The following is a 42109-nucleotide window of genomic DNA, read 5'->3' as shown; positions in this document are numbered from 1 at the left end:
ACAGCGGCGAGATCACCGCCCATTCCGCATCGCTCACATCGTGTCTGCCCGTCATGCTCACCTCCGTTTCCGAAAGTGAATCATCACACCGCCAAAAACGGAATCCCGTTTATGAGTTCACGACCTAGCGGGCTGCCATCCGGGCAGGTGCAGCTCACCTATCCCGCTCTAGATCCTGGCGCAAGCCGGATCGGCATATGTTGGGCCAGCGCAAGTTCAGCGAAAGGAAATGGGGCGTGAGTCCGGCACCTGCCGCCCCGGTTGGCAGTGCCTTTGCGCCGAAGGGGCCGGTCAGGGGCGCGGGCGGCCGGGCTGGGCGGCGCCGGCTGCCGCGCGACGTTTCAGCCGCCGCAGGTGCCAGCGGTAGATGAGCGGGGCGAGGATGCGATCGTAGCCGAAGCAGGAAAGCTGGAAGAGGCCGGGCAGGGCGACGAGTTTGGCGAGCCAGCGGTAGCGGGGCATTTCGCGCCAGAGGATCAGGAAGGCCGGGATGCCCGCGGTGATCTGCCCGTCCTTCAGCACGTGCAGCCGGCGGGCGGCCTGATCGGCCGTGAGGCCGAAGGCGGCGAAATCATCGCGGTTGAGATCCTTGAAGGTGAGCGGCAGGGCTTCCTTGCGGGCGTAATCCGCGTAGTGGGTGATCTCGAAATTGCAGACGGGGCAATCGGCGTTGTAGAGAATTTCGGTCTGCTCGGGCATGGTTCGGGCTCCTTCTACACCAATGTTAGGGCCAGGGCTGCGCAGGGCCATGCGCGGCTTTGTCGCCGGGGGCTCTTCCGCGGGAATGAGCGGGGGCGCTGCCCCCGCACCCCCGGGATATTTCCGGAACAAAGTCGGTCAGGAGGGCGCGGCCTCCGGTGTCAGGATGTGGCGCAGCAGGGCGAGCGGGTGGGCGCGCAGGGTGAGCCGCATGGCGACGTAATCCTCCACCACTTCTTCGCCCAGGGTCATTTCCGGCAATGTGACCTTCGGCTCATCGATGGCTTCGCCGTCCAGATCGCCGGCGAAGAGAGGCAGCGGCGTGGCGCCGGTGATGGCCTTGGCCTCCCAGAGGGCTTCGCGGCGCGACAGCCCGAGGCTGGCGAAGGCGTCGGCCTCGGCGAGCACCGCCAGCAGGCGCGGCGGGGTGCCGGCGCGGCGCCAGAGATCCTCCACCGCCATGTAGCCGTTGCCGCGCGCGGCGGTGATCCAGCCGGCCTCTTCCTCGCGCATGGCCTTGATCTGGCGAAAGCCCAGCCGCAGCGCCAGCCCGCCCTTGCCGTCGGGTTCCATCACGTTGTCCCAGTAGGAGGCGTTGACGCAGACAGGGCGCACCTCCACCCCGTGTTCGCGGGCGTCGCGCACGATCTGGGCCGGCGCGTAGAAGCCCATCGGCTGGCTGTTGAGCAGCGCGCAGGCGAAGATGCCGGGGTGGTGGCACTTGAGCCAGGCGGAGGCGTAGACCAGCAGCGCGAAGCTGGCCGCGTGGCTTTCGGGGAAGCCGTAGCTGCCGAAGCCCTCGATCTGGGAGAAGCAGCGTTCGGCGAACTCCGCGTCGTAGCCGTTCTTCAGCATGCCCTTGATGAAACGCGCGTGGAACTCGGAGACGCTGCCGCGTTTCTTGAAGGTGGCGAGGGCGCGGCGCAGGCGGTCGGCCTCTTCCGGGGTGAAGCCCGCGCCGATGATGGCGATCTGCATCGCCTGTTCCTGGAAGAGCGGCACGCCGAGGGTCTTGCCGAGCACCTCGCCGAGGGCGTCGGAAGGAAAGCGCACCTCCTCCTCGCCGTTGCGGCGGCGGATGTAGGGGTGGACCATGTCGCCCTGGATCGGGCCGGGGCGGATGATGGCGACCTCGATCACCAGGTCGTAGAAGCAGCGCGGTTTCATGCGTGGCAGGAAGTTCATCTGCGCCCGGCTTTCCACCTGGAAGACGCCGACGCTGTCGGCCTTGCAGAGCATGTCGTAGACGGCAGGATCCTCGGGCGGCAGCGTGGCCAGGGTGTAGCCCTGCTGGTGGTGGGCCTGCAGCAGATCGAAGGCCTTGCGGATGCAGGTGAGCATGCCGAGCGCGAGGATGTCGACCTTGAGGATGCCGAGCGCGTCGATGTCGTCCTTGTCCCAGCAGATGACGGTGCGGTCCTCCATCGTGGCGTTCTCGATGGGCACCAGTTCATCGAGCCGGCCCTCGGTGATGATGAAGCCGCCTACGTGCTGGGAGAGGTGGCGCGGGAAGCCCTGGATCTCGTCGCAGAGTTCAAGGGTCTGCTGCAGGCGGCGATCGGTGGGATCGAGCCCGATTTCGCGCAGGCGATCGTCGCGCAGGCCGGCGCCCGCGCCCCAGCCCCAGATCTGGCTGGAGAGCGCGCCCACGGTATCCTCGGAGAGGCCCATCGCCTTGCCGACCTCGCGGATGGCGCGCTTGCCGCGGTAGTGGATCACCGTGGCACAGAGCCCGGCGCGGTGGCGGCCGTAGCGTTCGTAGATGTGCTGGATCACCTCCTCGCGGCGCTCGTGTTCGAAATCCACGTCGATGTCGGGGGGCTCGTCACGGGCCTCCGACACGAAGCGCTCGAACACCATCGTGCCGATCTCGGGGGAGACGGAGGTGATGCCGAGGCAGTAGCAGACCACGGAATTGGCCGCCGAGCCGCGCCCCTGGCAGAGGATGCCGCGGCTGCGGGCGAAGGCGACGATATCGTTCACGGTGAGGAAATAGGGCTCGTAGCGCAGCTTGGCGATGAGGGTGAGCTCGTGCTGCAGCATCGCCTTCACCCGCTCCGGTGCGCCGGCCGGGTAGCGCCATTTCAGCCCGGCGTGGGCGAGGCGGGAGAGGCGGGCGGCCGGCGTTTCGCCCTCGCTGATCTCGCTGGGGTATTCGTAGCGCAGCTCATCGAGCGAGAAGGTGCAGGCGGCGGCGATCTCGCAGGCGCGGATGAGCGCGGCCTCGTGGCCCCGGAACAGCCGCGCCATTTCGGACGGTGCGCGCAGGCGCTGTTCGGCGTTGGCCAGGGCGCGGGCGCCGAGCTGATCCACGCGCAGGCCTTCGCGGATGGCGGTGAGCACGTCGGCCAGCTTGCGGCGCCTGCCGTGGTGCATGCGCGGCGCGGCGGAGGCCACGGTGGGGATGGAGAGCGCTTCGGCCAGGGCGGTGAGATGGGCGAAGCGGGCGGCGTCCTGCCCGTCATACCGCGGAGCCAGCAGCAGGGAGACATGGCCGGGGAAGCGGCGCGCCAGCCGCTGCGCCCGTGTCTGCCATGCGCCCGCGCCGCGCTTCACCGCTGTGCCCGGTGCAGGCGGGTGCAGCAGCAGGTGGAGCCCTTCGCCCGCCTCCAGCAGGTCTTCGAAGCCCAGGTCGCAGGTGCCCTTCGCGGCGCGCAGGCGGCCCTTGGAGATCAGCCGGGTGAGCCGGCCCCAGGCGGTGCGGTCCGTGGGCAGGGCCGTGGCGGCGAAGCCGTCGCGCAGGGTGATCTTCGCGGCGGGCAGCAGGCGCGGGGTGCAGTAGATGTCGGCGGAAGGGGCGGCGGGCAGATGTGCGGGGCGGGGCGGGCCGATCAGGCCGACGGTTTCGTCATGGGCACGGCGCAGGCGCACCTGCCGCGCGATCTCGCGGCATTCCACGTGGGCGCGCACGATCCCGGCGACGCTGTTCTCGTCGGCCACGGCGATTTCGGGAATCCCCAGGAGCGCGGCGCGGCGGGCGTATTCCTCCGGGTGGGATGCGCCGGTGAGGAAGGAGAAATTGGTGGTGAGGCAAAGCTCGGGGAGGGATGTGTTCACCTCTTCCGCTTCGCCCGGCGGCACGCCGGGCAGCCCCCGGCCGCCCCCGTCACGCCTAAGGCGTGCATCCTCCGCGGTGCGGGGGCTTTCGCCCTCACCTCCGGCGGGGGCTGCCCCCCTCTCTGCGACCTTCCCCATCACGCAAACCGCCCCTGGCAGAACCAGCCCGCCGACATCAGCGCCCCGTGAGCGAAGTAGAGCCAGAGCGTCTCCCCGGCTTCGGTGGTGAGCCGCCAGTAATCGCGCAGGCCCGAGCGCCATTGCGGATCATCGAGCCACCATTCCGGCGCGATGCGCTCCGGCCCGGAGGCGATGCGCGTGATGTGCGTCCGGCCGCGCCAGCGGAACTCGGCCGGCGGGTTGGGCGCTTCCGGGGCCATCACCGGCTCCGGCGGCCAGAGCCGCAGCGGGCGCAGGGCGGCGGGCGCGGGCCAGTCTGCCGCCGGTTCCGACCAGGCCGCCGCCAGCACGGTGGCGGTCTTCTCGGGGATGTGGCTGGAGGCCGGGTGCAGCCGGGTGATGGCCTCCAGCCCGATCCGTGCGCCGAGGCGGCCGATCAGATCATCGAGCGCGGTATCGCCGGAAAGCTGGGCGCGGACAGCGCCCGCCGCCTCGATGTGGCCGCGGTGCTGGCGGGGGTGCAGCGGCTCGGTCACATGGGCCTCAAGCCGCAGCATGTCGAAGCCGAAGCCGGCCTCCAGATCGCCGATCTTCAGGCTCAGCAGCGGGCGCAGGCGGTCCGGGTCATGGCTGGGGCGGGCGAGGCCGATGTCCAGCGCCTGCATCGTCTGATCGGAACGGTAGGCCTGCAGCCGGATGCGCCGCGCACCGCGCCCCTTCTCGCGCAGGCGGGCGCAGAGCGGCGGCAGCAGGCGGTCCACCGCCGCCATCACGTCTTCCTCCAGCCCGATCGGATCGGGCAGGGTGAGGCGCACGGCGAAATGCAGGGGCGGCCTGGCCGGCGAGACGGGCTCCGGCTCCACCCCGAGTGCCTGATCGAGCCTGCGCACCACGTCCTGCCCGAAGCGGCGGGCAAGGGCGGCGCGGGGCGTGCCGGCCAGATCGCCGATGCGGCGGATGCCGAGCCGGGTGAGCTGGCTGCGCGCGGCTTCCGACAGCCGGAGCGCGGCGATGGGCAGATCGGCCAGCGCGCTGCGCGTGTGGCCGGGGCGGGCGATGCGCTCGGCCCGGGCCGGGGGCGCGATGTTGGCCGGGGGCTGCCCGCCGCGCTCCCAGTGGCGGCGCTTTGCGGCGCGCGAGCGGGTGGCGCGGGCTTCCTGATCCACGGCATCGCCGCTGCGCATGCCTTCCGCGCCCTGCCCGGCATAGCGCGCCAGCGCCCAGGCCGCGCCCACCGTGTCGGCGATGCCCGCCTGCACGCTGAGCCCCAGGTCGGCGCAATCGGACTCCACCTGCGCCAGCAGCGCCTCCTCGCCGCCGAAGAGATGGGCGCAGCCGGTCAGATCGATCACCAGCCCGCTCGGCGGCTCCTCCCCCACCCAGGGCGAGAACTTCCCGGCCCAGCGGCGCAGCACGGTGAGAAAGGCGGCCTCGGCCTGCGCATTCTGCAGCCGGGTGAGCAGCTCCGGGCACATGGCGCGGGCGTCGCGCAGCGGCTGGCCGGCGAAGAGCCCTTCCGCGCTGGCCGCCGCCGAGAGCGACGAGAGCACCTGCATCTGCCCCGTATCGCGCACCACGGCGAAGGGCGCATCCAGCAGGCCCCGCTCCATCCGGAGCAGGCGTTCGGCCCCGAGGCGCGGGAACCAGAGCGAGAGGATTCGGCGGTTTGGCATTGGCGTGGCAGCGCAAATGTTCCTGTTATGTTCTCATATTTAGAGCCCCGCGCGGGCGGAGTCGAGTCTGCTGCTCTCCCGGCACGCATGGCGCACGCTTCCTGCATCTCTCCACAGAAACTGTGCGCCTGCTCACGATCCAGTGAGTAGGCAGACCAAGCAATCGTGCTAAGCTTTGGCGGTAGCCAACAAGGAGCCAGAGCAATGACTCGCTTTTCCAGATGACGACCGCCGCAACCGTTTTCGCGGCCACCATGGCCTTCGCCCACAGCGGCGTGGCCAATGAAGCCGTCAAGGCCCGGATGGAGGCCATGAAGGCCATCGGTGGCGCCACCGGCACCATTGGCAAGATGGTCCAGGGCAAGACCGATTTCGACGCCGCCGCCGCAGAGGCCGCCGCCGCGACCATCGCCGAGAAGGCCGCCATGATTCCCGCGCTCTTCGAAGCCGAAGAAATGGATCCGGAAAGCGAAGCCAAGCCCGAAATCTGGACGAACTGGGACGATTTCGTCGCCAAGGGCAGCGCGCTCGAAATGGCCGCCAAGGGGCTCGACACCTCCTCGCTCGATGCGATGAAAGCCGGCTTCGGCGCCGTCGGCGGGGCCTGTGCCGATTGCCACAAGGCCTACCGCGTCAAGAAATGATCCCGAACGCCCCCGTGCCGCCTGCCCTATCCGGGTGGGCGGCATGATCTGCGGCTACATGGCCGCCTCGGCGGACGGTTTCATCGCCGATTCCGAAGGCGGGGTCGGCTGGCTGGACGCCTACAACGGCGTGGACACCGGTTACGCAGGCTTCATTCAAACGATCGATACCGTGATCATGGGCCGCAAGACCTACGACCAGGTCGTCGGCTTCGGCGTGGGCTGGCCCTACGAAGGCTGCCGCTGCATCGTGCTCACCTCCTCGCCGCTCTCCGGTGATCTGGGAGGGCCCGAAATCTGGCAGGGCAGCCTGCAAGCTCTCGGGGCCGCCATGCAAGGCCGCCGCGCCTGGGCCGTGGGCGGCGCGCGCCTCCAGGCAGATCTCATCCGCGCCGGAGTGCTGGACTGGCTGGATCTCTTCGTGATGCCCGTCTTCCTCGGCGCTGGCGTGCCGCTCTTTCCCGCGCCCGGCGCGCCGCAGGCGCTTGCCCTGCAGGATGTCGAGCGCTTCGATCGCGGAATTCTGCGCCTGCGCTACGCCCCGGCGGCCTGAGCCGCCTGCCTTCCGAAGAGCGGCGGCCGTGCCTGTCGCGCCGGGGGCGCGAGGTGTCGCGCAGGCCGGTTGAAATGGCGCAGGCTTTGCCGCAGGCTGACGGCGGACCATTTCGCAGGAAGGATTTGCCATGCGCACGCACGCCGCCGTCGCCACCGCCGCCGGAAAACCGCTGGAAATCATGGAGGTGAACCTCGACGGCCCCCGCGCCGGCGAAGTCCTCGTGGAGATCAAGGCAACCGGCATCTGCCACACCGACGAATTCACCCTCTCCGGCGCCGATCCCGAAGGGCTCTTCCCGGCGATCCTCGGCCACGAAGGCGCCGGCGTCGTGCTGGAGGTCGGCCCCGGCGTGACCTCGCTCAAGCCCGGCGATCACGTGATCCCGCTCTACACGCCCGAGTGCCGGGAATGCGAATACTGCCTGAACCCGAAAACCAACCTCTGCCAGTCGATCCGCGCCACCCAAGGCAAGGGGCTGATGCCCGACGGCACCTCGCGCTTTTCCACCCTCGATGGCGATCCGATCCTGCACTACATGGGCTGTTCCACCTTCGCCAACCACACGGTGCTGCCCGAGATCGCGCTCGCCAAGGTGCGCGAGGACGCGCCGTTCGAGAAGATCTGCTACATCGGCTGCGGCGTCACCACCGGCATCGGCGCGGTGATCAACACCGCCAAGGCTGAGATCGGCTGCCGTGCCATCGTTTTCGGGCTGGGCGGCATCGGGCTCAACGTGATCCAGGGGCTGCGGCTCGCCGGCGCCGACCAGATCGTCGGCGTCGATCTGAACCCGGCCAAGAAAGCCATGGCCGAACGCTTCGGCATGACGGATTTCGTCAACCCGAGCGAGGTGGACGGCGATCTGGTGGCCTATCTCGTCAACCTCACCAAGGGTGGCGCGGATTACACCTTCGATGCCACCGGCAACGTCAACGTCATGCGCACCGCGCTGGAAAGCGCCCACAAGGGCTGGGGCGAAAGCATCATCATCGGCGTGGCGCCGGCCGGCGCGGAGATCGCCACGCGCCCCTTCCAGCTCGTTACCGGCCGCGTCTGGCGCGGCACGGCCTTCGGCGGCGCGCGCGGCCGCACCGACGTGCCGAAGATCGTGGACTGGTACATGGAGGGCAAGATCGAGATCGATCCGATGATCACCCACACCATGGGCCTTCAGGACATCAACAAGGGCTTCGACCTGATGCACGCCGGCGAAAGCATCCGCTCCGTCGTCGTCTACTGACCTCCACTTTGTTCCGGAAAATATCCTCGGGGGGTCGCGGGGGGCAGACAGCCCCCCGCGCCTTTTCCTTTCACCCAAGCAGAACCCACATGTAGGCGCCATACAGGGCCAGCAGCACCAGCCCTTCACGCCGGGCCACGCGCCAGCCCGAACGGGCGAAGAGCAGCAGCAGCGCCGTGGTGGCGCAGAGCACCCAGACATCCTGCGCCGCGATCTCGGGGGGCACGGCGAGCGGGTGCACCAGCGCGGTGATCCCGAGAATGCCGAGCAGGTTGAAGATGTTGCTGCCGATCACGTTGCCCAGCGCCACTTCGCCCTCGCCCTTTCGCACGGCGATCACCGAGGTGACGAGTTCGGGAAGCGAAGTGCCGATGGCCACGATCGTCAGCCCGATCACGGCTTCCGAAAGCCCCAGCGCGGCGGCGATTTCCACCGCGCCGGTCACGAGGAAGCGCGCGCCGAGGATGGTGACGAGCAGCCCCGCGCCGGTGAGCGCCAGCGCCCGGCCCAGCGGCATGTCCGCCGTGGGCACCGCGCCTGCCTCGGCGGCATACATCTCGCCCGCGGGGGTGGCCCCGGCCCGGCTTTCGACGATCAGCGTATAGGTGAGGTAGGCGGCCAGCATCAGCACGAAGCCGCCGCCGGCCAGCCGTCCGATGCTGCCCCACAGGACGGCGGCGACGCAGAGCGCCGTGGCCAGCAGCAGGACGCCACCGTCCCGCTTCAGGGCCGCGGGGTTCACGGCGATCGGAGCCATCGCGGCGGCGACGCCGAGGATCAGGAGACTGTTGCCGATGTTGCTGCCCACCACGTTGCCGATGGCAATGCCCGGCGCACCGGCGAAGGCGGCCTGCAGGCTCGTCACCAACTCGGGGGAAGACGTGCCGAACCCCACGAGCGTGAGCCCGATCACCATCGGCGGCAGCCCGGCCCGGCGGGCGGCGGCAACGGCGCCCCGCACCAGCAGTTCGCCCCCGACCACCAGCCCGATCAGGCCGGCCAGAACCAATCCGAAATCACCCATCACCCAAGCCCCCGCCGCGCGTGTTCCACGGCATCTCGGGATCGGGCAGGGGGTTTGCAAGGGGGCAGGGCGCACGCCGCTGCGCCCGGCCCGCGCACGCGCCTCACGCCTTGGCGGCGTAGCGGGCCATGAACATGTCCACGGCGCCATCCACGATGCGTTTCTTCTCTTCCATCGAGAACTTCAGCTGGATGCCGCAGAGGATGCGCGGGAAGATGTAGGTCTTGGTCAGTTCCATCAGCTGTTCTGCCGCCAGCTCAACGTCGTCGATCTCGAAATGGCCCTGTGCGACGGCGCAGGAGAGATACTCCCCCACCCGTTCGCGCACCAGCTTGGGCCCGGAGTCGTAGAACTGGCAGCCAAGCTCGGGAAAGCGGGCCGATTCCGCCACGCAGATGCGGAAGACGTTGATCCCGAAATCCGAGGTGACGAACTCCACCATCGCCCAGGCGATATGCGAGATCGCTTCGCGCGGGTCGGTCGCCGTGTCCACCACGCTGATCGTGGATTGGGACTGGCGCTCGCATTCCTGCCGCGCCACTTCGGCGAAAAGCACGCGCTTGTCGGGGAAGTAGGAATAGAGCGTGGCCTTGGAGACGCCCGCCGCCTTGGCGATGTCATCGACATTGGCGCCCTCGAACCCGTCGCGCATGAAGATGGCCCGCGCTCCCTCGATCACCTGATCGAACTTGCGGCCCTTCTTGATGGTCTCGGCGATGACGTTCATGGCTCCTCCGTTTCAGGCGCCCGGTATTTTCCAGTTCCCAGTATAAACCGGGCAGTTCAGTTTCGGCAAGGCGAGGCGATGCGCCCCGGTGCCAAGAAAAAAGGGCACACGCGAAGGTGTGCCCCAGTCGGTCTCGGGATGAGACGGTCGGGAGTGTCCTATTTCGCGCCCAGCCAGCCGAAGAGCGGGGTGGCCGGTTTCGGTGTGCGGGTCGTGTCCGCGGTGGCGTCCTGGGGATAGGACACGGAGGGGATCGAGAAGACGTAGCCACCGGCCATGGCCTGCCCGGCGGACAGCACGGTTGCGGCGGCGGCGAAGGCAAGAAGGGTCTGTTTCATCGGGCACCTGTTAACTGAACTGCTTCGTTCAGTTTGTTATCTAAACCGATCAGTTCAGTTTGCAAGGGGCAATTCTCCCGACACGCAGGTTTTGTGTTGCATCCCGACGGAGGTTTTCTAATTTAGAGTCATTCTAAAAAGAGAGGGCCGATATGTTTTCTCCCCGCAAACGCCTGCGTTTCTCCGATCTCGACGAGCGCCAGATCCTGTCGCTGGCGATCTCCGCCGAGGAGGAGGACGCCCAGATCTACCGGCACTACGCGGACAGCCTGCGCGCCGAGTTCCCGGCGTCGGCCAAGGTGTTCGAAGGCATGGCGCAGGAGGAGGACGGCCACCGCCGCCGGCTGATCGACATCTACACCGAGCGCTTCGGGCCCAACATCGTCCCGATCCGTCGAGAGCACGTCGCCGGGTTCCACACCCGCCAGCCGGCCTGGCTGGTGGAGAACCTCGGGCTTGAGCGGATGCGGGAGGAAGCCGCGCTGATGGAGCAGGGGGCGGCGAATTTCTACACCAAGGCCGCGCAGCGCACCTCGGATGCGGGCATCCGCAAGCTGCTGGGCGATCTCGCCGCCGAGGAAATGGGCCACGTGAACCGTGCCGAAACCCTGCGCGAAGAGCATCTGGATGCCGAGGCGAAGGAAGACGAGGAACTCACCGCCCAGCGGCAGTTCGTGCTCACCTGGGTGCAGCCCGGGCTTGCCGGGCTGATGGACGGCTCGGTCTCCACCCTCGCCCCGATCTTCGCCGCCGCCTTCGCCACGCAGGACACCTGGACGACCTTCCAGGTCGGCCTTGCGGCCTCGGTGGGTGCAGGGATCTCCATGGGGTTCACCGAGGCGGCGTCCGACGACGGTGAACTGTCCGGGCGGGGCTCGCCGGTGAAGCGCGGTTTCGCCTCGGGCATCATGACGACCGTGGGCGGCATGGGCCACGCGCTGCCCTACCTGATCCCGGATTTCTGGACGGCCACGATCCTCGCCATCGTCGTCGTCTTCGTCGAGCTTTGGGCCATCGTCTGGATCCAGAACCGCTACATGCAGACACCCTTCTTCCGGGCCACCTTCCAGGTGGTGCTGGGCGGGGCGCTGGTGTTTGCGGCCGGGGCGCTGATCGGCGGGGGATAGCGCCCGCCGCGCCGCCGTGCTAGGCCGCTGGAGATGGTCGAGATCTTTCTGAAAACGCTGCCCTTCTTCGGGCTGATCGCGCTGGGCTACTGGGCCGGGCGTACGCGTTTCTTTTCCGAGGAAGCCACCGCCTACCTGACGAAATTCGTCTTCTACTTCGCGCTTTCGGCGATGCTGTTCAAATTCTCCGCCAATCCCTCGATCGCGGAGATCCTCGACTGGCCCTTCATCTGGGCCTACCTGCTGGGCACCGCCGCCGTCTACGGAATCGCCACGCTGGTGGCGCTGATCCGCAGGCGCGGCATCGCCGAGGCCGCGGTGGAGGCGCAATGCGCGGTGATCGGCAACATCGGCTTTCTCGGCATCCCCATGCTCGCCCTGCTGCTGGGCGAGGCCGCCATCGGCTACGTCATGATGATGCTGGCGGTGGACCTGATCGTCTTCGGCAGCCTGATCGTGATCCTGATCACCGGCAGCCGGGATGGCCGCGTGTCGCTGCGCAGCCTGCGCACCGTGGGCATGGGGCTGCTGCGCAACCCGATGATCGTCTCCATCGCGGTCGGCCTCACGTGGTCTGCGCTGCAGGTGCCGATTCCGGGGCCGCTGAACGAATTCGTCGATATTCTCGGCTCCGCCGCCACGCCCGGTGCGCTGTTCGCGGTGGGGGCGTCGCTGGCGTCGAAATCGGCGGAGCGGGTCAGCGTGGCCGTCTGGCTTTCGGTCTGCAAGCTGGCGCTGCATCCGGCGGCGGTGGCCGTCTGCGCGCTCCTGATCTTTCCCGTCGCCCCCTACGGCGCCGGGGTGATGATCGCGGCAGCCGCCCTGCCCGTGGCCGGCAACATCTTCATGATCGCACAGCATTACGGCGTCGCGCCGCAGCGGGTGTCGGCGGCGATCCTGATCTCCACCGTGGTGAGCGTGGCCACCGTGCCGCCGGTGATCGCCTGGGTCTCGGGCTTCTGAGCTTGCGCCCGGCGGGTGGGCTGCGCTAGCCCAAGGGCAGGCAGCTAGCGGAGGACGCCCAATGAAGACCCTTTCAGAGAACAGATGCTTCGGCGGCGTGCAGGGCGTCTACAGCCATGCGTCGCAGGCCTGCGGCTGCGACATGACCTTCGGCCTGTTCCTGCCTGCCGAAGCGCAGGACGGGCCGGTGCCTCTGTTGTGGTATCTGTCCGGTCTCACCTGCACCCATGAAAACGCCATGGTGAAGGCCGGCGCGCAGGCCTGGGCGGCGGAGCAGGGCATCGCGCTCGTCTTCCCCGATACCTCTCCGCGCGGCGAGGGCGTGGCCGATGATCCGGAGTATGATCTCGGGCAGGGGGCGGGCTTCTACGTGAACGCCACCCAGGCCCCCTGGGCGGCGCATTTCAGGATGTGGGACTACATCGCCGAGGAACTCCCGGCGGCGCTCGACGCCGCCTTCCCGGTGGATCTGGAGCGGCAGGCGATCACCGGCCATTCCATGGGCGGCCATGGCGCGCTGACGCTGGCGATGCGCCTGCCGGGGCGCTTCCGCTCGGTGTCGGCCTTCGCGCCGATCGCCAACCCGACGGAGTCGGACTGGGGCCGGAAGCAGCTGGGCGCCTATCTGGGCGAGGGCGCGGATTGGGCCGCCCATGACGCAAGCCTCCTGATGGCCGCGAAGGGCTTCGACGGCCCGGTGCTGGTGGATCAGGGCAGCGAGGATCAGTTCCTCGACCTGCTGCGCCCGGAAGCGCTGGCGCAAGCCATGGCTGCGCGGCGGCAGGAGGGGGCGTTCCGGATGCAGAAGGGCTACGACCACTCCTATTTCTTCGTCTCCACCTTCATGGAAGAGCATGTGCATTTCCACGCCGAGGCGCTCTACGCATGAGCAAGCTCTACGTGGACGCCGATGCCTGCCCGGTGAAGAGCGAGGCCGAGAAGGTGGCCACCCGGCTGAAGGTGCCGATGTTCCTGGTGTCCAACGGGGGCCTGCGGCTCTCACCGAACCCGCTGGTGGAGGTGGTGATCGTGCCGGAAGGCCCCGACGTGGCGGACATGTGGATCGCCGAGCGCGCCGGGGTGGGTGACGTGGTGATCACCACCGACATCCCGCTGGCGGCGAAATGCATCGAGGCGGGCGCAGCCGTGCTCAAGCCCAACGGTGAGGAGCTGACGGCACGCAACATCGGCAACGTGCTCGCCACGCGCGACCTGATGGCCGATCTGCGCGCAGCCGATCCCTTCCGGCAGGGCGCAGGGCGGCCTTTCTCCAAGCAGGACCGTGCCAATTTCCTGAATGCGCTGGACCGCGTGCTGGGCGCGGCGCTGCGGAAATAGGGGCCCTCGCCGGCGGCAACGCCGGGCAGCGCCGACCCGCCCCCATGGGGCGGCGCTTTGCGCCACCCCGCGGGACGGCGCTGCCCTCGTTTCTTACTTGATAACCCCCGCCAGAGTCGGGACTGTGCCAGAAACCCGCCATCACCCAAGGAAACCCCATGCCCAAACCCGAAGCCGTGGTGTTCGACATCGGCAACGTCCTGATCGAATGGCAGCCCGAGCGCCACTATGACAGCGTGATCGGCGAGGCCCGCCGCAAGGAGATGTTCGCCGCCGTCGATCTGCACGCGATGAACGATCGCGTCGATCTGGGCGAGAACTTCCACGATACCGTCATGGCCTGCGCCGAGGCCTACCCGGAGTTCGCCGCCGAGATCCGCCTCTGGCACGACGACTGGCTGCGCATGGCGAGCCCCGCCATCCCCCGTTCGGTCGCGCTGCTGCGCGCGCTGCGCAAGGCGGGCGTGCCGGTCTTCGCGCTCTCCAACTTCGGGGTGGAGACCTTCGCGCTTGCCGAAGTCGAATACCCTTTCCTGAAGGAGTTCGACCGCCGCTACATCTCCGGCCACATGCGCATGGCGAAGCCGGCGCCCGAAATCTACGCCGCTCTCGAAGCCGACAGCGGCATCGCGCCCGAGGCGCTCCTTTTTGCCGATGACCGCGCCGACAACATCGCCGCCGCCAAGGCGCGCGGTTGGCAGACGCATCTCTTTACGGGGCCGGAAGCCTGGGCACGGGCGCTGGTCGAGGCCGGGCTGCTTTCGGAAACGGAGGCCGGCCTGTGAGCCTGCCCATCATCAGCCGCGCGGAGGCCGAGCCGCATCTCGATTGGCTCGCCCTGACGGAAGCGCTGGAGGCCGGTCACGGCCTGCCCCGCGCCGAGATCGGCGATACCTTCCTGCGCCGGGGCGAAGACACGCTGCTGTCGCGCTCCGCCTTCATAGACGGCCTCGGCATCGCGGTGAAATCCGCCACCGTCTTTCCCGGCAACGCGGCTCGCGGGGGGCCGACGATCAACGGCGCGGTGAGCCTCTTTTCCGATGCCGACGGCACGCTGGAAGCGATGGTGGATTTCCACCTCGTCACCAAGTGGAAGACCGCCGGCGACAGCCTGCTTGCCGCGCGCAAGCTGGCGCGGCCGGACAGCGAGGTGATCCTGATCGTGGGCGCGGGCACCGTCGGGCACGCGCTGCGCCCCGCCTACGGTGCGGGCTTTCCCGGCGCGCGCTTCCTCGTCTGGAACCGCACCCCCGCCGCCGCCGAGGCCTTTGCCGCCGAACACCCGGAGACCGAGGCCGTGACGGATCTGGAAGCCGCCGTGCGCCGCGCCGACATCGTGACCTCGGCCACCATGTCCACCGCACCGCTGATCAAGGGCGCGTGGCTGCGCCCCGGCCAGCACCTTGACGGCATCGGCGCCTACCGGGCCGACATGCGCGAATACGACGACGAGGTTCTGCGCCGCGCCAGCCTCTTCGTGGACAGCCGCGACACCACGCTCGGCCATATCGGCGAGTTGAAGATCCCGCTCGCCGAAGGCGTGATCTCCGAGGCCGACATCTTGGCCGATTTCTACGATCTGCCCGCCGGGCGGTTCACCCGCACCGGTGACGCGGAGATCACCTTCTTCAAGAATGGCGGCGGCGCACATCTGGACCTGATGACCGCGCACCACATCCTGAAGGTCTGGTCCGCCGCTCAGGGCGCGGGCTGAGCCATGGGCTGGCTGCTGGCCCTCCTGATCCTTCTGGTCGCTGCGGCGGCCCCCTTCCTGCTGGAGCGCCGCCGCCCTGTGGCGGGGCAGGGCCGGCGGGCGGCGCAGGCGGGCGAGCACAGGATCGGTGAGCCGGGCGCGCGCACGCTCTGCCGCTGGCACGGGCCGGTGAAGGGCCCCGTGGCGCTCTGCATCCACGGGCTGACGACGCCGCAGCCGGCGTGGGATCCGCTCGTGCCCCATCTCACGCGCATGGGGTTCCGGGTGCTGACCTACGATCTGCCCGGCCGGGGCGGCTCGGAGCCGCAGGGTGGCGCCCAGAGCACGGGCTTCTTCCTCGCCCAGCTCGACGCGCTGCTCGAGGCGCAGGGCGTGGATCACTGCGACCTCGTGATCGGCTACTCGATGGGCGGCGTGATCGGCACCGCCTTCGCCGCAGACGCGCCGCATCGGGTGGGCCGCCTGCTGCTGCTGGCTCCGGCCGGGCTCGGCCTGGCTCTCCCGCGCTGGCAGGCGTTCGCGCGGGACGTGCCCCTGCTGGGGGATTGGCTCATGCTCGGGATCGGGCGCATGATGATGAGGCGTGGATTTCGCCGCGCCGCCGCTGCCGAGGGCGCGCCGCCGGGTGTGCGCGAGGCGCAGTTGGCGGCGCTGGGCCGGGGCGGCTTCCTTCCGGCGGTGCTGTCAAGCCTGCGCCACTGCCTCGCGGAGGACGGAAGCGAGGGTCACGCACGGCTTGCCGCCGCCGGGGTGCCCCTGATGGCGATCTGGGGCGGCGAGGATGCCGTGATCCCGAAAACCGCGCTCGGGCGACTCGCCCAGATCAACCGAAAGGCCCGGCAGGAGGTGATTGAAGGGGCCGGGCACGGGCTGCCTTATACCCATTCGGAGGCGATCGCGGCCGAATTGCGGGGCTTCCTGCGCGAACTCTGAGGGCAGACTCCCGCTTTTCGCCGCCTGCCACGGCGGCCGGGACAGAAAAATCCTGCACAAATTTTTTCACCCGCCTGTAAATCTCTGCGCAGGTCGAAACTGATCCGGTCAAGGCCCGGCGCACGCGCTTTGGCCCGATCTCGCGCCGCCGTGATCGGGCGTGAGGAAACTCACAGGTTTACAAGCTCCCTTCTTTGCCTTTTCCGCCTGCGAAATGGGCGGAACGGGCGCTGGGTGGGCGGCGCGGGGTCTCGCTCCGTCTGCACAAAAATGCACATCTTCTGCGCCGACGGATTTGGCGGCGGCCTCCTGCCTGCCCGTCCGGACCCGGCCCCTTTTCATCGCCGCGGCACGGCCATACATCCAACTCATCGCAACGACGGGCCCCAAGCCCACCGATACCAAAACCCCAAACCGCGGCCCGGATCCCCAACAGGGTCGCAAGGAGAAAACGAAATGTTCAAGAAAATCGCTCTCACCGCCGTCGCCGCCGCTCTCGCCGTTCCGGCCTTCGCCGGCAACCCGAACTCCCCTGCCGCGATCCAGATGTCCTATGAGGCTGGCGTGACCCCCGGCATCTACGACGTCGCCCAGCTGCAGCGCCTGCAGGAAGCCATCAGCGACAACGACAAGGAAGCCGTCGCCTTCATCCTGAGCCAGGGTGCCGACACTTCCGTCAACACGCTGGACGGCGCCTCCGTGAACGCCGGCAAGGCCCAGCTGGCCGCGGAAGCCGGCGTGGACCCGGCCGATTTCACCATCGCCCAGCTGGAGCGCCTGATCCAGGCTCAGCGCGAGGAAGATGACGAGGAAGTCCGCTTCATCCTGAGCCAGGCCGGCACCTTCACCGACAACGGCGTGGTCTCCACCTCCTCCGTGCCGGGCCAAGGCAAGGCGATGCTCGCCAAGCTGGCTGGCGTCGATCCTTCGAGCGCCACGCTGAACGAGCTGATCGAACCCGACCTCTAAGTCGCGGTCCGGTCGTGCCGGGCCAGGATCCCGGCGCCCGTTCCGACGCTTCCCTTCCCGAGAGGAAGACAGTTACGGGCGCCCCACGCGGGCGCCCGTTCCGGTCGCGCGCGACCGAGGCAGGCGGCAGGTGCTTGGGGTCCTGCCGCCTCACTTCGTTCAAATCCCCAAGTGCCCCTCTTTCCGTCGCTTCGCCAACGACAGCGCCGGCCCCGCTGCGGCTCCGCCCCTTGCAAGCGCCCCCCCTTTGCGCCATCTAAAGCCCTGAAACAGCGCCCAAGCGATACAGTCAGGAGGCTTTCATGCTGGAATTCGGCAACACACCCGCACAGGGCGGAGCCCCGGCCGAGGATCTGATCAAGGATGTCACCGAGGCCACCTTCATGGCCGACGTGGTGGAAGAGAGCCAGAACGTTCCCGTCATCGTGGATTTCTGGGCCCCTTGGTGCGGCCCCTGCAAGACGCTCGGCCCCGCGCTGGAAGCGGCGGTCAAGGCCGCCGGCGGCAAGGTGAAGATGGCCAAGGTCGATGTGGACAAGAACCAGATGATCGCCGGCCAGCTGCGCATCCAGAGCATCCCCACGGTCTATGCCTTCTGGCAGGGCCAGCCGGTTGACGGCTTCCAGGGCGCGCTGCCGCCTTCGGAGATTTCCGCCTTCATCGATCGCGTCGCCGCGCTGGCGGGTGACGGTGGCCTCGCCGAGGCCGTGGCCGCCGCCGAAGAGATGCTGGCCGAAGGCGCGGCGGTGGATGCCGCCCAGACCTTCGCCGCCATCCTCGAAGAAGATCCCGCCAATGCCGCGGCCTACGCCGGGATGATGCGCGCGCAGCTGGCGCTGGGCCAGGCCGATCAGGCCAAGGCGATGCTGGCGGCCGTGCCCGCCGAGATCGCCGGGGCCGCCGCGATCGAGGCCGTGCGCGCCCAGATCGAACTCGCCGAGCAGGCCGCCGACGCCGGCCCCGTGGCCGATCTGCGCGCCGCCGTAGAGGCGAACCCCGACGATCACGAGTCCCGCTTCGAGCTGGCCAAGGCGCTCTACGCCAACGGCGATGCAGAGGCGGCGGTGGCCGAGCTGCTGGAGCTCTTCCGCCGGGATCGCGAGTGGAACGACGGCGCGGCCAAGGCGCAGCTCTTCACCATTTTCGACGCTCTGAAGCCCCAGGATCCGATCGTTCTGAACGGCCGGCGCAAGCTCTCGTCCATGATCTTTGCCTGATCGCGGTTTCGGGCTATCTTCATGGCCATGTTTCCAGCCGCGGATCTGCCGGACACCATTCCCGTCTTCCCTTTGCCCGGGGCGCTCCTGCTGCCTCGGGCCCGTCTGCCTCTGCACATCTTCGAGCCGCGCTACCTCGCGATGCTCGATGACACGCTCAAGACGAGCCACCGGCTGATCGGCATGGTGCAGCCGATGGAGACGCCGGGCGGCACCGGGAAATCGCTGCACAGGATCGGCTGCGCCGGGCGGGTCACCGGCTTCTCCGAAACGGAGGACGGCCGCTACATGATCACCCTCTCGGGCATTTCCCGCTTCCGGCTGGAGCGCGAGGTGCCCGGCTTCAGCCCCTACATCAAGGCCGATGTCAGCTGGGCCGGCTTCGAACAGGATTTTGGTGCCGCCGAGAAGGACGACGGCTTCGACAGGGCCGGCTTTCTCGCCCTGCTCGGGCGCTACTTCGCGGCGCGGGATCTGAGCACCGACTGGGATGCCATGCGGGAGGCGGAGGACGAGCTGCTGATCAACTCGCTCTCCATGCTCTGCCCCTTCGAGAACGAAGACAAGCAGGCGCTGCTCGAAGCGCCGTCCCTGCGGACCCGGCGCGAAACGCTGGTGACGCTGATCGAATTTGCCCTGCGCAGCGGCGGCAGTGAAGAAGAGGTCATGCAATGAAGGAAGAGGGCACCTTCGACCCCCGGATGCTGGAGGCGCTCGTCTGCCCGGTGACGCAGCAGCGGCTGGAGTGGAACCCCGAGACCCAGGAACTGATCTCCCGGGCGGCCAATCTCGCCTTTCCGGTGCGCGGCGGCATCCCGGTGATGCTGGTCAGCGAGGCGCGCAAACTGGATTAGGGTCGGCGGCGCCGCGCACGGCGCCGTCCGGGATCGCCGGCCCGGCCCATCGCCGGGGGCTTGCCGTCAGGCGAGGTGGTCCACCACCTGGAGGTGCTGGGCGAGGGTGCCGATCTCGCCCATCCAGCGCGAGACGAGTTTCGGATCCGAGGGTGCGGCGCTTACGCCCGCAGGGATCTCGCGCGCCTGAACCGCCTCGATCGCGAGCGAGACAGGCACGCTGACGAGCCGGGCCATCGCGCTGCCGCGCGCATCGCCCCAGGCATCCATCACGTAGCTCTTGTGGTAGACGGGCACGCCGTCCTTTTCGGCCTTCAGCGCGACGCAGAGCACCACGCGGTCGGGCTCGCCTTCGTCATAGGCGTTTTCGGCCCAGAACTGATCGCTCATTTCCTTCAGGCGGGCATCGCCCTCGGGGCCTTCCAGCGTCTCGATCTCGGAAAAGACATCGGCCCAGGCCTCGGCCCAGCCATTGAGCCGCAGCGTGCCGCGCACGAATTCCTTCACCTTCCAGCCGGGCTCGAAACCGTAGTCCTCCATGAAGGGCAGGGAATCGCGGTTGGGGTAGACCTCGAAGGCCTCCGGCGTGGGCAGCGGCGCGGTGTAGCTGCTGATCGCATCCCACGGGCGCGCCACGTCGAGCGGGGCGAAATCGCGGATCGAGCGCGACGGCGAGCGCAGCGCCTTCAGCACGCCGAGCGGCGACCAGCTGAACTTGTAGCGGAAGGCGTTGGCGATCTTCGGCACGCCGCCGCAGTAGGAGATGAAGGAGAGCGTGTTGCCGGCGTCTAAGGCGGCGCTGGCGCGGTAGTCGGCCACCAGCCAGTGGGCCATCAGGTGATCGATGCCGGGATCGAGCCCCACCTCGTTCACGAAGCACAGGCCCTTGTCGCGGGCGGCGGCATCCAGCGCGCGCATCTCCGGTGAGATGTAGCTCGAAGAAACGAAATGCGCGCCCTTCTCAAGGCAGATCTCCGCAAGCGGCACGTGCCAGTCTCCCGGCAGCATCGACACGACGACATCGCCCGCGTTCACGGCCGCCGAAAGCGCCTCGGGCGAGAAGGCGCGGATGTCGTTCGCCAGGTCTCCCACCGCCTCTTCGGCCTTGGCCGTGGTGCGGTTCCAGACGGTGATCTCGTGGCCGGCCTCCAAAAGCCGGCGCAGGCCGGGAATGGCGGAGAGGCCGGTGCCACACCAATGGATCGTCATGCTGTCTCTCCTTCAGAGTGCCTTGATATGCTTGTTGAATTCTGCCTCCGCCCGGCCCCAGACGCCGGCGTCCAGCGCGTCGAGCGTCAGCAGGGAAGGCAGCAGCTGCGCGGCGTAATCCTCGCTGGATTCGGCCGGCAGAAGGGAGGGCAGGTTGTCGATCGCCATCACGTCGAGCACCGGATCCTCGGCAACCCGCAGGGCGGGCGCGGCCCAGGTGGTGGCGCGATCGTAGACGGGGATCGGATTGTAGTCGCTGTCGGGGTCGCAGGCCACGTCGCCGATGGCGGTCAGCCGGCGCGCCGCCCCGAGCGCGTCGCGCGGAACGAAGACGGGTGTGCCCGGACGGGCGAAGATGCAGTTGAGGAACAGGTCGTGGTCCAGGATCTCGGGGAAGGGGCCGCCGGAGGCGGTTTCTGCCATGTCCCAGCGGGTGACGGATACGCCCATGGCGTCCAGCAGATCGCCCGCGCCCGTGCCCACGCGCCCCAAGGCGCCGATGACGATGGCGGTGGGCCTTGCGGCTGCCGTGGCCGCGAGTTCGGCCTCGAGATCGGCGAGAAGGGCGTCCTTGCTCGCATAGACGCCCACAGGGCCGCAGATCCCGCCGTGCTGCTGGGCGGCCCAGCATTTCAGGGTCACCGCGGCGCCCGCATAGCCGGCCCAGTAGCCGAAGGCGGCGACGCGGCGGCCGGTTTCGTCCACGAGGTATTCCAGATCGTAGAGCGTGCCGCCCCCGGCCTTGAAACGCTCAAGCAGGGCCTTTCCGGAGTGCTGGCCCTTGTAGGCGTGGCCGAACATGATGTGGCGGTGGGGCAGGGGCGTGCCGTCCTCGGGCAGTTCCTTCAGGCCGAAGATGATCGCGTCGCGCGGGGCCTCGGGCCAGCTGTTCTCCGGCGCGATCTCGCAGCCGGCATCGATGTAGGGCTGAAGCGGCAGCGCGCGCACCGAGCTTTCCTCGACCGTCACGCGGATGCCCTTGGCGATCAGCGCCTTCGCGCCCTCGGCCGTGAGGCCCACGCGTTCCTCGTTGGGCCGCTGTTCGGCCCGGACCCAGAGATGTGTCGTCATGGCAGGATTCCCTTGTCGCGCAGAACGGCCACCGAGGGCCGCGCGCCGATGGTTGTGAAATGGCGGGCGAGCTTGGGATAGGCGGAGATGTCCACCGAGTCCCCTTCCAGCCAGCGGCAGACGGTGAAGAGCCACGCGTCGCCCAGCGTGAAGCGGTCGCCGAGCGCGGAAGCCGCGCCGGTCAGCACATGCGCCTCCAGGTAGGCGCAGCATTCGGCCATGGTCCGCGGCACCTTCGCCGCCATGTCGGCGAAGGAGCTTTCCTGATCGGCCCAGCGGTGGCCGCGCATCTTGTGGGCATGGGCCACGTGCATGGTGTTGCCGAGGTAGTGCATCAGCGCGCGCACCTGCGCCGCCTGCCACGGATCCGTGGGCATCAGCCCCGCCTCCGGCGCCAGCGCGGCGATGTATTCGAGGATGGCGCCGGTCTCGGTTAGGAGCCCGTGCTCCGATTCCAGAGCGGGCACCCGGCCCTTCGGATTCACCGCGTGGTAGGCGGGTTTCGTCTGCGCGCCGGTGCTGAAATCCACGAGCACCGGTTCATAGGCGATCGCGGCTTCCTCAAGTGCCATGGCCGAGGCCACGGCGACGGTTCCGGGGGCGTAGTAGAGCTTCATCATGGCGGATCCTCAAACGAAGGTGCGCGCATGGGCGCGGTCCGGCGCATCGAGATGCGGGGTTGCGTTGAACTGCGCCAGCATCATCTCGCCGTGGATATGTTCGATCCGGTGCAGCGAGGTGTTCATGACCTGCAGCATGATCCGGCTGGTGGCGGCGAGATCGAGGCCGAGCACGATCCGCAGCGCCATCGCGATGACGCCGCCCGACGTCACCAGCAGGACCCGGCCGCCGGGAGCCACCTGGTCCCGCAGGGCATCGGCCACGCGGGCCTCGAAAGCCTCGAAGCTCTCCGTCACCTCCGACAGCGCCCCGCGCTGCCAATGCTCCAGCAGGACGGGCACATGGGCGGCGAAGCCGGCACCGTCTTCCGGCATGGCGATGCCATGCTCGGCCTGCATCTGCTGCGCGAGGCCGAAGTAGTCGAACTCGTCCAGCCGTGGATCGGTGAGGCGGGTGTCATGGCCCATGGCGGCGGCGGTCTGGTGATGGCGGCGCAGGCTGCCGCAGAGCGTGCGCGAGAAGGGCTTGGCCTCGCGGCGCAGGGTCTCGCCGAGCCAGCGGCCCTGCTCGATGCCGAGGGCCGAGAGGTTGTCGTAGCTGTCGGCGTCGCGGGCCGTGCTGTTGGCCTGCCCGTGCCGCACCAGAATCAGTTCCGCCAATGAGCCCTCCCCGTTCTCCCGTGGCCGAGGCACAGTGATAGAGGCTCAGGCACGGAGGTAAACCCGAATTGCGCCCCGATGCGCGGCGCGCTGTCATGATCGGAAACCGCGGTGGCGCAAAAGGTGCACCGGCCGTCGCGGATGGCCCGCTGCACCGGGGGGCGAAATGCTCTACTCTGGGCCGAACACCGCTGCCGACACAGGAAGCCACGCCATGTCCGATACCGTCCGTTTCACGCTCGATGGCCGCGAAGTGCAGGCCAGCGAAGGCGAAAGCATCTGGGAGGTGGCCAAGCGCGAGGGCATGCTGATCCCGCACCTGTGCCACAAGGATGCGCCCGGCTACCGCGCCGACGGCAACTGCCGCGCCTGCATGGTGGAGATCGACGGCGAGCGCACGCTGGCGGCCTCCTGCATCCGCACGCCTGCGGAGGGCATGGTGGTGCACACCGCCTCCGCGCGGGCCGAGAGTGCCCGCAAGATGGTGATGGAGATGCTGCTGGCCGATCAGCCCGAACAGGCCGTGGCGCACGATAAATCCTCCCACCTCTGGGATATGGCCGCCGCGCAGGGCGTTTCCGAAAGCCGCCTGCCGACGCTGGAGGCCGAGCGCATCCCTCTGCTGGACGACAGCCACGTCGCCATGAGCGTGAACCTCGATGCCTGCATCCAGTGCGGCCTCTGCGTGCGGGCCTGCCGCGAGGTTCAGGTGAACGACGTGATCGGCATGGCCGGGCGCGGCCATGATGCCTACCCGGTGTTCGACATGGGCGACGACATGGGCGCCTCCACCTGCGTGGCCTGCGGCGAATGCGTGCAGGCCTGCCCCACCGGCGCGCTGATGCCCAAGACGGTGCTGGACGCCGACCAGGTGGGCGATTCCGCCGACTACGACTCCGAGGTCGAAAGCGTCTGCCCCTTTTGCGGCGTGGGCTGCCAGGTCTCGCTCAAGGTGAAGGACGGCGCGATCAGATACGTGGAGGGCATCAACGGCCCGGCCAACGAAGGCCGCCTCTGCGTGAAGGGGCGCTTCGGGTTCGATTACATCCACCACCCGCACCGGCTCACCAAACCGCTGATCCGCCGTGCGGATGCGCCGCCCAAGGGGCTGAACGTGGATCCGGCCAATCCGTTCACCCATTTCCGCGAAGCCAGCTGGGAAGAGGCGCTGGACGCCGCCGCCGGGGGGCTGGCGCGCCTGAAGGCCGCCCACGGCGGCAGATCCGTGGCGGGCTTCGGCTCGGCCAAATGCACCAACGAAGAGGCCTATCTCTTCCAGAAGCTGATCCGGCAGGGCTTCGGCCACAACAACGTCGATCACTGCACCCGGCTCTGCCACGCGTCTTCGGTGGCGGCGCTGCTGGAGAATGTCGGCTCCGGGGCCGTCACCGCCACCTTCAACGAGATCGAGCACGCCGACGTGGCCATCGCCATCGGCTGCAACCCGGTGGAGAACCACCCCGTCGCCGCGACCTATTTCAAGCAGTTCGCCAAGCGCGGCGGCAAGCTGATCGTGATGGACCCGCGCGGCGTCGGCCTGCGGCGGCACGCCTGCCACATGCTGCAGTTCCGCCCCGGCGCCGACGTGGCGATGCTGAACGCGATCATGCACGTGATCGTGGAAGAAGGGCTCTACGATCAGCAGTATATCGAGGCCTTCACCGAGAACTGGGAGGCCGAGAAGGCGCATCTGGCCAACTTTGCGCCCGAGAAGATGGCCGAGGTCTGCGGCATCGAGGCCGAGGTGCTGCGCGACGTGGCCCGCACCTTCGCCACCGCCAAGGCGGGGATGATCTTCTGGGGCATGGGGGTGAGCCAGCACATCCACGGCACCGACAATTCCCGCTGCCTGATCTCGCTCGCGCTGATGTGCGGCCACGTCGGGCGCCCCGGCACCGGGCTGCACCCGCTGCGCGGCCAGAACAACGTGCAGGGCGCCTCCGATGCCGGCCTCATTCCGATGTTCCTGCCCGACTACCAGACGGTGACGGACGACGGCGTGCGCTCTGCCTTCACCGAGATCTGGCAGTCCGGCGATTTCTCCTCCGAGAAGGGGCTCACCGTCACCGAGATCATGGACGACATCCACGCCGGCAACACCCGCGGCATGTACATCCTGGGTGAAAACCCGGCCATGAGCGATCCGGACGTGGAACACGCCCGCGACGCGCTGGCGAAGCTCGAACACCTCGTGGTGCAGGACATCTTCCTCACCGAAACCGCCAACTACGCCGACGTGATCCTCCCCGCCTCCGCCTTCGCCGAGAAGACCGGCACGGTGACGAACACCAACCGCCAGGTGCAGATGGGCCGCCCGGCCGTCGCACCGCCGGGAGAGGCGCGCGAGGACTGGTGGATCGAGGTGGAACTGGCCAAGCGGCTGGGGCTGCCCTGGGCCTATACCCACCCGCGCGAGATCTTCGCCGAGATGAAGCTCACCATGCGCTCGCTGGCCAATATCACCTGGGAACGGCTTGAGGCGCAGAATGCCGTGACCTACCCTTCGCTTTCGCCCGAGGATCCGGGGCAGGCGATCGTCTTCGGCGACGGCTTCCCGCGGCCCGAGGGGCGCGCCCGTTTCACCCCGGCCGCCGTGATCGCCCCCGACGAGGCGCCGGACGCGGAGTATCCGATGATCCTCACCACCGGGCGCCAGCTGGAACATTGGCACACCGGTTCGATGACGCGCCGCTCGAAGGTGCTGGACGCGGTGGAGCCCGAGGCCAACTGCTCGCTGCACCCGAAAACCCTGCGCCGCATGGGCCTTGCCCCCGGTGCAATGGTGCGCCTCACCACGCGGCGCGGCAGCGTCGAAGTCATGGCCCGCGCCGACCGCGCGGTGGCCGAGGACATGGTCTTCCTGCCGTTTGCCTACGTGGAGGCCGCCGCCAACATCCTCACCAACCCGGCACTGGATCCTTTCGGAAAGATCCCCGAGTTCAAGTTCGCCGCCGTGCGGGTGGAGCCGGCGGGGCAGGGTAGCGTGGCCGCGGAGTAGGGGGCTCTGCCCCCGCCGCTTGCGGCGGCTCCCCCGGGATATTTTCGGAACAAAGTGGGGCCGATCCCTTGACCGGAGGTATCCGCGGGGTGCGGGGCACCCCGTTTTGCCTGAACGTCAGTTCAAGTCGGCGAGGAGCCGTCCGTGTTCGCGGGTCTTGCGGGTGGCATCGGCGAAGGTGCGGATCCCGCGCGCTTCCATCATCGGCAGCAGCTTGAGGAAGACTTGCGCCGTGGCCAGCGCATCGCCGTGCGCCGTGTGGCGCAGCGCGGGCGGGATGGTGACGCCGAGCCTTTCGGCGAGCGCATCCAGCGAATGTTCGGCCGACTGGCCGAAGACGACGGCGGAGAGCAGCACCGTATCGAGCACCGGGTGATCGAAGACCGCACCGAACTCCGCCTTGTCGCGGCGCAGCATGCCGATGTCGAAGGGGGCGTTGTGGGCGACCAGAACCGCGCCTTCGCAATAGTCGTGGAAGGCTTTTCCGGCGGTGGCGAGGGTGGGGGCGTGTGCCACGTCTGCGTCGGTGATGTGGTGGATCTTCGTGGCGGCGGGCGGGATCGGGCGCTCCGGGTTCACCAGCGTGTTGAAGCGTTCGCTCTGCAGGATGCGCCCGTTCACGATCCGGACGGCGGCGATCTGCACGATGCGATCGCCCTTGAGCACCGAGAGCCCCGTGGTTTCGGTGTCGAAGACCACGTAGGGCAGGGCGCGCAGCGGGCTCTGGGCGATGTCGGGAGGTGCGGGGCGGGTGATCAGATCGAAATCGTAGACGGCGGCGGGTTCGTCCGCCTGCGCCGGCGGAAGCGCCTTGGGTTCGGTGCCGGAGCCGCCCTCTGTTTCGGTGCCGGTTCGGGGCAGCAGGATTCGCAGGCGGTGGCCGCCGCCGGCGGCGCGTTCGGGCCAGGCCTCGGCGCCGTGCACGTCCAGCAGGCGGCGCCCGGTGATGCCGGGCAGATGGGCCTCGAAAGGGGCGTCCAGCCAGGCGTCGAGATCGGTGACCGACAGGGGCGGCCCCTGCCAGAGCAGATCCAGCGCCGCGCCCGGCGCGACGCGGGAAAGCGCGGCCTTCAGGCCGTCGCCGCGGCCGCTCTCCTGCAGGCGGCGGCCGAGCGCGGTGGCCAGCTGCACCAGCGCGTAGCCGTCGCAGGGCAGGCTCAGCGCTTCCGCCGTCGCCGGCACCCCGAGCCCGGCGGCGAGGCCGGCGCGGATGTCTTCGGCGTGGATCAGGGGCATCGGCCACCAGTCGCCGGAGCGGTCTTCCTGCATGCGGCGGTTGATCAGCCCGGTGATCTGGCCGACGAGCGTTTCGGTTTCCTCCGCCATGGCGGCGAGCAGGCGGGAGCGGTCTTCCGGCGGCAGATCGGTGTCGAGCACTTCGAGAAGCGCCTGCAGGCCGGCGGCGGGGCGGCGCATCTCTTCCAGCGCGCCGGAGAGGGCGGCGTCGCGGGCGAGCTGGTTGCGCAGCGGGGCCGTCACGTCGCGCAGGCTCAGCAGGTAGCCGCCCTGGCGCCCGGCGGAGAAGAGCCGCATCCGCCCGGCGAGGATCTGCCCGGCCTCGGAGACGCAGAGGAGATCGCTGGCGGTGCCCGGCGGTGCGTCCTGCAGCCGTTTCTGCGCGTGGCGCAGGGGGCCGGGCTTGAGGCAGGAAAACAGCGGCCGTCCGAGCCCGAGCCGTCCTTCCGGGAACAGGGCGCGGGCGGGGCCGTTGTAGAAGGCGACTTCGTGATCGGCGGTGCAAAGGATGATCCCGGCCTCCACCTCGGCGAGGATCGCCTCGAGCCGCGCGCGGTTTTCCTCGATCGTGGCGGTTTCCCGCGCGATGGCCTCCTGCAGCGCCGTCTTGGTTTCTGCCAGCCCGCTGGCCACGGCCGCGGCGGCGGGGGCGAGATCGCCGAGGTATTTGGCGCTGCTGCCGTCGAGCGCGCCGTCCACGTCGGCATGGGCGCGGCTGCGCATGTCGCTCGCGAGGCGCTCCACCGCCTTGGCGACGTGTTCATCGAAGAGCAGCCAGATTCCGGCGCTCATCACCAGCAGCGTGAACCCGGCCACCAGCCCCGAGGTGACGAAGGCGGACAGCGCCTCGGGCTCGCCGAGCCGGACATAGCCCCAGGCCAGCGCCCCGGCGACGGCGGCCGTGCCGCCGAGGCCCACGAGCGCGAAGAACAGGAAGATGCGCAGCCGGAGGGAGAGGCGTTCGATCATCGCGCCTCCCGCGGGCCGCGCGGCGCGCCGGCCGGGGCGGTGGGCGCGGCTTCGAGCAGTGCCGAGATCTTGTCGGTGAAATCCTTCATCGCGAAAGGTTTGGCGAGGAAATCATCGGCCCCCAGCGCCAGCCCCTTGCGGCGGTCCATCTCGGAGCCGCGCGCCGTCATCATCAGGATCTTCACGTCGTCGAAACTGGCGTCATCGCGCAGCCGCTGGCAGATCTCGTAGCCCGACACCTCGGGCAGGGTGACGTCGAGGATGACGAGATCGGGGTGCTGTTCGGTGATGGCGGCGACGGCGTGGCCGCCGTTGTCCACGCGGCTCATGGCGTAGCCCTGCCGGCCGACCATGATCTCCAGCGCCGCGGCGATGTTGTCTTCGTCTTCGACCAGAAGCACCGATTTCGCCATGTTGCATCGTCCTCCGTTTCGGTCAGCCGCCTTGGCCGGCGGCACAGGTGCGCGCCAGCAGCGCCTCGCCCGGTTCGAGCGCCTGCCAGTTGGCGTTGGTGATGGCGCCGTCGGCGTCGAACTCGGCGCCGGCCACCAGATCGGCCATGCGGCTGCCCTCGCAATCCACCAGCACCGGCACGCGCGCCAGCGGCTGCCAGCGGCTGTAGAGATAGACATCCGCCATCACCTGCCCCGGCACCTTCTCGTTGCGGCGCAGGGTGGCCTGATCCACTGCCGAGAAGCGGTTCACGTAGGGTTTGACGTAGGTCCAGGGCCGGTAGGGGGCGGTGTGTTCGTAGGTTTGTGCCACCTCGATGCCTTCGGGCAGGGTGAGCAGCGTGCGCGGATACCACGTGTATTCGCTCCAGATCGTGAAGCCGATCATCGCTGCGCCGGCGGCCACGGGCGCCAGCCAGCGGGGCAGGCGGCCGCGCAGCAGGTGGTTGAGCAGGAGCGCCACGCCGGCAGCGCAGAAGCCGATCGCGATGGTGGAGATGAAATCAAAGAACATGGGCTTACCCGAGCATGGAGCGGCCGTGGCCGATCGAGGATTGCAGCGTGCGGACGACCACGAAGGCGTCGCGCAGGTGGGAGCGTTCGAAGTCGGAGAGCGCGACGGGCGGCAGGAAGTTGTCGGGGGTGCCGCCTGCCTTGATCTGGCCGGCCTGATGCTCCAGCCGAGTTTGGGCGATCAGGTCGTAGGCATCAACCAGATCCCTTGCGCCGGAGGCCGAAAGCACGCCCGCCTCTCCGGCGGCCAGCAGGCGTGCGCGGGTGTTGACGGCCGTGAGCCGGCCCTGAAGCGCGTAGACGCGGCCCAGGTCCACCACCGGCACCACGCCGTTGTGCTTCAGGTCGAGCGTGTTCTTGTGTTCGCCGGAGCGGATGGTGGCGAAGCCGCGCAACAGCCCGAGCGGCGGCGTGTGCTTGAGCGAGTTGCTGACCATATGGGCCACGAAGATCGAATTGGAGCTGGCGGCCTCCAGCGTTTCGGCCTGAAGCGTGGCAAACAGCGCCTCGCTGCCGCCGATGGGGCGCAGGTCGAACATCACCGAGGCCAGCATCTGCGCCTGCGGGTCGGGTTTGGCGATCCAGCCCCGGAAGTAGCGCTTCCATGTCGCCAGCGGCTGGCACCATTTCGGCGTGGTCGCCATCATCTCGCCCGGGCAGTAGACGTAGCCGGCCGCGTTCAGCCCGTCGCAGACGAACCTTGCGAAGGCTTCGAAATAGGGGCGCTGGCTTTCGGTGAAGGCGTCGTCGAGGATCAGGCAGTTGTCCTGGTCCGAAACGCCCGTCTGCTCGCGGCGGCCCTGCGAACCGCAGGCCAGCCAGAGGTAGGGCACCGGCGGCGGGCCGAGCTTCTGCTCCGCCAGCGTGAGCAGGCGGCGGGTGACGGCATCGCCCACGTCTGTGATCAGCCTGGTGACGGTGTGATGGGGGTTCCCGGCGCCCACGAGCTGCGCCAGCATCTGCGGGATGCGCGCGGTGACCTTCGCGAGGCCCTCCGCATCCGCCGCGAGCGCGGCCTCGGCCACGAGGGCGGAGGCCGAGAGCGCCTGGAACCGGGTCAGATCGGTCTGGGTGACCATGCCGAGGAGCCGGCCGTTCTCGGCCACGGGCAGGTGGCCCACGCCAAGTTCGAGCATCTTGTGCAGCACGTCGGTGCCGAGCGCGCTGGGCGGCAGGGTCACCGGGTCTGCGCGCATCACCTCGGACACGGGCGCGCTGCCGGGCGTGCCGCCGGCCACGGCCTTGTAGGCGAGATCGCGGATCGTGAGGATGCCCAGGAGCCGGCCGTCCTGCCCGACGACGCCGAGACTGGAAACGCGGTTGTCGCGCATGATCCGCGCGGCCTCGGTGACGGGGGTGTCCGGGGTGCAGGTGAGGGGATCGCGCGCCATAAGCTCGCCGATGCCGATCGCGCCCAGATCGCTGGGCCGCGCGGTGGGGGCGGCGCGGGAGCGGTCGAAGAAACGCGCGAAGCTCGGCTGCGCCTTCAGCAGGGCGAGGAAGGTGTCGGTGGGCAGCAGCAGGAGCTGCGCGTCGCTCGCGGCGCGGGCGCGGGTGACCGCCCTGCCGTCGCGCAGCAGCCCGCGCTCGCCGAAGGAGTTGCGGCTGCGCAGATGCGAGAGCTGCACGCCGTTGGCGTCCTCCACGTCCACCGATCCGGAATGGACGATGTAGAGGCCGTCGAGCGGCGCGCCGGGGGCGTAGATCTCGGTGCCGGCGGGGATGGATTGCAGGGTGCAGGCCTCGGCCACGCGGGCCAGATCGGCGGCGGGCAGGGTGTCGTAGGGGTGGATGCCGGCCAGGAAGGCCGCGATGTCTGAAGCGGGCAGTGGCATGGCATCGACCTCGAAAACGTTCGAAAGCGGGGGTGTGGCACGCCCAGAAGCGGGAAGGGAGGGCGTGCCACGAAGAGGGCCGGCGCGGATCAGGGGGCCGCGCCGGCCACAAGGTAGGCCCTAGTGATCCTGGGCCACACCGGCGCCGCGCGGGATGCGGACGCTGGCAACCAGGTCCTTGATCTCTTGCGGCGTTTCTTCGGTCGCGTTGGACACCACGTAGGCGGTGATGAAGTTCAGCATCGCGCCGATGGCCCCGAAGGAGGTCGACTTGATGGTGAACAGCAGCGGATCCGCATCGGTGAAGCTGTTGGTGCCCGGGATGAAGAACCAACCCTTGTGCAGGAAGATGTAGATCAGCGTCACGGTGAGGCCAACGAGCATGCCGGCAACGGCACCCTTGTTGTTCACGCGCTGGCTGAAGATCCCCATCATCAGCGCCGGGAAGATCGACGCGGCGGCCAGACCGAAGGCAAGAGCCACGGTTTGCGCTGCGAAGCCCGGAGGATTGAGGCCCAGGTAGGTTGCGACGCAGATCGCCACGGCCATCGCGATCCGGGCGGACAGCAGTTCGCCCTTCTCGCTGATGTTGGGCGTCAGCTGGCCCTTCATCAGGTCGTGGGACACGGCCGAGGAGATCGCGAGCAGCAGGCCGGCGGCGGTCGAGAGCGCGGCGGCGAGGCCACCGGCGGCCACGAGGCCGATCACCCAGCCGGGCAGGTTCGCGATTTCGGGGTTGGCCAGAACGAGGATGTCGCGGTTGAACTTGGTCAGCTCGTTGCCTTCCCAGCCGTTCGCGGCAGCCTTCTCGGCCAGGGCCTCGGACTTGTCGTTGTAGTACTGGATCTTGCCGTCGCCGTTCTTGTCTTCCCAGTCGAGAAGGCCGGTTTTCTGCCACGTCGCCATCCAGGCGTATTTCTCATCGGTTTCGATCTGCTCGACGGACACAGCCTCGGCGTTGGTGCCATTGGGCCACATCATCTCGGAGATGTTGAGGCGGGCCATGGCGCCCACGGCAGGGGCGGTGAGGTAAAGCAGCGCGATGAACACAAGCGCCCAGCCGGCGGACCAGCGTGCGTCAGAGACTTTCGGCACGGTGAAGAAGCGCATGATCACGTGCGGCAGGCCGGCGGTGCCGATCATCAGCGAGAGCGTGAACAGGACCATGTTGAGCGTGTCGGCATGGTGCTCCGTGTAGGAGGCGAAGCCAAGCTCCGTCACGATCTGGTCGAGCTTCGCCAGCAGCGGCTCACCCGAGGCGACGTGATCGCCGAAGAGGCCAAGCGCCGGGATCGGGTTGCCCGTCAGTTGCAGCGAGATGAAGATCGCCGGGATGGTGTAGGCGGTGATCAGCACGACGTATTGCGCCACCTGGGTGTAGGTCACGCCCTTCATGCCGCCGAACACGGCGTAGGCGAACACGACGGCGGCACCGATCAGCAGGCCGGTGGTGTTGGACACTTCGAGGAAGCGGCCGAAGGCCACGCCGACGCCCGTCATCTGGCCGATCACGTAGGTCACCGAGGCGACGATCAGGCAGATCACGGCCACGAGGCGCGCGGTCGGGCTGTAGAAACGGTCGCCGATGAACTCGGACACCGTGAACTTGCCGAACTTGCGCAGGTAGGGCGCAAGCAGCAGGGCCAGCAGCACGTAGCCGCCCGTCCAACCCATCAGGAAGGAGGAGTTGTCGTAGCCGGTGAAGGCGATGAGGCCGGCCATCGAGATGAAGGAGGCCGCCGACATCCAGTCGGCCGCCGTGGCCATGCCGTTGGTGACGGGGTGCACGCCGCGACCGGCGGCGTAGAATTCGGACGTGGAGCCCGCGCGGGCCCAGATCGCGATGCCGATGTAGAGCGCGAAGGACGCGCCCACGAACAGCAGGTTGATGGTAAACTGATCCATGGGGTCTTACTCCTCCTCAACGCCGTGTTCGGCGTCGAGCTTGTTCATCTTCCAGGCGTAGAAGAAAATCAGCGCCAGGAAGACGAGGATCGAGCCCTGTTGGGCAAACCAGAAGCCAAGGTCCGTCCCGCCGACGGGAATGCCCGACAGAAGCGGGCGCAGCAGGATGCCGAAGCCGAACGAAACCAGTGCCCAGATCACAAGGCAGACCTTGATGATCCGGAGGTTCGCCGACCAGTAGTCGTTATCGGATGGATTTTCCGCCATCACGTTCTCTCCCTCTGTTTGATGGTGTCCCGCGGCCCCTCTCCTTTGGGCGCGGGCACCGGTTAGGCCGAAACGCCTGCGACGATCGTGCCGAGGGCTTCCGTGATGGCGTCGATCGACCCCATCGCATCCACCGACTTCAGCAGTCCTTTTTCGTCGTAGTAGGCAATCAGCGGTGCCGTCTGGGCGTGGTAGGCGGCGAGCCGTTCACGCACAGTCTCGGCGTTGTCGTCAGCGCGGCGCTTGAACTCCGTGCCTCCGCATTGGTCACAGACGCCGGCCTTGGCCGGGGTCTTGTGTGTATCGTGGTAGCCTTCGCCGCAGGCCGCACAGCTGAAGCGGCCCGAGATGCGCTCGATCATGGCCTCGTCGTCCACGTCCAGCGAGATCACGCAATCCACCGCCTTGCCGGCTTCGGCCAGCAGCGCGCCGAGCGCGTCGGCCTGGCCGATGGTGCGCGGGAAGCCGTCGAGGATCACCCCGGCGGCGACGTCCGGCTCGGCCATGCGCTCCTTGAGGATGGCCAGGACGATCTCGTCGGAGACGAGCCCGCCGGCCTCCATCACGGCCTTGGCCTTGCGGCCCGCTTCGGTCCCCGCGGCCACCGCGGCGCGGAGGAGATCGCCGGTGGAAAGCTGCACGAGGCCGAAGCGGGATTGCAGGATCCGTGCCTGGGTGCCCTTTCCGGCCCCCGGGGGGCCGAGAAGGATCAGGGTGACGGATGTTTCGGGCCGGGGCTGAACGGTGTCCATGGTCAGGACGCCTTGTTCATGCGGTTGGCGATCAGATCGTCCACCACGGCGGGCTCCGCCAGCGTGGAGGTGTCGCCGAGCGAGCCGAAGTCATCCTCGGCGATCTTGCGCAGGATGCGGCGCATGATCTTGCCGGAACGGGTTTTCGGCAGGCCCGGCGCCCATTGGATCAGGTCCGGCGAGGCGATGGGGCCGATCTCGGTGCGCACCCAGGTGCGCAGCTCCTTGCGCAGCTCTTCGGACGGCTCGACCCCGTTCATCAGGGTCACGTAGCAGTAGATGCCCTGGCCCTTCACATCGTGCGGGTAGCCCACCACGGCGGCCTCGGCCACCTTCGGGTGCGCCACCAGGGCGCTTTCCACTTCCGCCGTGCCCATGCGGTGGCCGGAGACGTTGATCACGTCGTCCACGCGCCCGGTGATCCAGTAGTCGCCATCGGCATCGCGGCGGCAGCCGTCACCGGCGAAATAGTAGCCTTTGTAGTCGGAGAAATAGGTCTTCTCGAAGCGCTCGTGATCGCCCCAGACGGTGCGCATCTGGCCGGGCCAGCTGTCCTTCAGGCAGAGCACGCCCTCGGCCTCGGTGGCGTGGATCTCTTCGCCGGTCTGGGCGTCCAGCACCACCGGGTGCACGCCGAAGAAGGGTTTCTGCGCGGAGCCGGGCTTGGTGGCATGGGCGCCGGGAAGCGGGGTGAGCATGTGGCCGCCGGTCTCCGTCTGCCACCAGGTGTCCACGATCGGGCAGCGGCCCTTGCCGACGACGTCGTTGTACCAGTTCCAGGCCTCCGGGTTGATCGGCTCGCCCACGGTGCCCAGCAGCTTGAGGCTGCTCAGGTCGTATTTCTCCACGAACTCGGTGCCCTGACCCATCAGCGCCCGGATCGCCGTCGGCGCGGTGTAGAACTGGTTGACCTTGTGCTTCTCGCAGACGGCCCAGAAGCGCCCCGCATCGGGGTAGGTGGGCACGCCTTCGAACATCAGCGTGGTGGCGCCGTTGGCGAGCGGGCCGTAGACGATGTAGCTGTGGCCCGTCACCCAGCCCACGTCGGCGGTGCACCAGTAGATGTCCCCGTCGTGGTAATCAAACGTGTACTGGTGCGTCATCGCCGCATAGACGAGATAGCCGCCGGAGGTATGGACAACGCCCTTGGGCTGGCCGGTCGAGCCGGAGGTGTAGAGGATGAACAGCGGATCCTCGGCGTTCATCTCCGCAGGCGCGCAGACGTCGGAGGCTTCGAGCGCCATTTCGTTGTAGTCGAAGTCGCGGCCGTCGATCCAGGTCGTCTGGCCTCCGGTGCGCTTCACCACCAGGCATTTCACCGTGTCCTTGCAGTGCAGCAGGGCGGCGTCGGCGTTGGATTTCAGGGGCGTCTTGCGGCCGCCGCGCGGGGCTTCGTCGGCGGTGATGATGAGCTTGGCGTCGCAGCCGTTGATGCGGGCGGCCAGCGCGTCGGGGCTGAAGCCGGCGAAGACGATCGAGTGGATCGCCCCGATGCGGGCGCAGGCCAGCATGGCATAGGCGGCTTCCGGGATCATGGGGAGGTAGATGACGACCCGGTCGCCTTTGCGCACGCCCAGTTCTTCCAGGATGTTGGCCATCCGGCAGACGCTGGTGTGCAGCTGTTTGTAGGTGATGTGCTTGGCCTCTTCCTCCGGGGAGTCGGGCTCCCAGATGATGGCCGTCTGATCGCCGCGGGTGGCGAGGTGGCGGTCGATGCAGTTGGCGGCGACGTTCAGCGTGCCGTCCTCGAACCAGCGGATATTCACGTTGCCGAATTCGAAGGAAGTGTTCTTCACCTGCGTGAAGGGCTTGATCCAGTCGATTCGCTTGCCGTGCTCGGCCCAGAAGCCGGCCGGATCTTCGATCGAGGCGGCATACATTTTCTCATAGGTTGCAGCGTCGGCGTGGGCGTTCGCGATGAACTCCGCGGAAGGTGCGTAGGTGGCTGGTGCAGAATCGGTCACGAGAATGATCCCCCCTGAAATTGCTGTGACGAGGCGGCGAATGCCGCTGCGTCTCCTCCGATGCGAAATAGGTAAAGGATAGGGCAATCATCTGAAAAGCTTTTATTTTCCTGTAAAGCATTTTGACGGTTTCGCCAAAAAAATGTAAAAAAATTGACAAAACGCTGCGCTGCGGAAAACGCTGGATTTTTCACCGTGCACAGGGCTGCGCCGGGCATCCGGAGCGAACCTTGCAACCCTGAGGCGTGCCACGCGGGCTGTCGCCCGGTGGCGCTAACAGATGCCCGACATCGCGAATCACCGCCGAATCGCTCATGCGCAGCGCTTTCCGTGCTCCACGGGCGGCGTGTCGCATCCGAACCGCCCCGTGTCTTGGCTGGCATAGAGCGCAGGGGGGCCGGGGCGTCATGGTGCGTGCATCTGTTCCTGCCCGAGAAGGGAAAGCCCGATGCAGCACGTCGCCACCACCGATCTCGAGGCCGTCCTGAAGGAAGTGTCCAAGGCCAGGGGGCTGCCCAACGCGCATTACGTTTCGCCCGAGATCTTCGAGGAGGAGCGGCAGGCGGTGCTCTTCGACAACTGGGCCGGCGTGGGCTTCGGCGCCGATGTGCCCGAACCGGGCGACGTGATGCCTGTGGATTTCCTTGGAATGCCGCTCCTGCTGGCGCGCGACAGGGAAGGCCGGCTGCATGTCTACCAGAACACCTGCCGCCACCGGGGCATGATCCTCGTGGAGGAAAAGCGCAAGGTGGAAGGTGCTCTGCGCTGCCCATACCACAGCTGGTGCTACGCGCTCACGGGCGAGCTGCGGGCCACGCCGCACGTGGGCGGCCCCGGCCACAACACACATCCCGATGTCGACAAGGGCGATCTGGGCCTGACCCGCGTGCGCCACCACCTCTGGCGCGACGTGATCTTCGTGAACGTCTCGGGCACCGCGGCCCCCTTCGAGGAGGTCCATGCCGATCTGCTGGCGCGCTGGGCGGAGTTCGAGCACCCGGTCGTGCCGGGCGGGGCGGACTCCCGTTTCGAACTCGACGTGGCGACGAACTGGAAGCTGGCGGTGGAGAACTATTGCGAAAGCTACCACCTGCCCTGGGTGCATCCGGGCCTCAACAGCTACTCGCGGCTGGAGGATCACTATCACATCGAGGCGCCCGGCGCCTACTCGGGGCAGGGCACGCTGGTCTACCAGCAACTCAGGCGGGAGGGGCAGCCGCGCTTTCCCGACGTGCCGGGGCTGGGCGCGAAATGGGAGACGGCAGCGGAATACGTGGCGCTCTACCCCAACGTGCTGCTCGGCGTGCACCGCGATCACAGCTTCGCCATCCTGCTGCAGCCGCTCTCGACGGAGCGCACGATCGAGCACGTCGCGCTCTACTACACCGCGCCGGAGGCCGCGGGGCCGGACTACGCCGAGATGCGGGCGGAGAACGCCCGACTCTGGAAGGGCGTGTTCGAGGAGGACGTCTTCGTCGTCGAGGGGATGCAGCGGGGCCGCCATGGGGTGCTGTTCGACGGCGGCCGGTTTTCGCCGGCGATGGACGGGCCGACGCATCTGTTCCACCACTGGGTCGCCTCGCAACTGCTGCGGCGGCGCGCGGGCGCGGTGTGAGCGATCCGGCCGGCGCCGGGCGGCTCGCGGAAATCGAGGCGGCGCTTCTGGCCGCCCATGCGGCCCGCGACGGGCCCGCTCTCGTGGGGCTCTATCGTGAAGCCGCGCTGCTGGTGTTGCCCGCCGAGAGCGACCGGGCGGCCTTCTACCTGACGCAGGCCTTCATTTTCGCGCTGGAAGCAGGAGATGCGCGCGCGGAGGAGTTGCGCGCCCGGCTGCACGCGCTCGGGCGCGAGGACGGCCCCGCGCCCTGAGGTCGCGCGGGATGGGGGCCGTTCAGGTGCCGAAGCCGATCTGCCGCACGGCGGTGCGCCCCAGCCGATGCAGGCCGCCCGGCGCGGGGAAGAGGCTTGCCAGTGTGGCCAGATCCTCCGTCGGGCAGGTCTCCTCGAAGCTTTCGCCCGGGTGGTAGCTCTCCATCGGCAGGCCGCCGGCGAGCACGATCTCGTGCCGGGCGAAGCCGATGTGGTAGAGGCTGATCGCCGATGCGCTCGCGGTTTCCACCACGGTGAGATCATCGCAGAGGCTTTTGACTGGCCGCAGCGCGGCCTGATCGCCCTGGCCGCGCAGGATGCGCGCGTAGGGGCCGAGAAGCATGTCGCGCTCGGGCAGCAGGCCGCCGAAGGCGCCCGGCAGCACCCTCAGCAGGGGCAGGGCGGGTGCGCCCGAGGTGGCATGGGCCGGGGCGATGGTGATGCGGCCGATCCACGCCACCGGTTGCGGGCCGTTGTGCAGCGTGTCCACGCGGATGCCGGGCTCCAGATCCTCGATGGCGCAGGGGCCGTCCGGCGTGTTCAGCAAGGTGCCGTGGGCAAAGGCGCCGAAGGCCGCGTCCACATGGGGGCTGGCCGGAGCGATGCGGGAGAAGCGGTGAACGCCGGGCATGTCGTCGAGAGGGGTCCCGAGGCAGGCCACGTCGTAGCGGCGCAGCGTATGCACAGACTCCGACGGGGGCCTGCCTGGGTGAGCGTTCCAGTTCCGAGAGCCAGTGCCGGCTCGTGCTTCCTCCCCCGTGAGGCGCATGGGGTCGAGGGGGTAGGTCATGCGTTCAGCCTTTCGCCTGATCACATCTGCACCGGCCCCCACCGAGAAAGCAGAAGGACTATGCGGCTACGATGGGCGATCAGGCGCCGGATTGTCAAAATTCCGGCAGCATTGATTTGCGCGGCGAGGGCAATTCCCCCGTTCGGGCAGGGACTGTTTCCGCAAGCTATGGTCCGTTGCCACAATTGGGCGGGGCTGGCGGAGGCGGCGGGGCCGAATCGGGGCGCCGCCGGGGCAGGGGGCGGTCGGGCAGGGGCGGCCGGGTGGAGAGGCGGAGCCGGTGCGGAAACAGGTGCGGATAAACGGCAAATGGGCCGCCCGAGGGGGCGGCCCATTCGCGGCGCCGGCGTGGCCCGTGCGGGCCTGCCCCGGCGCGAGGGAAAGGATGTCAGGCGCGGGCGCGGCGGCGCGGCTGCTCTTTCAGCGCGCGGCTCAGGATGAAGGCCTTGCGGCGGGCGCCGCGTTCCCAGGGCATCTTGTGCGTCAGGGCCTCGGCTTCCGCTTTCACACCCTCGATCATGCGCTTCTTCAGTTTCATCATACCCACTCCGTCACTGTTTGATCTTCCGTCTGGCCGGCTGTTCTGGCCGGCTGTTCTTGCCGTGTTGGAGCCAGTATCGCGGCGCGCAGGGCCGATTGCGCGAAGATTTCATGGAAAGTTTTAGGCATCGCGCTTTGACGGGCCCTGAAGGGCAAAGCCTTGCCGGAACGCCCGGGAACGGCTGATTTCAAAGGGTTTTGCAGACAATTCCGCTCGCGCCGCCGGGATTGTTTCCCGGCTTTGTGGCGGCAATCTGCGGGAAGGTGCCGCCTTCCTGCCCAAATTGCCGTGACCTGCCCCGAATTGCCCGGACGGCCCGCTCTCAGAGTCGGATCACGCTCACGAGGCGGCCGTAGTCGGCCTCCTTCGCATGGACGCTGCGGCGGTAGGAGTAGAACCGCTCCGGGTCGGAGTAGGTGCAATGCCCCGTCCATTCCGCCACGCCGACGCCCGCGCCGCGCAGCCGATGCAGGCCCATCAGCGGCAGGTTGAAGAGGTAGCGGTCGCCTTCGCCGGTGCCGAAGTAGCGCGCCGTCTCGGGATCTTCGTCGATGAAGCGTTCCACGAACTCCGGGCCCACCTCGTAGGCCCGCTGGCTGATGGAGGGACCGATGGCGGCCCGGATCGCCGAGCGGTCCGCGCCGAGGGCGACCATGGCCTCAACCGTGTTTTCGAGCACCCCGTCCAGCGTGCCCTTCCAGCCCGCATGCGCCGCGCCGATCACGCCGTTCTCGGCATCGGCCAGCAGCACCGGCTGGCAGTCGGCGGTGAGGATCGCCAGCGCCAGCCCCGGCGTGGCGGTGACCATCGCATCGGCGGTGCCGCCGCCTTCGCCCGGCGCGGATATCGTCACCACGTCGGGGGAGTGCACCTGGTGCACGTAGGTCATTGCCTCGGGCGCAACGCCCATCGCCTCGGCCACGCGGGCGCGGTTGATCTGCACGATTTCCGCCTGGTCGGAAGAGCCCATGCCGCAGTTCAGTCCGTCGAAAATGCCGGAAGAGGCCCCGCCCTTGCGGGTGAAGAAGCCGTGTCGGACGGGGCCGAGGGCTTCGCAGGTCAGGATTTCAAGCGTCATCGTTCCACCCCCGGCGGCAGCGGCGCCCCTTTGGGGACGACGGCCAGAACCTTGAACAGCCGGCCCATCTCCTCTGGGTGGGCCAGGCGCCTATGGGCAGCAACATGCGCCGTGAGCGCCTCGCCCGCAAGGCCCTTTGCCAGCGCCTGAGCCCGCGCGGTGAGGCCGAGCCGTTCGAGGAAGACGCCCTGCGGCGTGAGCCGGCTGATGTCGGCGTGCGCGCGCGCGGTCTGCGCCAGCGCCTCGAAATCCACGTGGGCGGTCAGATCGGCCGTTCCGGGGGCGGCGAGGGGGTCGGCAGGGGCGTGGCCGCGCAGCGCCTGGAGCGTATCGCCCAGCGAGCGCCAGTCGCCGTAGTCAATGATCAGCGCCGCGCCGCCATCGGCCCGCAGCCGCGCGGCGATCTCTCCGGCGATCGCGGCGGCGGCGGGGCAGAGCTCCACGATGTCGCCGGGCCGCGTGTCGGCCTCGCGGTGGGCAAGCGCTGCCACCGGGGCCGGGCGGGCCAGCCCGAAGGCCAGAGCGCCGCCGTCCGAAAGCCCTACGAGCCGCTCGCACCAGCCGCCTTCCACGGCGCGCTGGAACTGGCGGATGGGCAGGGCGTCGAAGAATTCGTTTGCGATCAGGAAGAGCGGGCCTTCCGGCACCTCCGAGAGGCTGGCGTGCCATGTGGCATCGTGGCCCCGAAGCGCCTTGCGCTGCGCCTCCCGCAAGGTGGGCGATGCCTCCACGAGATGCAGCCGCATCGCCGCGTGAAACCCCGGCACGCCTTTCGTGGCGCGCAGCAGGTCCGCCATCAGGGTGCCGCGGCCGGGGCCGAGCTCCACGAGGCGGAAGGGGGAGGGCGCGCCCTGGTCGAGCCAGGCCTGCGCAAGGCTCAGTCCGCAGAGTTCGCCGAACATCTGGCTGATCTCCGGCGCGGTGGTGAAATCGCCCGCCGCCCCGAAGGGATCGCGGGTGCTGTAGTAGCCATGCTCCGGGTGCATCAGGCACTCGCCCATGAAATCGGCCAGCGGGATCGGGCCACCGGCACGGATGCGCTCGGCGAGGAGGCGGGCCAGCGCGTTCATGCCGCCGGCCGGCGCCGTGCCCAGAGGATCAGCAGCGCGCCGGCGGCGATCATCGGCAGCGAAAGCGCCTGGCCCATGCTGACACCCAGCGGGCCCAGATCGAGAATGCGGCCCAGCGGGTTGTCGGGCGTGATGAACTGCGCGTCGGCCTGCCGGAAGAACTCCACCACGTAGCGCGACAGCCCGTAACCCAGCAGGAACACACCGGTGAGGGCCAGCGGCTGTTTCAGCCAGCCGCGCCGCAGGGCGAGGAAAAGCATCACCCCGCCGAGGATCAGCCCTTCGAGCGCGGCCTCGTAGAGCTGCGAGGGGTGGCGGGCGCAGAGCCCTTCGACGCCGGGGCAATCCTGCGCTGCCTGTCCGGGGAAGATCACCGCCCAGGGCAGATCGCTCGGGCGGCCCCAGAGCTCGGCGTTGATGAAATTGGCGATCCGCCCCAACATGAGCCCCGGCGGCGCGGCCATGGCGATGGCGTCCGAAAGGGAAGGCACCGGGATCGCGTGCTTGCGGGCGAAGAGCCATGTGGCGCTCACCACGCCGAGGAAGCCGCCATGGAAGGACATGCCCCCCTGCCAGACCTTCAGGATGTCGGCCGGGTTGGAGAGGTAATAGGCCGGCTGGTAGAACAGCACGAAGCCCAGCCGTCCGCCAAGGATCACCCCGAGGATGATCCATGTCAGCAGTTCCTCGACCTGTTCGGGCTTCATCGGCGCGGTGTTCGCGGGCCAGAGCGTGGGCCGTTTCATCAACGCCACGACGATGCGCCAGCCAATGATCAGCCCCACGATATAGGCCATCGCGTACCAGCGCAGCGCGAAGGAAAAGCCGCCGATCTCGATCGCGAAGATCTCGGGGCCGATATTGGGGAAGGAAAGGACTGCCTGCATGTGCCTTCTGTGCCTTTGGCCGAGAGGGGAAGTCAACCGGAGACGATGACCTTGAGGTTTCGGGCCTGCGACGCCATATAGGGCTCAAGCAAAACGGTTAGGTGATCCATGCAGACGCGCAACAAGGTTCTCGATGATATTTCGCAGCTGATGTCCAATGCCATGGGCGTGGCGCAGGGCGCGCGCGCGGAGGCGGAAACGGCGATGAAGAGCATGATGGACCGCTGGCT

At 68.4% G+C, this 42109-nt stretch carries 42 protein-coding genes (1 of these 42 only partly in view); 18 read left to right on the top strand and 24 right to left on the bottom strand.

All coding sequences use genetic code 11. From position 1 onward, the window contains the following. Positions 1–291: 291 nt before the first annotated feature. From PSA7680_RS12640 to PSA7680_RS12630, 3 genes are all read right to left on the bottom strand, one after another. Positions 292–699 (bottom strand): thiol-disulfide oxidoreductase DCC family protein, encoded by a 408-nt coding sequence (locus PSA7680_RS12640; protein ID WP_085869078.1) that lies wholly within the window; start codon positions 697–699, stop codon positions 292–294. 138 nt (positions 700–837) lie between these two features. After that, entirely contained in the window at positions 838–3894 is a 3057-nt protein-coding gene (locus PSA7680_RS12635; RefSeq protein ID WP_085869077.1) for an error-prone DNA polymerase, read from the bottom strand. Then, positions 3894–5549: a DUF6504 family protein gene (locus PSA7680_RS12630; protein ID WP_085869076.1), complete on the bottom strand. Its 1656-nt coding sequence runs from the start codon at positions 5547–5549 to the stop codon at positions 3894–3896. The genes PSA7680_RS12635 and PSA7680_RS12630 overlap by 1 nt, the downstream gene beginning before the upstream one ends. Positions 5550–5770: 221 nt before the next feature. Between PSA7680_RS12630 and PSA7680_RS12625 the strand changes: the two genes are divergently transcribed. From PSA7680_RS12625 to PSA7680_RS12615, 3 genes are all read left to right on the top strand, one after another. Next, on the top strand, positions 5771–6193 hold the full coding sequence (locus tag PSA7680_RS12625) for a c-type cytochrome (protein WP_085869075.1): 423 nt from the start codon (positions 5771–5773) through the stop codon (positions 6191–6193). A gap of 43 nt (positions 6194–6236) precedes the next feature. Further along, on the top strand, positions 6237–6746 hold the full coding sequence (locus PSA7680_RS12620) for a dihydrofolate reductase family protein (protein ID WP_085869088.1): 510 nt from the start codon (positions 6237–6239) through the stop codon (positions 6744–6746). A 130-nt stretch (positions 6747–6876) separates the two neighbouring features. Beyond that, on the top strand, positions 6877–7989 hold the full coding sequence (locus PSA7680_RS12615) for an S-(hydroxymethyl)glutathione dehydrogenase/class III alcohol dehydrogenase (protein WP_085869074.1): 1113 nt from the start codon (positions 6877–6879) through the stop codon (positions 7987–7989). Positions 7990–8059: 70 nt separating this feature from the next. Here the strand turns inward: PSA7680_RS12615 and PSA7680_RS12610 are convergent, their stop codons facing one another. The 3 genes from PSA7680_RS12610 to PSA7680_RS12600 form a co-directional block, all read right to left on the bottom strand. After that, positions 8060–9013, bottom strand: a complete 954-nt coding sequence (locus tag PSA7680_RS12610; RefSeq protein WP_085869073.1) for a calcium/sodium antiporter — start codon at positions 9011–9013, stop codon at positions 8060–8062. Positions 9014–9116: 103 nt separating this feature from the next. Further along, positions 9117–9740 carry a TetR/AcrR family transcriptional regulator gene (locus PSA7680_RS12605; protein ID WP_085869072.1) on the bottom strand — a complete coding sequence of 208 codons (624 nt, stop codon included), beginning with the start codon at positions 9738–9740 and terminating at the stop codon, positions 9117–9119. Positions 9741–9898: 158 nt separating this feature from the next. Next, positions 9899–10078, bottom strand: coding sequence for a hypothetical protein (locus tag PSA7680_RS12600; protein WP_085869071.1), 180 nt, complete (start codon positions 10076–10078; stop codon positions 9899–9901). Between the two features lie 152 nt (positions 10079–10230). Between PSA7680_RS12600 and mbfA the strand changes: the two genes are divergently transcribed. From mbfA to PSA7680_RS12545, 11 genes are all read left to right on the top strand, one after another. Continuing rightward, entirely contained in the window at positions 10231–11205 is a 975-nt protein-coding gene (gene mbfA, locus PSA7680_RS12595; RefSeq protein ID WP_085869070.1) for an iron exporter MbfA, read from the top strand. Between the two features lie 33 nt (positions 11206–11238). Continuing rightward, entirely contained in the window at positions 11239–12168 is a 930-nt protein-coding gene (locus PSA7680_RS12590; protein WP_085869069.1) for an AEC family transporter, read from the top strand. A 61-nt stretch (positions 12169–12229) separates the two neighbouring features. Continuing rightward, positions 12230–13057 carry an S-formylglutathione hydrolase gene (gene fghA, locus PSA7680_RS12585; protein ID WP_085869068.1) on the top strand — a complete coding sequence of 276 codons (828 nt, stop codon included), beginning with the start codon at positions 12230–12232 and terminating at the stop codon, positions 13055–13057. Next, the gene (locus PSA7680_RS12580; protein ID WP_085869067.1) at positions 13054–13506 is read left to right on the top strand and encodes a YaiI/YqxD family protein; all 453 of its coding nucleotides are present in this window, start codon (positions 13054–13056) and stop codon (positions 13504–13506) included. The genes fghA and PSA7680_RS12580 overlap by 4 nt, the downstream gene beginning before the upstream one ends. Before the next feature lie 158 nt (positions 13507–13664). Further along, positions 13665–14291 carry an HAD family hydrolase gene (locus PSA7680_RS12575; protein ID WP_085869066.1) on the top strand — a complete coding sequence of 209 codons (627 nt, stop codon included), beginning with the start codon at positions 13665–13667 and terminating at the stop codon, positions 14289–14291. After that, positions 14288–15220: an ornithine cyclodeaminase family protein gene (locus PSA7680_RS12570; RefSeq protein WP_085869065.1), complete on the top strand. Its 933-nt coding sequence runs from the start codon at positions 14288–14290 to the stop codon at positions 15218–15220. The genes PSA7680_RS12575 and PSA7680_RS12570 overlap by 4 nt, the downstream gene beginning before the upstream one ends. A gap of 3 nt (positions 15221–15223) precedes the next feature. Continuing rightward, entirely contained in the window at positions 15224–16153 is a 930-nt protein-coding gene (locus tag PSA7680_RS12565) for an alpha/beta fold hydrolase (protein ID WP_085869064.1), read from the top strand. Between the two features lie 456 nt (positions 16154–16609). Continuing rightward, positions 16610–17122: a hypothetical protein gene (locus PSA7680_RS12560; protein ID WP_085869063.1), complete on the top strand. Its 513-nt coding sequence runs from the start codon at positions 16610–16612 to the stop codon at positions 17120–17122. A gap of 302 nt (positions 17123–17424) precedes the next feature. Continuing rightward, positions 17425–18339 carry a thioredoxin family protein gene (locus PSA7680_RS12555; protein WP_085869062.1) on the top strand — a complete coding sequence of 305 codons (915 nt, stop codon included), beginning with the start codon at positions 17425–17427 and terminating at the stop codon, positions 18337–18339. A gap of 27 nt (positions 18340–18366) precedes the next feature. Then, a complete protein-coding gene (locus PSA7680_RS12550) occupies positions 18367–19014 on the top strand; it encodes an LON peptidase substrate-binding domain-containing protein (protein ID WP_085869087.1) in 648 nt (215 codons plus the stop codon). Then, on the top strand, positions 19011–19193 hold the full coding sequence (locus tag PSA7680_RS12545; RefSeq protein WP_085869061.1) for a Trm112 family protein: 183 nt from the start codon (positions 19011–19013) through the stop codon (positions 19191–19193). The genes PSA7680_RS12550 and PSA7680_RS12545 overlap by 4 nt, the downstream gene beginning before the upstream one ends. A 66-nt stretch (positions 19194–19259) precedes the next feature. Here the strand turns inward: PSA7680_RS12545 and PSA7680_RS12540 are convergent, their stop codons facing one another. The 4 genes from PSA7680_RS12540 to PSA7680_RS12525 are packed head-to-tail and all read right to left on the bottom strand — an operon-like array spanning position 19260 to position 22753. Next, complete coding sequence (locus PSA7680_RS12540) at positions 19260–20402, bottom strand: saccharopine dehydrogenase family protein (RefSeq protein ID WP_085869060.1); 1143 nt, start codon at positions 20400–20402, stop codon at positions 19260–19262. Between the two features lie 12 nt (positions 20403–20414). Then, on the bottom strand, positions 20415–21473 hold the full coding sequence (locus tag PSA7680_RS12535) for a saccharopine dehydrogenase (RefSeq protein ID WP_085869059.1): 1059 nt from the start codon (positions 21471–21473) through the stop codon (positions 20415–20417). Continuing rightward, positions 21470–22090 carry a glutathione S-transferase family protein gene (locus tag PSA7680_RS12530; RefSeq protein WP_085869086.1) on the bottom strand — a complete coding sequence of 207 codons (621 nt, stop codon included), beginning with the start codon at positions 22088–22090 and terminating at the stop codon, positions 21470–21472. The genes PSA7680_RS12535 and PSA7680_RS12530 overlap by 4 nt, the downstream gene beginning before the upstream one ends. Positions 22091–22102: 12 nt before the next feature. After that, a complete protein-coding gene (locus tag PSA7680_RS12525; RefSeq protein ID WP_085869058.1) occupies positions 22103–22753 on the bottom strand; it encodes a histidine phosphatase family protein in 651 nt (216 codons plus the stop codon). Positions 22754–22967: 214 nt separating this feature from the next. Between PSA7680_RS12525 and fdhF the strand changes: the two genes are divergently transcribed. Beyond that, entirely contained in the window at positions 22968–25751 is a 2784-nt protein-coding gene (fdhF, locus tag PSA7680_RS12520; RefSeq protein WP_085869057.1) for a formate dehydrogenase subunit alpha, read from the top strand. Between the two features lie 117 nt (positions 25752–25868). Here fdhF and PSA7680_RS12515 read toward each other — a convergent pair whose 3' ends face one another. The 9 genes from PSA7680_RS12515 to PSA7680_RS18530 all read right to left on the bottom strand — a co-directional run bounded on the left by PSA7680_RS12515 (position 25869) and on the right by PSA7680_RS18530 (position 35862). Then, positions 25869–27956, bottom strand: coding sequence for a 3'-5' exonuclease (locus PSA7680_RS12515; protein WP_085869056.1), 2088 nt, complete (start codon positions 27954–27956; stop codon positions 25869–25871). Continuing rightward, positions 27953–28369 (bottom strand): response regulator transcription factor, encoded by a 417-nt coding sequence (locus PSA7680_RS12510; RefSeq protein ID WP_085869055.1) that lies wholly within the window; start codon positions 28367–28369, stop codon positions 27953–27955. The genes PSA7680_RS12515 and PSA7680_RS12510 overlap by 4 nt, the downstream gene beginning before the upstream one ends. A 22-nt stretch (positions 28370–28391) precedes the next feature. Beyond that, positions 28392–28922: a hypothetical protein gene (locus PSA7680_RS12505; RefSeq protein ID WP_085869054.1), complete on the bottom strand. Its 531-nt coding sequence runs from the start codon at positions 28920–28922 to the stop codon at positions 28392–28394. A gap of 4 nt (positions 28923–28926) precedes the next feature. Continuing rightward, positions 28927–30756, bottom strand: coding sequence for a DUF294 nucleotidyltransferase-like domain-containing protein (locus PSA7680_RS12500; protein WP_085869053.1), 1830 nt, complete (start codon positions 30754–30756; stop codon positions 28927–28929). Positions 30757–30876: 120 nt separating this feature from the next. Next, complete coding sequence (locus PSA7680_RS12495) at positions 30877–32661, bottom strand: sodium:solute symporter family protein (protein ID WP_085869052.1); 1785 nt, start codon at positions 32659–32661, stop codon at positions 30877–30879. Between the two features lie 6 nt (positions 32662–32667). Next, positions 32668–32928 carry a DUF4212 domain-containing protein gene (locus tag PSA7680_RS12490; RefSeq protein ID WP_085869051.1) on the bottom strand — a complete coding sequence of 87 codons (261 nt, stop codon included), beginning with the start codon at positions 32926–32928 and terminating at the stop codon, positions 32668–32670. Positions 32929–32990: 62 nt separating this feature from the next. Next, a complete protein-coding gene (locus PSA7680_RS12485; protein WP_085869050.1) occupies positions 32991–33680 on the bottom strand; it encodes an adenylate kinase in 690 nt (229 codons plus the stop codon). A 2-nt stretch (positions 33681–33682) separates the two neighbouring features. Next, positions 33683–35644, bottom strand: a complete 1962-nt coding sequence (gene acs / locus PSA7680_RS12480) for an acetate--CoA ligase (RefSeq protein WP_085869049.1) — start codon at positions 35642–35644, stop codon at positions 33683–33685. Then, positions 35641–35862 carry a hypothetical protein gene (locus PSA7680_RS18530; protein ID WP_139838635.1) on the bottom strand — a complete coding sequence of 74 codons (222 nt, stop codon included), beginning with the start codon at positions 35860–35862 and terminating at the stop codon, positions 35641–35643. The genes acs and PSA7680_RS18530 overlap by 4 nt, the downstream gene beginning before the upstream one ends. Positions 35863–36092: 230 nt before the next feature. Between PSA7680_RS18530 and PSA7680_RS12475 the strand changes: the two genes are divergently transcribed. Continuing rightward, complete coding sequence (locus PSA7680_RS12475) at positions 36093–37259, top strand: aromatic ring-hydroxylating oxygenase subunit alpha (RefSeq protein ID WP_085869048.1); 1167 nt, start codon at positions 36093–36095, stop codon at positions 37257–37259. After that, the gene (locus tag PSA7680_RS12470) at positions 37256–37513 is read left to right on the top strand and encodes a hypothetical protein (RefSeq protein WP_176244136.1); all 258 of its coding nucleotides are present in this window, start codon (positions 37256–37258) and stop codon (positions 37511–37513) included. Before PSA7680_RS12475 ends, PSA7680_RS12470 begins: the two co-directional genes overlap by 4 nt. 22 nt (positions 37514–37535) lie before the next feature. On the opposite strand, the gene PSA7680_RS12465 is transcribed toward PSA7680_RS12470, so the two are convergent. The 5 genes from PSA7680_RS12465 to lgt all read right to left on the bottom strand — a co-directional run bounded on the left by PSA7680_RS12465 (position 37536) and on the right by lgt (position 41879). Further along, on the bottom strand, positions 37536–38198 hold the full coding sequence (locus PSA7680_RS12465; RefSeq protein WP_176244135.1) for a Hint domain-containing protein: 663 nt from the start codon (positions 38196–38198) through the stop codon (positions 37536–37538). A 493-nt stretch (positions 38199–38691) separates the two neighbouring features. After that, positions 38692–38844: a hypothetical protein gene (locus PSA7680_RS18725; RefSeq protein WP_176244130.1), complete on the bottom strand. Its 153-nt coding sequence runs from the start codon at positions 38842–38844 to the stop codon at positions 38692–38694. A 322-nt stretch (positions 38845–39166) separates the two neighbouring features. Next, positions 39167–39922 (bottom strand): peptidoglycan editing factor PgeF, encoded by a 756-nt coding sequence (gene pgeF / locus PSA7680_RS12460; protein WP_085869046.1) that lies wholly within the window; start codon positions 39920–39922, stop codon positions 39167–39169. Next, positions 39919–40992, bottom strand: coding sequence for a class I SAM-dependent methyltransferase (locus PSA7680_RS12455; RefSeq protein WP_085869045.1), 1074 nt, complete (start codon positions 40990–40992; stop codon positions 39919–39921). The genes pgeF and PSA7680_RS12455 overlap by 4 nt, the downstream gene beginning before the upstream one ends. Continuing rightward, complete coding sequence (gene lgt / locus PSA7680_RS12450; protein ID WP_085869044.1) at positions 40989–41879, bottom strand: prolipoprotein diacylglyceryl transferase; 891 nt, start codon at positions 41877–41879, stop codon at positions 40989–40991. Before lgt ends, PSA7680_RS12455 begins: the two co-directional genes overlap by 4 nt. Before the next feature lie 108 nt (positions 41880–41987). Here lgt and PSA7680_RS12445 point away from each other — a divergent pair, with 108 nt between their 5' ends. Beyond that, a protein-coding gene (locus PSA7680_RS12445; RefSeq protein ID WP_085869043.1) for an accessory factor UbiK family protein crosses the window boundary here: on the top strand, positions 41988–42109 show its 5' portion. 121 nt of this gene lie beyond the right edge of the window; only the first 122 of its 243 coding nucleotides appear in the window; its start codon is at positions 41988–41990; its stop codon lies beyond the right edge, outside the window.

Source organism: Pseudoruegeria aquimaris, assembly GCF_900172235.1.
Taxonomy (GTDB): domain Bacteria; phylum Pseudomonadota; class Alphaproteobacteria; order Rhodobacterales; family Rhodobacteraceae; genus Pseudoruegeria; species Pseudoruegeria aquimaris.
Note: the sequence above shows the minus strand (reverse complement) of the source record. Positions and strands in the feature narration are given on the sequence as shown.

Coding starts and splice junctions, on each gene's coding strand:
- PSA7680_RS18530 (WP_139838635.1), bottom strand. CDS start 35,862: ATGCCCGGCGCAGCCCTGTGCACGGTGAAAAATCCAGCGTTTTCCGCA.
- PSA7680_RS12555 (WP_085869062.1), top strand. CDS start 17,425: ATGCTGGAATTCGGCAACACACCCGCACAGGGCGGAGCCCCGGCCGAG.
- pgeF (WP_085869046.1), bottom strand. CDS start 39,922: ATGACGCTTGAAATCCTGACCTGCGAAGCCCTCGGCCCCGTCCGACAC.
- PSA7680_RS12605 (WP_085869072.1), bottom strand. CDS start 9,740: ATGAACGTCATCGCCGAGACCATCAAGAAGGGCCGCAAGTTCGATCAG.
- mbfA (WP_085869070.1), top strand. CDS start 10,231: ATGTTTTCTCCCCGCAAACGCCTGCGTTTCTCCGATCTCGACGAGCGC.
- PSA7680_RS12500 (WP_085869053.1), bottom strand. CDS start 30,756: ATGCCACTGCCCGCTTCAGACATCGCGGCCTTCCTGGCCGGCATCCAC.
- PSA7680_RS12490 (WP_085869051.1), bottom strand. CDS start 32,928: ATGGCGGAAAATCCATCCGATAACGACTACTGGTCGGCGAACCTCCGG.
- PSA7680_RS12485 (WP_085869050.1), bottom strand. CDS start 33,680: ATGGACACCGTTCAGCCCCGGCCCGAAACATCCGTCACCCTGATCCTT.
- PSA7680_RS12530 (WP_085869086.1), bottom strand. CDS start 22,090: ATGAAGCTCTACTACGCCCCCGGAACCGTCGCCGTGGCCTCGGCCATG.
- PSA7680_RS18725 (WP_176244130.1), bottom strand. CDS start 38,844: ATGATGAAACTGAAGAAGCGCATGATCGAGGGTGTGAAAGCGGAAGCC.
- PSA7680_RS12560 (WP_085869063.1), top strand. CDS start 16,610: ATGTTCAAGAAAATCGCTCTCACCGCCGTCGCCGCCGCTCTCGCCGTT.
- PSA7680_RS12610 (WP_085869073.1), bottom strand. CDS start 9,013: ATGGGTGATTTCGGATTGGTTCTGGCCGGCCTGATCGGGCTGGTGGTC.
- PSA7680_RS12600 (WP_085869071.1), bottom strand. CDS start 10,078: ATGAAACAGACCCTTCTTGCCTTCGCCGCCGCCGCAACCGTGCTGTCC.
- fghA (WP_085869068.1), top strand. CDS start 12,230: ATGAAGACCCTTTCAGAGAACAGATGCTTCGGCGGCGTGCAGGGCGTC.
- PSA7680_RS12615 (WP_085869074.1), top strand. CDS start 6,877: ATGCGCACGCACGCCGCCGTCGCCACCGCCGCCGGAAAACCGCTGGAA.
- PSA7680_RS12630 (WP_085869076.1), bottom strand. CDS start 5,549: ATGCCAAACCGCCGAATCCTCTCGCTCTGGTTCCCGCGCCTCGGGGCC.
- PSA7680_RS12515 (WP_085869056.1), bottom strand. CDS start 27,956: ATGATCGAACGCCTCTCCCTCCGGCTGCGCATCTTCCTGTTCTTCGCG.
- lgt (WP_085869044.1), bottom strand. CDS start 41,879: ATGCAGGCAGTCCTTTCCTTCCCCAATATCGGCCCCGAGATCTTCGCG.
- PSA7680_RS12455 (WP_085869045.1), bottom strand. CDS start 40,992: ATGAACGCGCTGGCCCGCCTCCTCGCCGAGCGCATCCGTGCCGGTGGC.
- PSA7680_RS12620 (WP_085869088.1), top strand. CDS start 6,237: ATGATCTGCGGCTACATGGCCGCCTCGGCGGACGGTTTCATCGCCGAT.
- PSA7680_RS12640 (WP_085869078.1), bottom strand. CDS start 699: ATGCCCGAGCAGACCGAAATTCTCTACAACGCCGATTGCCCCGTCTGC.
- PSA7680_RS12545 (WP_085869061.1), top strand. CDS start 19,011: ATGAAGGAAGAGGGCACCTTCGACCCCCGGATGCTGGAGGCGCTCGTC.
- PSA7680_RS12575 (WP_085869066.1), top strand. CDS start 13,665: ATGCCCAAACCCGAAGCCGTGGTGTTCGACATCGGCAACGTCCTGATC.
- PSA7680_RS12495 (WP_085869052.1), bottom strand. CDS start 32,661: ATGGATCAGTTTACCATCAACCTGCTGTTCGTGGGCGCGTCCTTCGCG.
- PSA7680_RS12590 (WP_085869069.1), top strand. CDS start 11,239: ATGGTCGAGATCTTTCTGAAAACGCTGCCCTTCTTCGGGCTGATCGCG.
- PSA7680_RS12550 (WP_085869087.1), top strand. CDS start 18,367: ATGTTTCCAGCCGCGGATCTGCCGGACACCATTCCCGTCTTCCCTTTG.
- PSA7680_RS12635 (WP_085869077.1), bottom strand. CDS start 3,894: ATGGGGAAGGTCGCAGAGAGGGGGGCAGCCCCCGCCGGAGGTGAGGGC.
- PSA7680_RS12625 (WP_085869075.1), top strand. CDS start 5,771: ATGACGACCGCCGCAACCGTTTTCGCGGCCACCATGGCCTTCGCCCAC.
- PSA7680_RS12535 (WP_085869059.1), bottom strand. CDS start 21,473: ATGACGACACATCTCTGGGTCCGGGCCGAACAGCGGCCCAACGAGGAA.
- PSA7680_RS12475 (WP_085869048.1), top strand. CDS start 36,093: ATGCAGCACGTCGCCACCACCGATCTCGAGGCCGTCCTGAAGGAAGTG.
- PSA7680_RS12540 (WP_085869060.1), bottom strand. CDS start 20,402: ATGACGATCCATTGGTGTGGCACCGGCCTCTCCGCCATTCCCGGCCTG.
- fdhF (WP_085869057.1), top strand. CDS start 22,968: ATGTCCGATACCGTCCGTTTCACGCTCGATGGCCGCGAAGTGCAGGCC.
- PSA7680_RS12510 (WP_085869055.1), bottom strand. CDS start 28,369: ATGGCGAAATCGGTGCTTCTGGTCGAAGACGAAGACAACATCGCCGCG.
- PSA7680_RS12565 (WP_085869064.1), top strand. CDS start 15,224: ATGGGCTGGCTGCTGGCCCTCCTGATCCTTCTGGTCGCTGCGGCGGCC.
- PSA7680_RS12580 (WP_085869067.1), top strand. CDS start 13,054: ATGAGCAAGCTCTACGTGGACGCCGATGCCTGCCCGGTGAAGAGCGAG.
- PSA7680_RS12505 (WP_085869054.1), bottom strand. CDS start 28,922: ATGTTCTTTGATTTCATCTCCACCATCGCGATCGGCTTCTGCGCTGCC.